Genomic DNA, 56,705 nt, shown 5'->3' on the forward strand with positions numbered 1-56,705 from the left:
GCGACTGGTCGGCGATGACCAAGGCGCACTGCGCGCGCTGGAATTCGACAGCCACGATGAACGGCTGCATAGTCTGCTGGGGCGTCACTATCGCCACTACGAGCTCGTCGAGGGCTCGGCGCCAGAAGCCATACGTCAGGCGCTGGAGGCCTACTTCGACGGCGATCCGTCCCACCTCGATGCGGTGCCGGTGGCCACCGGCGGCACCGAGTTCCAGCGCCTGGTGTGGCAAGCGCTGCGCCGGATTCCGGCCGGTACCACGATCAGCTACGGCGAGCTGGCGGCGAGGATAGGGCGGCCTGGTGCCAGCCGCGCCGTCGGCCTGGCCAACGGCGCCAACCCGGTGGCCATCGTGGTGCCGTGCCATCGGGTGATCGGTGCCAACGGCACCCTGACCGGCTATGGCGGCGGGCTGCCGCGCAAGCGCTGGCTGGTGGTGCACGAGCGGCGCCAGCTGCAGAGAGACCTGTTTACACTCGCGTAGCGGCCTGTGCCACCAGCTCAGGTCTCATCGACCAACCCCTCCAACAGCTTGCTCAATAGCTCACCCAATGCCTGCTGTTCCTCGCGGCTGAGAGCGGAAAGCATTCTGGCCTCGTTCTCCACGTGGCGGGGCACGACTCGGTTCATTAGTGCCAAGCCTTCCTCGGTCAGCGATACCAGCGTGCCGCGCCGATCCTCGGGATTCGGCGAGCGCACGATCAGGCCCGCCTTCTCCAGGCGATCCAGCCGACTGGTCATGCCTCCCGACGAGACCATCAGTGTCTCGAACAGCTGCGTCGGCCCCAGGCGGTAGGGGGCTCCCGAACGGCGCAGCGTGGCCAGCACGTCGAACTCTCCCAATTGCAGGCCGTACTCCTTGAAGAAGGCCTGTAGTCGCTCCTGGGCGAGCAGTTGGGTGGTCTTCAGATAGCCCACTACCTCCATCGGCAGCAGGTCGAGCTCGGGCATCTCCCGTTGCCATTGGGCAATGGCTTGCTTGACACGATTCATAGGCGCATTTATCTTTCCATCAAGATACTTTGTGTCGAGAATCTTTTCCCGCGCTGAACAGGAGCCGATCATGACCAACTCAACCAAGCCACGCAACCGCACCGGCTGGTACGCCCTGGGTTGCCTGCTGCTGGTCGGCAGCCTGCTGGCCCTGTCGCTGGCCGTGGCCAAGCTCGCCGACGGTGCCGGTGCTCCACGCCTGAGCTTTCTCATGGCGGCCGTTTTCGTTGCCGGCGCACTGCTCCTGGCACTGGCTGCCCTGCGGCGCCAGCCGATGAAGCTCGACCGCCGCATCGTCGAGTACGCCTTGGTCTCGGGCGCCCTTTTCGCGCTGCCCAATGCGCTGGGCTTTCTGGCGGTGCGCCACGTGGGGGCGGGATTCGTCTCGCTCAGCTTTGCCTTCCCGATCCTCGTCACCTGGGTGCTGGCGGTGGGGCTCGGCATGGAGCGCATCAGAGCGCTGCGGCTTTCCGGCGTGCTGCTGGGGCTGGCGGGCGGGGTGTTGCTGGCGTGGGCCAAGGCGGGTGGCATGCAGGGGGCCCAGGGCTGGGTGGCTTTGGTGCTGACGATTCCGCTGATCATCGCGCTGGGCAACATCTATCGCACCCTGCGCTGGCCCGACGAGGCGGGGCCGATCTACCTCGCTGCGTTGATGCTGCTGGGGGGCGCCCTGGCGCTAGCCCCCTTCGTGCTGGCGTTCGAGGCGCAGCAGTTCGGTCAACTGGTCGGCTCGACAGGGGTGCTCAGCCTGCTACTTGCCGAGGTTGCCGTTTTCACCGTGCTCTACGTCTTCTACTTCGTGCTGCAGAAAATTGCCGGCCCCGTGTACCTCAGCCAGATCGGCATGGTGGCGGCCCTGGTCGGCACGCTGATCGCCGTCTCGCTGTTGGGCGAGGCGGTGCCGCCCTACCTGGGCCTGGCGGGGGGGCTGGTGATCCTCGGTGCGGCTCTTTTCCACCGCGGCGCTGCGCGCCGTGACACGACTCCGGCTGCCACGGCGGAAGCCTGACCACAGGAGAATCCCATGTCACTCATGGAAGCCCTGCACTGGCGCTACGCCGCCAAGCGCATGGACGGAAGGCAGGTGCCCCGGCGCACTCTCGATACCATTCTCGAGGCAGCGAGCTTGGCGCCGTCGTCCTACGGTCTACAGCCCTACAGTGTGCTGGTGGTGGAAGACCCGACGCTGCGCGAGCGGATTCGACATGCTGCGTGCGACCAGCCCCAGGTCAGCGAATGCTCCCACCTGTTGATCTTCGCCGCCTGGGCCGAAGTGGACGGCCGGCACGTGGATGAACTGGTGGCATTGACCGCCGCGGCCCGCGGTATCGACCCGGAGGAGTTGGAAGGGTACCGGCAATCGCTCCATGCTGCCGTTGCCGGCTTTGCCACCCCTGAGGCACGTCACCAGTGGGCGGCCCGACAGGCCTATATCGCCCTGGGCACGGCCTTGACCGCCGCGGCAGCGGAACGGATCGACGCCTCACCGATGGAAGGGTTCGACCCGCCCGCCCTGGACGCCCTGCTGGGCCTCGAGCAGCAGGGCCTGCGTAGCGTGGTGCTGCTGGCGCTGGGCTATCGCGACACGGCGCAAGATCGCCTGGCCGGGCAGGCCAAGGTGCGCTGGCCCAGGGAGCGCTTCGTGCTGGTATGGGACGGGGCCTAGACGCTGCCCTCCTTCTCGACCACCAGCACCCGGGCTTCTCCCAGCGGGCAGGCGACATGTTCGGTGCCTACCGAGGCGAAGAAGATGTCGCCCACCTCCAGCAGTCGGGAATGCTCGACGCCCCCGCTGCGATAGCGCATCTCCACCTGGCCATCGAGCACCACGAAGACCTCCTCACCGTCGTTGACGTGCCAGCGGTAGGGCCGGTCGGTCCAGTGCAGGCGGGTGGTGATGCCGTTCATGCTGGCGATGTCCTTGGCGCCCCAGGCGCGCTCGGCGGTGAAGTCCCGGCTGCGGGTGATTTCCATGAGGCTGTGTCCCTCGCGCTACGATATGGTTTTCCGGGCGAACCCCCGAAGCCATTATGCTCGGCGAATCGGTCGTTTTGCCATCCTTGACGTTGCCGGCGTTCAGGATGGGATTCGAGCCGCCCGCTGGGAGAGCGCCAGGCTTTCTGCGAGTTGCTCCGCCTGCAGGCAGGCGTGTCGTCGCGCTTCGCCATCGACTTCGCTGCCAAAGAGAGTCTTCTCCACGATCACCGACTCGATATCGGTAATGCCGACAAATTTCAGCCACATCTCGAAGTATACTTTTTGGTAGTCGTATTCTTGCGATGGCGTAAACGAATCGTTGGCGTAGCTCAGCCCCCTGGCATAAACCACGATGGCTTTCTTGCCAGTGAGCAGGCCGCTGAATCCAAACTCGGGGTCGAAGGAAAACAGAATATCCTTCTGCGATACCAGATCAATGAAGTGCTTGAGTTTATAGGGTACGCCGAAATTCCACAGCGGCATCGAGAACAGCAGAAGGTCGGCCTCGTGCAGGTGGGAAGCGAGCTGACGCAGACGGTCCCAGGCCTGTTGCTGAGCTGGCGTCAGCGGTGTGCCGGCTAGTCCGGCGTACTTTGCTGTCATGGCGCTGTCATCGAATTCGGGTAGGTCCATCTCCCAGGGGTCGAGATGTTTCACCTGGACCTGGGGAGAATAATCCCGGTAGTGAGATATGAAGCTCCTCGCGACTTCCAGCGATGCAGAGCGCTGCTTGCGGGGTGAAGATGAAACGTGCAGGAGAATTGTCATGATACAAATAACCTCACTTGGTTGTTGTCTTCTTTATGCCAGCACCTCCGAAAGGAAAAAATAAATCAAATAGTGTGATGGTATTTATAATGAACCAAGATGATACTTTTTTCTTAACTCTGCTACTCTGGATGAGGGGGCGAAAGAGCGGCTTGAGGCAGCTTGAAGAGGGCGAGGCAATCATCAGGCGGCGTGTCATGACACGCCGCCTGATGATACATAAAAAATGAAAGCCATATTTATCATGGAAAGATATGCACATGCTCGATTTGCTTCTCCTGAGGAGTTTCGTTGCCGTCATCGATGAAGGCAGCTTCACTCGCGCCGCCAACCGCCTGCACCTGACCCAGCCGGCCATCAGCGGGCATCTGCGTCGTCTGGAGGCCCAGGTCGGCAAGCCATTGCTTCGGCGTACGACGCGTGCCTTCGAAGTCACTCCCGATGGCGAATGCCTGGCCGCCTATGCCAGGGCCATCCTGGCGCTCAATCGTGATGCCATGACCCAGCTTTCCCGTTCCACCTATCAGGGCAACGTGCGCCTTGGGGTCGCGGAGGACTGCGTCAGCGCCCCGCTGATGCGAGCACTCAGGGAGTTCATGGAAGACAATCCGCAGGTCGAACTCGGCGTGAGAGTCGGCATTCCCGGCGACATGATCGTGGCCATGAAACGCGGCGATGTGGACATGGTGCTGGGCGCTCAGTGCGGCTCCCACGAGCCAGGCCGGCTGCTGTGGCATGAGCCGCTGGTCTGGGCCTGGGCCGAGCGCTGCCCCGTGCGCTTGCCTTCGCCACTCCCTCTGGCCCTGTTTCCGGAGGCCTGCCCCTATCGCGAAGCTGCCCTGACCCAGCTGGCGTTGGCCGGTGTCCCCCAGCGCATGGCCATGCTCTGCACCAGCGGAGCCAGCCTGCGCGCGGCGGTCGAGGGTGGCTTCGCGCTGGCACCGATGCCGGAGAGTCAGCTCGGACCGGGGCTGGTCGCCCTGGCGGAAGAGCACGGCCTGCCACCGCTGCCCGAGGCCGAGTTCATGCTGATGACCAACCCTTCGGGCGATCAGAGTGTCCTGGCTGCCTTGGCGGAGCGCATCGACGAGCATCTCTGCCCCGCGCCCATCGCGGAGCCGGTCTAGCACCGCAGGCCTGACAAAAAACAATAGCGTGACCCACAGCTTGTGTCCTCGTCATGGAGGAGAGAACAACAATGGTGAGGCTTAGCAGTATATTTCGGTTGGCCGCCAAGGCCTCGACCGGGAGTGAGTCGATCTTTGCCAATGCGATTGTCAGGGCTGCAGCCAAGCCGCGCCCGCCCAGCCCGGCGGCGTTCACGCCGCAGCAGAGCGTGACGACACCGCAATGGAACGCTGGCACAACCTTTCATCCGGTTCAGGCCACGAACAGCGCGTCTTTCCCGGGCTATGGCGTTTATTCACCGGCATACCTGGAATCATTGGCGCTGCTTCCGGACCTCAACCAGGACGAACCATATCTGTTTCCGGACTTGGCGCCGGAAAACCTTGCCCCGGAAGGAGGCGAGGACCCCTTCCAGAACGTGCATACGGTCGAGCCGGTGGACAATGTCGAGACCGACGACAACGCCGCTGCTGAGGCGGCGGAGGGAATCGTCGACGACGTTTCGTCGGGCAAGAGCCTCGAACTGATTGCCGAGGAGCAGGGGCTGAGCCGACAGGAACTGGTCGAACAGCTGGAAGCCGCTGGGTTGGAAGTCGAGACGACGGAGCCCGAGGGCGAAACGGGGCGTACCACTGTCATCACCGATCCGGAAACGAATGACACCCTGGCGGAGTACGAAGAAGTCGAGCTGGCGAATGGTGGCGCAGTCGAAACTTTTACCAATGAGGATGGTGACACCGTCAGGGTCGTCATTGATGACGAGGGCAATCGCACGATACTGGAAGAGGGCCAGGAGACGACCCGGGAGGGGATCGACGGGATCGCCGAGGACGTCTCCGAGGGCAAGGGCCTCGACCAGATTGCCGAGGAGCGGGGGCTGACCCGCGAGCAAGTGATCGCCCAGCTCGCGGCTGCCGGCTATGCGGTCGAGTTCGAGACCAATGAGCTGGCCAATGGTGGGGAGCAATACACCACTAGAATCGTCGATGCTGAAGATGGTGAAGAGGTGATTGCGAGTTACAGCTCCGGGCGAGGTACCGGAACCTCTTCAGTTTATATCGACGCCGAGGGCAACGAGGTCAACCGGACCGAATATGGCAACGGCACGGTGATCGAAACCGTGATCGATGCGGACGGACGTGAAACCAAGACGACCACGGTGGCGGAGAACAATGGAGAAGCCATCGAGTATGAAGTCCAGGATGGTGACTATCTGATCGCCATTGCCGAACGCTACGGTGTGACGCTGGAGGAACTCGAGGAGAGTAACCCTGAACTCTTCGATTCGCCTCGCGACCCCAACGTCATCCACGAAGGCGAGACGGTGATCATCGAGGGTGCCACGCAGACGACGGTCGAGGTGACCGACAACGGTTATACCCTGACCACCTCGCCGGATGGGAGCATGACACTGCGGCGCGACGAGGATGGCCTGGAAGTCGATATCGAACCCGCGACGCAGGAGGAATCGCTCACCGAGCTGTTGATGGGGCTGGACGGCGACTCGGACGAGGAGCAGGCCCTCCAGGGAATTCTCGAGAGTATCCTGCTGGGTAGCGAGGAACTGGCCCGCATCGAGGAGCTGGAAGACGAGCTCGCCGGATTGGAGGAGGAGACCCAAGCCGCCATCGACGAGATCCTCGGGGACGAAGGTGACGCGGACGAGGTCATCAAACCCGCCTCCGATGCGGCTGGCGATAATCCCGGTACGCCACCGGACGAGGCGGCGCCCTCCGGCGGGGAGTGGGAGGCAGTGCGGCGCAACGGGGTATGGGTTTGGGTGGATGCCGAGCTCGTCGAGGCGGTCGAAGCGGAGGAGGCGGCACGTCGTGCCCGTGACGAGGCAATGACCGGCGTCCTGCAAAGACAAGCGGAGCTGGATGTCTACGCCCTGGACCCGGAGCACGAGGAGGCCTGGAACAATGCCCTTGAACGCCTCAACGCCGCGGGTGAGGCTCATGGTGTCTACTGGGAACTGCCGGATCCGGATAGCGCTCTGGAAGAGGCACAGGAACGGCTGGAGGAGGTCACCACGTGGATCGAGTACCTCGATGCCGAGCGCGAGTGGCAAGAACTGCAAGAGGAAGCGGAGGACATCGAGGAGCGCCTCGTCAAGCTCTATGAAGAGGACGAGGAGTATGCACGGTATTTCGATGAGGATGGTTACGAATATACCGTGAGCCGCGGCCGGGCCGGCTCGAAGACAGAACATACAGGCGAGCTGGAGAATCAGGAAATTATCGAGCGGGATGGCCAGCTCTATTTGGTCAACACCTACGAGAACATGGACGAGGAGGTTGAAGTCCCGCTCACTTATGCCCCGGGCGACGCGCCAAGGGAGCGCCCTGATCGGGCGCGTGGGCTAGACCGTGAGTGGGATGAGCTGATGCGTGGGGGCGACTCCCTCGAGTTGGCCGATATCAAGCAGGACGCGCTCGCTGCCGAACGTGAAGAGAACCCGCACTATTTCGAGGAAGGCGGATACGAATATGAAGTGACGTCTCGGGGGCGAGGGGGGCGAAGCACTCGGGACAGGCATACCGGCGAGTTGATGGCGCAGAGCGTTATCGAGCGTGATGGGCAGCTCTGGCTGGTGAATACCTATGCCTCCGAGGAGGTTGAGATCCAACTGACCTATGCCCCAGGAGAGTCCGGTCGTACTGACGCGCAGCAACAGGTAGATGGGGACTGGGCGCACTGGAAAAGGGAGCGGAATGCCTCGGCAGACGGCTTGGTCGATGTTACTGAGCGCTATAACGAGGCGAAGGAAGACTATCAGGAGATGCGCGCCGAGCAGTTCGCTGAACAGCGCGAGAGTCTCGAGGGCGAGAATGGTGAGATTGCCAATGCTCAGCAGACCCTCGACGATGCTGAGGAACGGCTCGGGGAAGGCTCGCTGGTGTCTGACGGTGAGGATACTGTACCGATCGAGCGAGACGGTGAAACCTGGTACGTGCACCCGGAGGTGGCCGCAGCCCACGAGGTATTGAACGATGCCGAGGAGCGGCTGGCGGAATATTCGCGTCTCGAGGAGGCGGCACTCGAGGCCTATCGGGAACGGCACCCGGAGCGCTTCGGCGACAACTACCGCTACTATGATGCGAGCCGCGATCCTCGAGGAGAGGGTCGCATGCAGTCTGCAGGACGGTTCAGCGAGAACGACGTCACTGTCACTGTCGAGGACGGCCAGCTCCATCTGACCATCGTCTACGAAAACTACACACTGGAAGATGAGCTGACCTATACCCCCGGTGAAGCTCCGGAGTGGATGGAGCGTACCAAGGCAGAGCAGCAGCTCGATCGGCAGTGGGCGGACTGGATCGCCGAAGGCAGCCTGGAGGATGCCAGGACGGCCGTAGCGGAGGCTCAGACATCCTATGACGATACCGTCGAGGAGTATGGCCTTGGCGGGACGGAGAAGCTCAGCGGCTCCCTGCCCGATGACGTGGATCCGGTGCTGGTGCCGATCATCAATGAAGAGATGGGAGAGGGGATGCGCTGGGTGCATCCCGAAGTGGCGGCGGCGCAGGAGGAATTGGTGCTGCTCGAGGAGCAGCGTGACTCTCTCGAGGCGGGGGAGTGGCACGCACGAATGGAGGCCTATCGTGCTGCCCAGCCGTCGACCTGGCAACTGCTCGACGGCGGGACCTCGGCCGGGCCGGCACAGGAAGGGCCAGGGCCCGCAGAATCCTGGCAGTGGAAGAATGACTACCTCGAACTGGAGGGAGGATATCTCGAAGCCCAGCAGCACCTCTCCAATAGTCGCGAAACGCGAATCCTCACTCAGTTGGGCATCATGCGGGCCGGCATCTCGTTCATGGAGAAAGCGCCGGAAGACTGGAAGGAACAGCATCCGGAGTTGGATCTCGCCAATGAACAGGACCTCCTTGAAAAGGAGGCAAAGGTCCTAGGAGAGGCTTTGGACGAGAACGCTGACTACCGACTAAACATTGAGAGGGCCAGTCGGTTCAACGCGCACCTGCTGGAACAGGAGGAGGCGCATCGCCTCGATCCGGACAACTCGCCGGAGATTGTCACGGCATTCAGGGATCAGGAGGCCGATGAGGCGCGTGTCGAGGCGGGTTTGGACAACCTGCCGGAGGAGCGTGTCATCACCATCGACGAGGAGCTGGACGAAAACCTGAGCGCGGTGCTCGGGACGGACGACGCTGAACTGATCGACCCGGTGGCCGACCAAATCCGTGAGCTTGGCGATAAGGGAGACGAGGTCGAGATCATCCCGATTCTCTATCAGGAGAGTGGCTCCACTTACGATACAGCCCTGTTCCGCATGGGCGAAGACGATACCCACCCTTGGCTCATCGATGACAGTGGCAGCCGCTATCGCAACTTCGCGGACTTCCAGTACAACAATTACCTGTCCGAAGATGGCCAGGTCTATGTACCGGAGAACTTCGCCGAGATCGCCGATATCAGCGGCGACATTCAGTACGAGTGGCAGCAGGCCCGCGAGAAGAGCTTCACCGAAGAGTGGCTCGACCCGGTGATAGGCATCGGTACCGGAGTTGCCACTCTGCTGTCCTTTACCCCAGCGGCGCCCATAGCTGCCCCTCTTGCCTACGCAGGAGGGGCTTACTTTGCCGCGCGTAGCATTGACAACCTGGCCAATATGAAACGCCATGGCCGCTCCTGGGCGAGTGCGGAAGGCCTGATGCAAGGCGCCATGCTGGCGACGTCCGTGCTGCCGATGGCATCGAGCGGCTTGCGTTTTGCCGGAATGACAGCACGCGGAGTCGAGGGAACGGTGGCGGCGCGCACCAGCATTGGGGCGTTCAATGCCCGCCGACTGAATCCGACACATCCGCACTATTCACCGGACTACGCCTATGCATCGCAGATGCTCTCGCAGCCGGGCGGTGTCTTTGCGGCGGCGCGCTGGTCAGACGTGGGCGCCATGGGCATCGGCGCACCGCTACTGGGCCACTCCGGCTACAACCTCGTAATGCACTGGGAAGAAATGTCAGGTCTCGAACTGACCGAGGCGGTGATGGGGGTTGCCAGCGGTACCTTCGGGACCGGCATGGGGTACCTGGGGCTGCGGGCCTCGTGGCCGAATCAGGGGGGGGCGAGGGAGCAAGCGCCTCCTACCTTACCGCAAGGGGAGGGAATATCTGCTTCTTACCAGAATAACCATGATACCGGTGCAAGGAAAAGCAGCCTTACACGGTTCCGGGATTTCATGTGGGATTTCGTCCAGCAGAACCCCGTGCGAGGGGATGACCGAGGTATCTTTAGAATTCCCTTCTGGTCCAAGAAAGAGAATCAGGGGGCAGCCGCCATCCGTGAGGAACAGGGACTTCCGCCTTGGGTCAATGATGCCGATGTTCAGGCAGCTGCGGCCCTGAAGTCTCTTTCACCTGAAGAAATAGCAGCACTGAGCGGGAAGGAGCGACTAAATATCGAGCCGTGGCATCTATTGCTGCTCTCACCCGAACAACTAAAGGCCTGGCCAGATCCTCCGAATCCAACAAGGAAGTTAAGTTTTGACGAGTGGCATGAACGGTCACGATTAGTGCTGCTGAAGAATACGGCAATGGCTCTGTTGGAGCCTACCGTGATCAGGCCTAGATTGGCTGGTCTCATGGGTGAGGTAACGCCAAGCCATACGGAGGCAACAGCTGTTTTTCGCGGAGATACGCGTGGTCCAGACGTGATTTTCTTGCCCGGCTTCCAGCCAAGAAACCCATCCGATCCTCACGGAGGCGTCTCTACCAGCCTGTCAGCGAGAAAGGCTCGGTGGTGGGCAAGCGAGAGAGCGAGTGATAGCGATACATGGGTTTATACAATAATTAGTGACGTATCAGATGGTGAGATATTTCAGTCGCTACCTGCCAGGCCGAAGAATAAGACTACGCCTCAGCGGGAAGCCGATATCAATGATTATGAGGTCAGGTTTTCGCAAGGTATAGCCGGGCAAGACATCTTGTCTGCCCGGCGTGTTGATTCCGAGGGTAACTACGTTGGTCCTCCTGTCTATAACCCTGGCTTCAAGGACCCTGCCAGGCTTCCGGCATATCTCAGTGCGGAAGCGCTGCAAGGAAGTCAGGCGGTTCGGGGGTTCGATCCAAAAACGGAGCGAGACCTGACAGCGCAATTTCCTGCTCACGACCATTTCACTCCAAGGGTTCTTGGCCACCCGCCTAAGGATGTCTCGAATATCTACATACAGCCCGACATCGGTCCTCGACCACGAGGAGACGAGGCGGGTGTGCAACATAAGACCCACATCCTCTACCGAGATCCGGAAACTGGCGAAGCCTTCGTCATGCCCTGGATGCGGGGCGCATCCCAAAACCACGTGCCTAGTGCGCAGCAGACCGCAACGCCACCGCAGGGGCTCGCGAGGCTTTATCGACTCGGCGATCTGGATGCACTAAATCAAGCATCGAGTGATGGCACTCTACCGGCGGATCACTATGTTCATATCGTTCGCTCATCCAATACCGGGCTCGACGACGCCACATATTTTATCGATGGCGGCACCGTGCCCAAGAGTGGTCGCATTGATGAGAACGGACATCTCCGTTGGCCCTCGAGCCAGAAGGGGCAGCCAGTCACTCTTTCCTTGCATGACCAAGGGAATGGGCGGCAGACGGTACGAATCGAGGATGCTACGGGTAGTGGAGCCTCTCCTCGTGAGGTGACCGCTAAGAATGGCGATATCTTCATCGTCGTAAGCAGTGACCGTGTCACCGAGACCAGGGCGCAGATACAGGGAGGAGGCCTGCCCTTCGCCGTCTATAGTGGCAATGGGCTCTGGAGTGTGTCGTCTACCGTGTCGGCGGGTCAACCGTCAACGGCAACACCTAATGCGGCGCCTAATGCACGGCAACAAGGTACGACGCCACCCCAGACGGCACACCTGACACAGCAAAATGCGACACCATCTCCATCGACACCAGCGAGTGGTAGGGTATCCGTCAGCGGGGGCCCCCAAGGCCCGGTCGTACAGATACACGGTCTGGGAGATGGCTGGACGTCAGTCGTAGGAGAATCCTCTCGAAAGATTTGGCACTCGCCCTATGACCGTAAAGCGAAGAAGCAGGCGCTTCCCGAGACTACCTTGGTGCGTCGCAGCGTACTCGAGCAGGCCTTGGCCCCGGAGGATGTGGCCAAGCTGCCAAACGGTCCTTATGTGAGGGTCTCTTTGGTAGCCGGCTCTCACGGGAGCGGCCAGGTCCACGCCACACCTGCGCACGCTACGGGTAATGATAGTTCGCCAGCGCGTCGCCGCACGGCCCGAGGCCTTGCAACTGCCTTGGTGGGAGGTTCCCTGTTCGGGGGACATAGTGCTGCTGCCCATGGCTGGACCGGCGATGTGCTTAATCGTGCGGCCTCTCCGGAGTCTCCCGCACTTCTCCTCAACGGATTGGGTTTCGTGACGCGGGGAACCCTCAATTTCTTCAAGGCTCGTTTCGACGAAAAGATCAGAATTAATCACGAGGCACTTGAACGAGGCGAGGTCACGGCGGAACTGCTCAACTGGGAAGCCAGTCGCATCATAGCCTCTCGTAGGGCCCTGAATCTCAGCAAGGAGCAGGTCGCGAGAATCGGCACCGTGACGGAGGAATTTTGGGCACGCTACCAACTGCTGCAGGAACTGCACGTTAATCAAGCGAGTGCACAGCGGGGTTGGACGGAAGATGCCAGGATGCTAGCACTCAGACAATCGGCCAGTCTTTATCGAGAGCAGCTGAAAAGAGTCGCTGGGGCGGAGGCCCTGACCGTTAACCCACTGGATCCCCGCACCGTGAGGGGAGTGATATTCAATAGCAGCATATTAGCGACACACTTGGTCAATGATGTGGTGTCCTGGCAGTATCTTCAGAATCAATGGAGTAACGGAGAGCTCTTTAGCACTAACCTGCTAGACGTTACCGGCAACCTCGGGTTGGCAGGCTTTCTTGCCGCCAACGTCGTTCTCGCCGGTAGCGCAGCGGTCAAGGTGGGTACGGGGCTGGCGCGTGTTGATCTGAAATCCCTGCCACTGATCAACAAGTTGACCGGTACCAGCACGGCTACTGGGTCGTACTTCTACGGCATCATGACGCCGCCATGGGCCGCATACACCATGTACTCTGCTGGAGATGCCATTGCCAACGGCCACTGGTTCGCTGCCGGAGTCCATCTGGCCGCACTCCCTTTCCAGATTGGTCTGTCCTATTACGGTATCAAGGGACTGCGTGATGATGCCATTTCCATGGTGCAGGCATGGAAAGGAGGCCAGGATCCCAGCAGATCCTGGCCGATTCGGTTGCTGTATCCAATGACCACCATCCCCATGGCGGCATTGACCGGCACCGAAGCTTACAACCAATTCATGCAAGGCAATCATCTTGCGGGCACGGCCCTGGCGGGTGGCACTCTCATGCAGATGTACTTCATCGATCTTGCGAGCAGGCGGCTCAACTGGAGGGATGCGGATGTGCGTCATGGGCCATTCCGCCGCTTGACCGATGACAACCGCTTGGCAGCGGATGGGAATCGTATCTGGGCTGGCGTGGGCTTGACACTCGCCGGAGGCATGTTAATTCCTGGTGCTTTGATTGATTTGCGTGATTATCTGGAAGACAAGGAATTGCTGCCGGATTGGGAGTGGTTGATTGCGGATCTCGAAGATGATGAAGAATCCGGAGACTCTCCTGCCACGGAAGATGTGTCGGGGCGGTCGGAACAGGAGTTTACCTCGCTAAGTCCGGAGCCGACTCAGCAGCCAAATGATGGAGGGGGGCGTCATGAAGAAGAGCACGAGCACTGGTCTGCCCGGTCTTGGAGACCTTCTACCCACACCGCAGACATTCAACGGCGCACCAACCCGGCTCTCGAGGATCAGGGACATGACTGGGTTGAGGTCGAGTCACACTTGTCGCTGGGAGGCATTGCCATCAGCCGGGGGCACGATGTCGCAGAAGTGGTAGAGCTCAACCTGGGCCATATCGCTGATCCCAGTGCTCTGCAGCCTGGGGACAGGGTCTATCTGCCAAAACGGGAGATGGCTTAGCGCTATCGAGACCACTTGGAAGAGCGATTGATGAACTCACCCGTTGCCAATAGTCAAGCGGATCCATATCCGGCGCTGGGGTTACGGCTCGATCCTCGCTTTGTCGGGGGGTTGATCGAGTATGTCAGGGCGAGAGGGGGAATTCCCTTTGCCGAGTTCATGGATCGCTCTCTCTATGGGCTCGATGGTGAAGGGGGGTATTACAATTCGGGAGTCGTTTCGATCGGCAATGCGAGCAACGACGATTTTGTCACGGCACCGGAGCGAAGCCGTTACTTTGGCCGTACGCTTGCGAAAGCGCTGGTCGATATGCATACGGCAATGGGCCGTCCCGGGCGCTTTGATGTGATTGAGATGGGGGCTGGTAATGGGACACTGGCTCGCGACATCATCGAAACCTTGAAGATCGAGCATATCGAGCTTCATGACGCTCTTCGCTATACGATTGTCGAGCGCAGCCGTGCCTTGATCGTGCGTCAACAGCGCGTCCTGGCGGGGCGGCCGCGGGTCCGCTGGATTCACGCAAGCGCAGATAGTTTGCCGTTGCGGAAGGTTCGAGGCGTGTTTCTCTCCAACGAACTCCCTGATGCCTTTCCGGTGCACCGTGCCGTGGTTCGGCATGGGGAGCTCAACGAAATTTACGTCACCGTCGATTCGCATGGGAACTTCAGCGAAGAGGAGCGATCGCCGAGTGCGGCTCTCGCCGCCGTGCTTATGGACCTGAATAAGGTGTTCCCGATCGCTGCACAGCCAGAGGGCGAGCGGCTGACGGTCAATATCAGGGCCATACACTGGATGCGCGAGCTAGGAATGGCTCTCGATGAGGGCTATGTGCTGACTTTCGACTACGGAGGGCCGGGCGCCATCAGGAAGGCCCCCTATACCGTCTTTGACTGGGAGCAGTATCCCTTGGAGATAGGGTACCAATATCCCGGTGTGGTCGACATGACTTCCCATGTCGATCCCATTATCCTTTCCAAGGTCGGAGCTGGTGAAGGGCTGGAACCCATAGCTACCACTAAAGCGCCTCAGGGGGTATATGCCCAGCCTGTATTTCTTCAGGCGTATGGATTGAGGGAAAGCCTGCGTAGAGAGAAAGATTCCATCAAGCGAAATAGAGGCTTGAGGCTGTTGGGAAAGGATTATTCCAATTTCTTTGCATTGGTTCAGAGAAAAACACGCCAGATTTCATGCCCTGACAAAAGCAACGACCAGAAAGGACTTCTTTCTGGGGAGGCGCCAGTTCGACAGAAAGAAGGAGTTCATGTCTATCGCCTTGGTGACATCCCGGCGCTGAATGACATATCGCGGCGAGGAGAGTTTCCGGCTGGATACTACGTTCATTTCATGCGTCTTCCCAACATGGATGTCAATTTGTCGTCGTTCCGCCGGGGCAAAGTAATCTGTAGTGGGTGTGTCGGAGAGGATGGTCGTATCCTCTGGCCCGATGGCCTAAGGGTGCGTGCTGCTCACGATACATACATCGTAATTACTCCTTTCTCGGCATCTGAGATGGAGAATCGCTTGGTTCATGGCGGGAACGTCGCCAGCTGTGGACCATATGCACAGGGTTGCCTGCTTGGTGAGGCTAAGCAATAGCAGAGGGGTCGCTGTTCGGAGGGGTACGGAGGGCACGTCGCCACCATGGGCTAGGGTGGCGTTACAGAATTTTTTCGAATTTCTGCACTTTCTCAGAGCTTTATTTCTGTGCGCCTGGTTTTTTCTGAATTTAGTAGTATTGGCTAAAGAAAGTTTCTTTATTTCATGGCGCATGGAAAACTTAATTGAACTGTAGCTTTTGTGTGGTTGAGGGAGATTTTTAACAATTCATTGCGAAGCATTATTGTATTTCTCAGTATGCTTTATATTTTTATATCACGCATCTTTATAAATAGCATTTAGTCGTTTTTCCTCCTTTTTTTCATTGCACTGGCTGTTCGTTTGTCTATGATTTGGTGGAGTGGCACTCATGAGATCTAATTCTGTTTTCTCGACGTGATGATAAGAGTTGAGGAGCCAGGTAGCCGCTGCTCAGATTTTCCATCCTAAAAGGAGACATGGCATGGCGATCTTCAAGGTCAAGGAAAAGAAAGAAAACGGGGATGTTCCCGGGGCTGGTGGTGCCGGTGGCGGTGGCATCGACGTCCAAGAGTTGAAGAACGTCTTCGACCAGGCCGCCAAGAAATCGATGGAGGTCAGCAAGGTCAAGACCGAGGGTAACACTGAGGTCGATACCGCCAGGGCGGCTCGCCCGAACAATTGATGCGGTCACGACGGACGCTGGCGGGGCACCAGCGTCCGTTCGTGCTTGAAGTTCAGCTGCGCATTGCTGCTGTCATGTCTCGGGATGGGGCCCGGGCATGGTGGCATTTGATGACAGGTGGCATCCATGGCTTCCGTGACTTCGTTATTGATGCCGACGACCGAGGTGTTCTCCACCCTGGAAGTAAGGAGCGGCCTTCATGCGGGAGTGGCCGTGCCACTCGAACAGCCGGTCTGTCGTATCGGCTCCGCGACCGGCTGTGACGTAATACTGAGCGATGCCGACGTTGCCGCTGAGCATGTCATTCTGCGCTTTCACGCGCGGATGGTGGCCATCGAGGCGGTCGGTGGCGCTATCGAGGCCAACGGTAAACTGCTGGCGCAAGGCACCGGTTGGCGTACGCCCTTGCCGGTTACCCTTGTTGTCGGTGACGTGAAATTTGCACTTTCGCGCCCTGAGCTGTCGCTTCCGCCAGCCCTGCAGAGCGCCCAGCGAGGGGTGGGCATGCTCCAGCGTCGTGTGCAGGCGAGCGTGCCCGTAGTAAGGGAAGCACTGAGGCGTCGGCTTGCCCCTTTGCGAGTTGCCCTGCAGCGCTTCGCCTTGCCAGCGGTCCTCATCCTTAAAGTCAGGCTGGTGTGGTTGTGGTCCCGCGTCGAGCGAGCCACTGCTCCTGTAAGGCAGCGCCTCGGTGCCTGGCTCGCGCCGTTGGGAAGCTTCGTTTCCCGTCAATGGCGTCGCGTGCCGATCCCGGCGCACTGGCGCCACCGGCTGGCCCAGGTGCGCCAGTCGCCGACGCGTGTCCTGGCCAGTCGCAGCACCGCGGTGACGGCGCTCTGCACGACCCTGGCGATCATTGGCATCTACCAGCTCGTTGGCGTCGGCACGGCAGGGGCCAGCATCTCGGCTAGTGCGCTCCATACCACGGGCATGTTGCATCCACAGGCTGCCGAGGCGGCCCGCTCGCTGATGGTCGTCGATACGCCACCCGGCGAGGCGCTGGCCCAGCGGCTTGCCGAGGTCGGTCTGGAGGGGCTGCAGGTCCGGGATGCCGGCAATCATCTGGTCGTGGCCGGCGAGTTCCCACCCGAACGCTATGACGAGTGGCGCGACGTGCAGCTCTGGTTCGACCAGCACTATGGCGGTAGCCAACTGCTGATCAGCGAAGCTCGTCCGCAGCTGTCGACCGATTCGCCGGCCCTGCAGTTCCAGGCGGTGTGGTTCGGTGAGAATCCCTATGTCGTTGGCCCCCGGGGTGAACGCCTCTATCCCGGTGCCGCCCTGCAAGAGGGTTGGGTGCTGGCAGAGATCGCCGACAACCGCGTCACGGTACGCCGTGGCAACGACGAATTCTCCCTGACGCTGTAGCGGAACGCTGCCGGCCCCTTGCCATGGAGGCGACGCCATGAGAGTCACCGCCGATCGTATTCATGACGATCCTCGTCTTCGCTCCAGCGCCGGGACGGTGCCCCATGTCGGCGAGGCCGGCGGCAGCAAGCCTGTCGATCCGGAGCGACAAGCCGATTTCGCCAGGGCGGTGGAGGGCAGCCAGGCGCGTCGCCAGCAAGGCGGCACACTGCGCGAGCAGATCGAGCGCCTGGCGCTGCCCGTTGCCGGCGACCCTTCGCTTTATGCCGATGAGCGCAGCATCGGACTGCTGCAGCACGTGGTCGATGCGGTGTTGCCCGAGATGGATACGCAGGCCGAGGTCGTCGAGATGGCCGCGCAGCTGATCAATGAGGAAATCGCGCAGCGCCTGGAGTGGGCCGAACGACGCGCCGAGGCCGAGGAGCTCGAGCCATGAGGGATGGCGACCAGGGAGCGGCGGAGCTGTTGCACATGATGGGGCATCTTTATCTCAAGAGCGGCGAAACGAAGCGCGGCCTGGTGCTGCTGCTGATCGCGGTGCATGTCGCCCCCGAACATGCCGGCATCCTGCACACGCTGGCCCGGGCCTTCATCGCGGTGGGCGACACCTCGAGGGCGCTCGACGCGATCGAACACCTCGAGCGGCTACAGGGAGCCTCGCCCGGTCTGGTGTTGCTGCAGAGCCGGGCACTGTGGGCGGCTGGGCAGAAGGACGAAGCCCGACGTCGTTTTCGCGATTACCTGCAGCAGCGGGGGAATGCATGAGCGCGGTCCTGGCAAAGCTCAATCTCCTTGCCCAGCGAGCTGCCCAACGCAGCGACGTGGTCATTGCGCTGTTCATCGTGCTGGCGGTGGTCATGATGATCATCCCCTTGCCGACGACGTTGGTGGATGCGCTGATCGGCATCAACATCGGTTTCAGCCTGCTGATCCTCGTCGTGGCGTTCTACATCTCGCACCCGGTCGAGTACTCCTCGCTGCCGCCCATCATCCTGCTGGCCACGCTGTTCCGCCTGGCGCTTTCCATCACCACCACGCGGCTGATTCTGCTCGATGGCGATGCCGGGAAGATGGTGTCGGCGTTCGGCAATTTCGTCATTGCCGGTGAGGTAATGATCGGCCTGGTGGTATTCCTGATCATTACCGTGGCCCAGTTCCTGGTGATCACCAAGGGCGCCGAGCGGGTCGCCGAAGTGGCCGCCCGCTTCATTCTCGATGCCATGCCGGGCAAGCAGATGAGTATCGACAACGACTTTCGCAACGGCGATATCGAGCAGGCCGAGGCGCGTAGCCGGCGTCAGCGGCTGGAGCAGGAGAGCCAGCTCTACGGAGCGATGGACGGTGCGATGAAGTTCGTCAAGGGCGATGCCATTGCCGGGCTGGTGATCCTGTGCGTCAACCTGATCGGCGGCCTGTCGATCGGCATGGTCAAGCGGGGCATGTCGTTCGGCGAGGCGGTGGACACCTATTCGTTGCTGACGGTCGGCGACGGGCTCGTGGCCCAGATCCCGGCGCTACTGATCGCCGTCGGCGCCGGTACCGTCGTGACGCGGGTCAGTTCCAGTTCCGGCCATAGCGGTGACCTGGGCAGCGAGATCGTCGGCCAGCTCGGCAGGAGTGCCCGGGCGTTGGGATTGACCGCCGTCATCCTGTTTTTCGCTGCCTTTATCCCGGGGTTCGCTTCCGGGGTGTTCCTCACCTTGGCGGCTGGGTTGGGTTTCGCAGCCTTCGTCATGCATCGCCGGGAACGCAGCCTGGTGGCACAGGTTGATGCCAGCGGGGAGCTGTCCTCCCCGGCACCCCTGGCGGCTGGCGCCGCTCCCACTCCCACTAGGGAAGCGGCAACGCCGGCTGACGAGGAACCCGCGCCGAACGCTGACACTGCACCGGAGGCGGGTGGATCACATCGTGTGGTGCTGTGCCTGTCGGTCTCGCTAGCCGATGGGTTGTCTCTCGATGCCCTGCGCTGGGAGCTTGACGATGCGCGCCGCCGTGCCGGGGCAAACCTGGGAATCGAGATGCCGGGCGTCGGCCTGCGCACCGATGCGGCGCTGGAAGCCGATCATTTCGCCATCGAGCTCGACGAAGTCCCGATCACGCAGGGGGAGCTTCCCGCCGAGCGGGTGCTGCTCGACGACGACCCCGTGCACCTGGAGCTGCTGGAGGTCGAGGCCGCCGAGCATCCGTCGCCGTTGGGTCGGCACTCGGGGCACTGGGTGGCTGCGCAGGAGGTCGAGCGTCTGGATGAGGCCGGGATCGGCTATCGCAGGGCCGATCAGGTGTTGTGCCTGTGCCTGGAGCGCACCCTGGCCCGCTATGCCGGCGAATTCGTCGGCATCCAGGAGACCCGCACATTGTTGTCGCGCATGGAGCAGGACTATGCGGAGCTGGTGGGCGAGGCGGTGCGCGTGGTCTCGCTGCAGAAGATCTCGGACATCCTGCGCCGCCTGGTGGACGAAGGCATTCCGCTGCGTGCGCTGCGCACCATCCTCGAAGCAGTGGTGACCTGGGGCCCCCAGGAAGCGAACGTGCCGCGGTTGACCGAGCGGATTCGGGCCGCCCTTTCGCGCCAGATCTGCCATCGCTTTGCCCGCGCCGATAGGGTACTGCCGGCCTGGGTGGTGACCCGCCAGCTCGAGGAAGCCATCCGGGCGACGCAGCGCAGTGCCGATGGCGCTGCCAGGAGCGGCAGCGTGCCGGCAGCGCTGTCACGCGCCTTGAACCGCTGGTTCCAGCAGCGCCTGGAGATGCTGGACAGCGACGTGTCGCCGGTGGTGGTGGTGTCCGCCGATGTGCGTCCGGTACTGCAGCAGTGGGCGAAGCGGCACGAGCTGGATCTGCCAGTGATCGCCTGGTCCGAGGTGGCGCCGGAGTTCAGCCTCCAGTCGCTGGCCCAAGTCAGATTGCCGCAAGCGAACTCGCGGGGCGATGGCGAGGCTGCCAGCGCGCCCAAGGGTGAAGCGGAATGAACGACTCGAACGACAACCCTCCCCATCAAGGAGCAGTGACTGCGATGGCAGCCAGACCCTCGATTCTCCCTCCCTCCTTCGGCCCGGTACGCTTCCGCTATCTGGCCTGCTGCCTGACAACACTGCTGTCATGGCTCGTGCTGGCGGCTTCCGCGTATGCCCAGAATGTCGATCCTGGCGGGGAACAAGGGCTCACGCTGGAGACCGGACAGGGGCGCATCCTGCGCTTCGGCGAACCGGCCGAGTCGGTGTTCGTGGCCGACCCCGAGATCGCCGACGTACAGATCGTCTCCCCAGGGGTGATCTATCTCTTCGGCAAGGCCCAGGGCGATACCAACCTGATCGTCCTGGGCGCGGACGAGCGTACCCAGGCATCGATGCGCCTGCAGGTGCGTGATGGCGCCCAGGCGGTCAACCAGGCCCTGCAGGGGGCCGGGGGCGGGGCGCCGATCGTGCTGCGCATGGCCGGCAATCAGTTGGTGGCGGAGGGGGAAAGCGCCGACGTCGATAGTGCCATCGCCATCCAGTCGACGCTCGAGAGCCACGCGCCGGAAGAGGGGCGAGCGCTGGATGCCACCACTTACCAGGGCAGCACCCAGATCAACCTGCGCGTGCGCTTTGCCGAAGTCTCGCGTGAGGAGCTGCTGCAGTACGGCGTCAGCTGGAGCGCACTGATCAACAACGGCTCCCTGTCGCTGGGTGTGCTGCCCGGCTCCCAGGCCGGCATGACCTTCGGCACCCTGGGCGCGGGGGGGGACAGCGTCGATGGGCTGCTGCAGGCGCTGCAGGAGAACGGCCTGTTGCAGATCCTGGCCGAGCCCAACATCACCACGGTCACCGGGGAAACCGCCAGCTTCCTGGCCGGCGGCGAGATCCCGATTCCGGTACCGGTCAATCGCGACCTGGTCGGCATTGAGTACAAGCAGTTCGGCGTCTCGCTGCTGTTCACGCCGGTGCTGCTGCCCAACGATCGCATCTCGCTGCAGGTGCGTCCTGAGGTGAGCAGCCTGACCGGCAGCAGCGTGGAGGTCGGGGGCATCAGCGTGCCGGGGCTGCAGGTCCGGCGCGCCGACACCCTGGTGGAGGTGGGCAGCGGCCAGACCTTCGCCATCGCCGGCCTGTTCCAGCGCGACACCTTCAACAACATCGAGCGTGTCCCGGTGCTGGGCGATGTCCCGGTCCTCGGCAACCTGTTCCGCTCGCGGCGCTTCCAGCGCAACGAGACCGAACTGGTGATCCTGATCACGCCCTATATCGTCGAACCCGTCTCGGCGCCGTCGTCGGTTCGGCTGCCGATGGATCATGCCCGGGTCGCCGGTGACGAAGGAAGGCTCGATACGAGCAGTGCCTACCGGGTCGCGAGTGACGACCCCTTCGGCTTCCACCTGCAATGAACAAGGAGAACGAGGGCATGCGCTATCACACAGGCTGGCGAACCTGGCGACTTCTCCCCCTGGCGCTGCTGCTGAGTGGCTGCGCCTCGTCGATGGGGCCGATCTCCTGGGAGACCGGCTATCGGCAGGTGGGTGAACCCGCGGGGAGTGATACCGAGGCACTGCGCAGTAGCATCACGCCCAATACCTGTCGGGTGTCACCCGGCCAGGCCGGCATCGTACCCCTGCCGCCCGGTTGCGCCAACGACCTCAACCTCCAGGCCATGGTCGAGCGCCCCGGTGATCTGCTTCATGGACGTGCGATGGGGCCTGCAAGAGGCGCCCCAGTAGCGGCAGCGGCTCGCGAACGCCTGGAGGACCGGGAGCGTGCCAACAGCCGCCGTGTCGTGCTCGAGTCGGAGGCGCGTGGCTCCGCCAGCCGCAGCGCCACCACGGGGGATCTGTGAACGTTAGCCTGCAACTGCTGCTTCCCTGGGGCGCTTGGCCCCAGGGGAGGCGTCATCGCGCCATGGCCAGGCCCATGGCGCGGGCCCGGTCGGCGGGGTCGGCTATCTCGCCGATGCGCGCAGCCTGCTCGATCAGCGATTGGCGCTGGCTGGGGGACATCTCCGGCAGTGCGATGCTGTGGGCCTGCTCCAGCTCCTGGGCCAGCACCAGCACCAGCACCATGTTGCGGAAGTGGCGTTCCTCTGCCAGCGGTGAGTCGTTGACCCGACGCATCAGCTCGATGGCCTCTTCGTCCTCTCCGGCCAGCGAATGCGCCAGCGCCAGGTTGGTGAGGGCATCGGGGCTATGCGGCGAGAGTGCCGCTGCCTGGGAGAAGGCGTGCTGCGCCAACTCACCCTGGCCCAACAGGGCGTGGGCAGCGCCCAGGTGGCTCCAGGCTGCCAGGGTATTCACTTCCGGGGCTGCCTTGTGCAGGTTGCGTACCGCACTTTCGACCTCGCCAAGGCGCAACTGGGCCGTGCCCAGTCCCAGCAGGGCATCGGTGTTCTCGATATCGAGACTCAGGGCGGTGCGGAAGGAGGTCTTGGCGGCTTCCGCGTTGCCGGCATCGAGCCGAGCATTGCCGAGCCGTACATGGATCTGGGGGTCGTCGGCGGACAGCTCCGCCGCTCGCTCGTACATGGCGGCGGCCGTGGCGTGGTCGCCGCGCCGGCCGATGTCGTCCGCCAGGCTGAGCAGGCGGGCTTCCTCTCCGCCCAGGCCGCTGCCGGGGGTCGAGCAGGCGCCGAGTGTCAGACAGGAAAGCAGGATAGCGGGCATTCGTATGTCGTTGCGCATCACCGATGAGACCTCCTCGTATGGGGAAGCACGCCCCGAGTTTGCTTGCCGTGAAATACGCCTTTCAAGGAGCTTTCCGTTGCGGGTATTCCAGGGAAGCCTGTTACCTCGTCAGGTAAAGACGTTTCGATACTACTGCACCTTTATCCTCCTTGGTATAGGAAAAATCATTTCGGTATCGATGCAAAAGGGTCATGCAATATTCACTCTTATTGGTGTGGGTTTGGCCACTATTTCAGGATATTGCATTGCCGAGGAACAGGTAAGCGGATGGCCGATGGAGGAGTGGAAGGAGCGCGAGTATCGCTACGTCATCATCGATCAAGACGTACGCGACGTGCTTCGGGAAATGGGGCACAACCTGTCGCTACCGGTGGAAATTTCACGTGAAGTCAAAGGGCGGGTAAGAGGGGACATACGCGCCGGTACCGCCGAGGAGTTCCTTGAGAGGATCAGCGCCGCCAACGGCCTGGCCTGGTTCTTCGATGGCGGTGTGCTGCATGTCGCCACGCGGGGCGAGATGACGCAGCGCCGCTTCGAACTCAATGGAATCGACTCGCAGCGATTGATGGAGAACATTGAGGAATCCCGTATCGGCGCCCCCCTGCGAGTGCGACTGGTGGATGGCGGCTCGACGCTCCAGGCCTGGGGGCCGCCGGCATGGATCGACAGCGTGGCCAGGCACGTCGAACGCCTTCGTCAACCGACCCCGCGAGGTCCATCCGGTGTCCGGGTTTTTCGCGGCGGAACGACCGAGACCGCCGTCAGCGAATGACGGCGAAACGAAGAAAGCAGGCAAAACGAAGAGAAGAAAAGGAGGAAGAGATCATGGCGACTGAAGCCGTAGGTGCACCCGGTGGCAACGACCTTTCCAGCACGGATCAGCAGGCTTTCGATGCCGCCGTCGAGAATGCCCAGGCCCAGGCCATCGTCGGCCAGGCAGTGGGATCACTGGCGATGATGCACCTGATGGATTATGCCGGCGACATGCTCAAGGACGAAGGCTGACGTCGGTACGAATGCGGCAGGAATTGCCTGCCGTTCAGGCACACGTTATGAGGTGATTCGTGATGATGTCCGCGATGACGACAGGCGCGACGCCCGCCCCGATGGCGGAGGGCGTGGCGAATTCCGGAACGCTTGCCGAGCAGAATCTGTTCGAGCACATGGCACGCGTTTCCGGCTCGACCCTGCAGGCCGTGACCCCGGCCGAGCTGGGAGAGAACATTCTCAATGGGCTGGAAGGCACCCTCGAACGCATGCAGGCGTTCTCCTCCGGCCAGGGCGGCGAAGGGGGTGATGCCTCTCGGGCCGTGTCGGGCATCGAGAGCAACGGCAGCGTTGACGACCCCAGCGCCGAGGCACTTGGTGGCGACCAGTTCCAGCGCATGATCGACGCGTTCGGCTCGATGTTCGACCATGCGGTCGAGTCGAGGCTGATGGCGTCCTGCGCTGCCCAGACATCGGGCGCCACCTCGACGCTGCTGCGGGGATGACCGGTTTGCCCCTTATCCCACGACGCAGGGGCTTGCTCCGAGCGCTGTCGATTCTCGCCATGGCGCTGCTGCTGCAGGCGTGTGACACCGAGTTGTATACCGACCTCAGCGAGCGCGAGGCCAACGTCATGGTGGCGGCGCTGGCCAGGCACGGGATTCCTGCCAAGCGGGTCGCCGCCGATGGCGGTCGCATGACCGTCACCGTCGGGGAGGATCGCTTTGCCGAGGCGGTGGAGATACTGGATCGCCTGGGGCTGCCCCAGGAGCGCTTTTCCAATCTTGGCGAGATCTTCCAGGGCAACAGCCTGGTCTCGTCGCCGGTACAGGAGCGCGCTCAGATGCTCTATGCGCTCAGCGAAGAGCTGTCGCATACGGTGTCGCAGATCGATGGCGTTCTCACGGCCCGGGTGCACGTCGTTCTTCCCGAGAACGACCTGGTACGCCAGGACAGCACGCCTTCGTCGGCCTCGGTGTTCATTCGCCACGCGCCGGAGCTCGAGGTGGGTCCGCTGATCCCGCGGATCAAGACCTTGGTGGCCAACGGCATTGCTGGGCTCTCCTACGACAACGTCTCGGTGGTGCCGGTGGCGGCGGTGAGGCTGGAGCCCCGGGTGGAAGTATTGCCACTGCAGACGAGCACCTTTCTCGGTATCGCCATGCCGACCAGCAGCGTCGGACGCGTCAGTTGGCTGTTCGCGGTCCTCGTCGCCGCCCTGCTGGGGCTGGCCGGCGCGGTGGGATGGATGGCCTGGCAGCGTCGCCGGCGCGCGCCCTATGACCTGGAGCCGCCCGCATGAAGGGAACGCATACCGTCGCCGAGCGGGGAGTGCCGGCATGGCGAGCCTTCGTCGCGGCGCCAGCGCGCTGCGTTGCGCGCCCCTGGTTGCAGGATTGCCTGGGAGACATCGCCGGTGATGCTCTCCTGGAGTCGCTGATGCGTCACCCTCGCTTCCAGCGCCGCCTGGCGCAGCGGCTGATTGACCGGCATGGCCTGATGCCACCCGAGACGCTGCCCGCGCCCGCGGAGGAGGACGCTTGGCTGCTGGCGTTGCCGGCGTCGGCCGGTGCCGACCTGGCCCACTACTGCGGCGTGATCTGCCATGCCGCCGCCTTCGTACGCGAGATACGCGCGCCGCGCGTGGTGGCGCTCAAGCATCGCTTCGGCGATGCCGCCTTCGCCGCCGCGCTGGCCAACCGCGGGCTGGCGGTGGCGGCAGCGGCCGCTGACGACATCGAGCGGCTGGCGCGGGAGGTCGAGCGCGATGGGCAGGCCTGCGTCTCGGCCTGGCTGTCGCTGCAGCCGCCCGAGCTGGCCGCCTGGCTGAGGCTGGGGTTGGCCAGCGGCTTGCCGGGGGAGGGGGCGCTGGAAGAAGCCTCCCCCGAAGTTTGCCGGCAAGGGCCGCGCATCGTGCGCTGCGCCGCTGCCATCGTCGATGCAGAAATAAGGGAATCAGAGCATGCACCCACTGCCGACACGCCCGGGTAAGGTCATCCTGCGCGGCGACGAGGCCCAGGCCTGGATCGATGGCTACGCCTTTCTCGAGCGCGCCCGTACGCACGCCAGGGAGATCGAAGCGAAGACCCGACATACCGCCGCCAGCGCCTATGCCGACGGCTTCGAGGAAGGACGTCGGGAGGGCGAAGCCCGGGCGGCCGAGCTGCTGGCCCAGACCACTGGGCGGGTGGAGCGCTATCTGGCGGGGCTCGACCAGGCGTTGGCCGACCTTTCCCTGCGCATGGTGCGTCGCATCCTGGGTGAGTTCGACGACGCCGAGCTGGTGAGCCGCTGCGCGCGCCAGGCCCTGCGTGAATTGCGCCATGACATGCGGGTCAGCGTGCGCGTGGCGCCGGAGCGGGTGGCAGCCGTCGAAGCGCTGCTGGCCCAGGGGCCGGCGATCCCCCAAGGCCCCGCCTATCGCGTCGAAGGCGATGCGCAACTGGGGCCGGGCCAATGCCTGCTGGTCAGCCCGGTGGCGATCGTCGATGTGGGGCTCGATGCCCAACTGACCGCCTTGCGTCGAGCGCTGGCGAGTGGCCAGGAGCCGCACCGATGACCTCCCCAGAGATCGATCTCGAGGCGCTGCTGCCGCGGCTGGGCGCGCGGCTGGAGGAAGCCGAACCGCGTCCGGTGCACGGCCGGGTGCGGCGTATTCGCGGCCTGCTGGTGCACGCCAGCGTCGACGGCACCGGCATCGGTGAGCTGTGCTACCTGCGCGACCCTGTGAGCGGGCGCCATGTCGCCGCCGAGGTGATCGGCTTCGAAGAGGAGCATGCCATTCTCTCGCCCATCGGCGACCTTCAGGGCATGTCCACCCGGGCCGAGGTGATCGCCACCGGCGGGCCCCAGGGCGTGCCGGTGGGGGAGGCGCTGCTGGGTCGGGTGATCAGCCCGCTGGGCACCTTCCTCGATGCCGCGCCGGAGCGCGATCTCGACGCGCTGCGCCTCTGCCCGGTGCATGCCGAACCCCCCAGCCCTCTGGCGCGACAGCTGATCCAGCATCCGCTGGCGCTGGGCGTCCGCGCCATCGACGGCCTGCTGACCGTGGCGCGTGGCCAGCGCGTCGGCATCTTCGGCGAGCCGGGGGTGGGCAAGTCGTCGCTGCTCTCCGCCATCGTGTGCGGCAGCGAGGCGGAGGTCATCGTGCTGGGGCTGATCGGCGAGCGCGGTCGCGAAGTGCGCGAGCTGCTTGACGTGCAGCTCGATGCCAAGGCCCGCCAGCGCACGGTCTGTGTGGTGGCCACTTCCGACCGCCCGGCCATCGAGCGGGCGCGCGCCGCCATGGTCGCCACCACCGTGGCGGAACACTTCCGCGACCAGGGGCGCGACGTCCTGCTGCTGGTCGACAGCATCACCCGCTTCGCCCGGGCCCAGCGCGAGATCGGTCTGGCCGCCGGCGAGCCGCCGACCCGGCGCGGCTACCCGCCCTCGCTCTTCGCCGCCTTGCCGCGCCTGCTGGAGCGTGCGGGGCCGGGGGCCAGCGGGAGCATCACCGCGCTCTATACCGTGCTCACCGAGGGCGACAGCAGCCTCGATCCGGTTGCCGAGGAGACGCGGGCCATTCTCGACGGCCACATCGTACTCAGCGCCGACCTGGCCAAGCGCGACCACTTTCCGGCCATCGACGTCCTCGCCAGCCGCAGCCGCCTGATGGATGCCGTCATCTCGAACGAGCAGCGCCGCAACGCCGGCCGCATTCGCGAGCTGCTGGCACGCCATCGCGATGTCGAGCTGCTGCTGCAGGTCGGTGAGTACCGCGAGGGCAACGACCCCCTTACCGACGAGGCGATCGCCAGGCATGCCGCCATCGAAGCCTTCCTGCGCCAGAGCGAGAAGGAGTACAGCAACTTCGAGGAAACCCTGAGACACATGAGCGAGCTGCTGTCATGACCGATCGACTCCGACTCGAGCAACTCATGACGCTGCGTGAGCGGCGCGAACGCCTGGCCGCGGCCGCTCTGGCGGCGCAGCAACGGCGCTGTCGGGACGAGGCGCGGCGCATCGAAGACCTGGAGCTCGCCCTCGAACGTGAGCGGGACGACTTCGACCGGCTCGAGCAGGCATGGTTCGACGCGGTGGAGGGGGCGACGCTGTCGCCGGCGGAGCTGGCACAGGCGCGCCAGGCCATCGACGATCATCAGCGGCGCCAGGCCGAGCTGGCCGAGGCGCGTTCGGCGGCCGAGCGGGAGCGCTGCCGGCTGCTCGAGGAGTGTGCCCGGCGGGCGGAGACCTGGTCGCAGCGCTGCCACGCCCGGCAGGCGCTGGGGAAGCTGCTCGAGCGCCGTCGCCGGGACGATCGCATCGTCCAGGAGGGGCGCCTCGAGGCGGACCTCGAGGTCACCCTGCCGCGCGGAGGGCCGCCATGACCAAGCTCGACCTGATGCCGGCGACGGGGCGGCAGGGCTCGACGACGAGGGGCACGGTCGTGGCGGCGCGTCTGCCCCGGTTCTCGCCGGAGCAGGCGACCCTGCTCAACGCGCTGCATCGGCCCCGCCCCGCGCTCGCCCTCAGCCTGGGCGAACGGGCGCTGCGGCTGCGCATCCTTCCGCCGGCCGAGCCGACTCCCTTGCCGGTCGCGCTGGGGCTGTCGCTGGGCGACGCCCCCGCGCTACTCCGGCTCGGTCACGACGGCCTGGCGCTATTGACGCGGCATCTGGCGCTGCGCGCCGGGCTGGAGACGTGCGAGCCCGACCTCACGGCCCTGTGGCTGGAGTACGCCCTGCTGGAGTGGGTCGAGCCCCTGGAAGCCCGGCTCGGCGTCGCCCTGCGGCTGGACGGGGGGCAGCCCTCGTTCGACGGCGACGAGGCCCTCGACATCCTGCTGCAGCTGGAGGGCGACGGGGGCACCGGCCAACTGCACCTGTCGCTGGGCGCCGCCGCCACGCGGGCCGTCGCGCCGCTGCTGGATGCGCTTCCCGCCGTCGCGCCCAGGGCCTGCTCGGCGCTACCCGTCACCGTGCAGTGGGTCGCCGGCCATCAGCGGCTGCGGCTGGACGAGCTGCGCGGCCTGAGGCCGGGCGACGTGGTACTGCTCGAGCGGCCGGTCAGAGCGCTGGCGGCCGCCGGTCGCCCGCTGGCCGAGGTGGAGGAGCAGGGCGGTGGACTGAGGCTGGTCACGACGCCACTCCCCGGGCCTGGCGACGACCTCGATGCGCCGCGCGCCGACGGCGATTCCCCCCGCAATGAAACCGGTAACCACAGGAGCCGTGACGCCATGGCAGAGAACCCCCGTAGTCCGAAACCACCGCCCGATACGGTGGCCCTGGATGGCCTGCCGATGCGCCTGGTGTGCGAGCTCGGCCGCCTCGAGCTCACGCTCGGCGAGCTACGCGAACTGGGGCCGGGAAGCGTGTTGCCGCTCACCCGGCCGAGGGAGGATGCCGTAGACCTGGTGGTCAATGGCCGGCCCCTGGGACGCGGGCGGCTGGTGGAGATCGGCGATGGCCTCGGCGTGCAGATCGTGAGGCTCACGGGCGATGAGTGAGTTCGAGCCCAACCTGGTCGGCATGATCATCGTGGTCGCCTCGCTGGGGCTGCTGCCCCTGGCGGTGGTGACCATGACCTCGTTCCTCAAGATCGCCGTGGTGCTGTTCCTGATCCGCAATGCCCTGGGCATCCAGCAGACGCCGCCCAACCTGGTGCTCTACGGCATCGCCCTGGTGCTGACGGTCTACATCACCACGCCGCTGGTCGGCGAGATCGCCTACCGGCTCGAGAGCCACGGCGGTTCGCTGGAGAGCGTCGAGGAGATCCGCGAGACCGGCACGCTGCTCCGCGGCCCGCTGCAGGAGTACCTGTCGCTCTACGCCAACGAGCGCGAGCGCATCTTCTTCATCGATGCCACCCAGAACATCTGGTCGCAGCAGGCGCGCGAGAATTTGCAGGAGGACGACCTGGTGGTGCTGATCCCGGCCTTCGTCACCTCCGAGCTGGTGCGTGCCTTCGAGATCGGCTTTCTCATCTACCTGCCGTTCCTGGTCATCGACCTGGTGGTGGCGAACGTGCTGATGGCGATGGGCATGGTGATGGTCGCACCGCCGCTGATCTCGGTGCCGCTGAAGATCTTCCTGTTCGTTGCCGTGGACGGCTGGTCGCGCCTGATGCACGGCCTGATCCTCAGCTACGGAGGCTAGCCACGTGTCCGGCGATACCTTCCTCACGCTGATGAACAATGCCCTGTGGACCGTGCTGCTGCTGTCGGCACCGGCGCTGCTGGCGGCGATCGTGATCGGCTTCGGCATCGGCCTGCTGCAGGCGCTGACGCAGATCCAGGACCAGTCGCTGCCCCAGGCGGTCAAGGTCATCGTGATCATGCTGGTACTGATCGTGGGCGGGCCGCTGCTGGTAGGCCAACTGGTCAACCTGACCGACCAGGTGCTCGACAACTTCCCCGCCTGGTCGCGCTGAGGTTCCATGGCACTCGACGAATACGTCCCCCTTCTCACCGAGCTGGTCTATCCCATGCTCATGGCCGCCTCCATCGGCATGACCCGGGCGCTGGGGGTGATCCTGATCACGCCGGCCTTCAATCGGCTCGGCCTGACCGGGATGATCCGTTCCGCCGTGGCCGTGACCATCGCCCTGCCGGCGATCCCATTCATCTTCTCCGCGCTGCCGTCGCTGGGGCCGATGTCGGCCTTCGGTCTCGCCGCCCTGCTGGTCAAGGAGCTGATCATCGGCGCCGTCATCGGCGTGGTGTTCGGCATACCGTTCTGGGCGGCGGAGGTGGCGGGAGAAGTGGTCGACCTGCAGCGCGCCTCGACCATGGGCCAACTGCTCGACCCGATGGGCAGCACCGAATCGGGCGTCACCAGCACGCTGCTGGTGGTGACCCTGGTGGCGCTGTTCTTCGCCTCGGGAGGCTTCATGATCCTGCTCGAGGGCTTCTATGCGAGCTATGCGCTGTGGCCGGTGGAGCGCTTCGTGCCGGTGCTGGAGGCCCGCAGCGCCCTGATGCTGCTGGACATGCTGGACCAGGTGATGCGGGTGGGCGTGATGATGGTCGCGCCGCTGCTGGTCGCCCTGCTGGTCGCCGACCTGATGCTCGCCTACCTGGCGCGCATGGCGCCCAGCCTGCACGTGTTCTCGCTGTCGCTGGCGATCAAGAACCTGCTCTTCACCTTCCTGATGCTGCTCTACGTGGTGTTTCTGATCCCGCTGCTGATGGAGGAGCTCGGCGCGCTGGGGGACGGCTACCGCCGCCTCGAAACGCTGCTGAGCGGCATCCCCCCGCTGGCAGGGGAGCGAGGCAGCGCATGAGCGAGAAACCCAGCGAAGAGAGATCGCTGCCGCCCTCCGAGAAGAAGCTGCGCGACGCACGCAAGAAGGGGCAGGTCAGCAAGAGCTCGGACATGGTCACGGCCATGGTGATGCTGGGCGGTACGCTCTACCTGCTCATGGCCGCCGACGGTATCGAGCGGCGCGTGCGCCACCTCATCGGCACCATCACGCGGCTCTATCACGAGCCTTTCGACACCCTGTGGCCACGCCTGCTGGCGCTGGCGGCGGAAATCGTGGTGCGCTCGGTACTGCCGATCATCGTCATTTCCGTGGTGGCGGCCGTGCTGACCAACGTCCTGATCATGCGCGGCCCGGTGTTCTCGGTGGACCCGGTCAAGCCGAGGTTCGAGCGCATCAATCCCGCCGAGGGCCTCAAGCGAATCTTCTCGGCCCGCGGCCTGATCGAATTCGCCAAGTCATTGTTCAAGATGGTCGCGCTGGCCACGGCGTTCGTGATCGTCTTCCGGCTGAGCCTGCAGACCCTGCTGGATTCGCCGCGCTGCGGCTTCGGCTGCCTGGAAGGGGTCTTCATGGCACTGCTCGAGCCGCTGATCGTGACCGCTCTGGTCGCGTTTCTCGTGGTCGGGCTGATCGACGTGCAGATGCAGCGCTGGCTGTTCCGGCGCGACCAGCGCATGACGCGAACCGAGCACAAGCGCGAGCGCAAGGACCTGGAGGGCGACCCCGAGATCCGCCGCGCCCGTCAGCGCGAACGGCGCGACATGTACGCCCACAGCGCGCGCACCGGCCTCGAGAACGCCTCGCTTATGCTGGGCGCACCCGGCGACTGGCTGGTGGGGCTGCGCTACGCCAAGGGCGAGACCCCCGTGCCGGTGATGGTATGCAAGGCCGCGCCCGAGGAGTCCGCCGCGCTGTTCGAAGCGGCTTGCACCCGGGGCGTGGCGGTGGCCAACCGGCCGGATCTGGCGGCTCGCATCGCCAGGCGCACCGCAAAGGGAGGGCCGATTCCCCAGGACACGTTCCAGGCGGTCGCCGATGAATTGGTCGCAGCCGGGGTCATCTAGTTCGGGCCGCCATTCGCGAGGCGAGGCGATGTCGATTTCAACGACGCTCATACGAAACATGAGTACTGGCCAGTAAGCTAATCTAAGGAATCACCCCGGAGAGACCACCATGCAATACATGCTGATGTGCTGTATCGACGAAGCGCTGTGGAACGGCCTGCCCGATGCCGAGCGCGATTCGGTCATGAACGACTACAACGCCCTGATCCAGGAGATGGTCACCAGCGGCCACTACCGCGGCGGCGCCCGGCTGCAGTCGGTGGATTCGGCCACCACCCTGCGCGAGCAGAACGGCAAGGTGGTGACGCTGGACGGGCCCTTCGCCGAGAGTCGCGAGCAACTGGGTGGCTTTCACGTAGTGGAGTGCCGTGACCTGGACGAGGCCCTGGGGCTGGCCCGGCGTATCCCGCCGCTGCGGGTCGGCGGTTCGGTCGAGGTGCGACCGGTGGACCCTGCCTATCGACTGTGAGGCCTCAGTGACCCTGGACGAACTCTATCGCCGCGAGTATGGCCGCGTGCTGGCCAGCCTGATTCGCCGTTTCGGCCACTTCGAGCTGGCCGAGGATGCCGTGCAGGCGGCCTTCGAGGCGGCGATGGTGCAGTGGCCGGCCCAGGGCTGGCCACCGAACCCGACCTCGTGGCTGATCGCCACTGCACGCCACAAGGTCGTCGACCAGTTGCGCCATCAGCAGATGCGCGAGCGCAAGGGCGACGAGCTGCGCCAGCACCTGGAACTGCTGCTCGATCAGGACCTCGAGGCCGAGCCGCTCGACAGCCTGCGCCTGATCTTCGCCTGCTGTCACCCGGCCCTGGCGCGACCCGCCCAGGTGGCACTGACGCTGCATACCCTGGGCGGGCTGCGTACCGAGGAGATCGCCCGCGCCTTCATGGTGCCGGTGCCGACCCTGGCCCAGCGGCTGGTGCGGGCCAAGGCCAAGATCCGCGATGCCGGCATTCCCTTCGAGGTGCCCGACGACGCGGCGCTGGGGGAGCGCCTGGAGTCGGTGCTGGCGGTGATCTACCTGATCTTCAACGAAGGCTATGCGGCCAGCTTCGGCGACGACTGGGTGCGCAGCGACCTCTGTGCCGAGGCGATTCGCCTGGGGCGGATGCTGGTGCGGCTGCTGCCGGCGGAACGCGAGGCGCGTGGTCTGCTGGCGCTGATGCTGCTGCACCACTCCCGGCGCGACACGCGTACCGACGAGGTCGGCGACATCGTGCTGCTGGAGGAGCAGGATCGCACGCGCTGGAACGTCGACGAGATCGAGGAGGGCGCCGCCCATATCGAGGTGGCGCTGCGTGGCAGCCCGCTGGGCCCCTACGCGGTGCAGGCCGGCATCGCGGCCCTGCACGCCCAGGCGGTGATTCCGGCGGAGACCGACTGGCGGCGTATCGCCGCGCTCTACAGCCTGCTCTACGCCCTTCAGCCCACCCCCGTGGTGGCGCTCAACCGGGCCGTGGCGATCGCCATGGCCGATGGGCTGGAAACGGGCCTCGAGCTGCTCGAGAAGATCCACCTGCCCAACTATCACCTGCTGCCGGCGACGCAGGCCGACCTGCTGCGCCGGCTGGGCCGGCATGACGAGGCGGCGACGCATTACCGCGAGGCGCTGACGCTGGTCACCCATGACGCCGAGCGGCGTTTCCTCGAGCGCCGCCTGCGCGAGGTAGTGGCAAACGCCGCCGATGTCGATTTGCCGTTGGCTGGTTCGAGAGAGGGATGAGGCCTCTTGGCTATCCCAAGTTCATCACTCAGGAGAGATTCCCATGAGCTACGTCGATGGATTCGTCGTGCCGGTTCCCGAAGGGAACCTCGACGCTTACCTGGACATGGCCCGGCAAGCTGGCGAGATCTGGCGCGATCACGGCGCGCTGGAGTACGTGGAGTGCGTGGCCGATGACGTCCCGCCGGGAGAGCACACCTCCTTCCCGCTGAGCGTCAAGCTCGAACCGGGGGAGACGGTGATCTTCGCCTGGATCCTCTACGCCTCGCGCGAGGAGCGCGATCGCATCAATGCCAAGGTGATGGAGGACCCGCGCATGGCCGGCATGATGGATCCGGCGAACCATCCGTTCGATGGCAAGCGCATGATCTGGGGTGGGTTCCGCGAGGCGCTGAGGCTGCCCTAGCCCGGGGTCAGCCAGGCGACGCCAAGTCCCACCACCGCGGAAGCCACTGTCGGGCCGGCAATGCAGCGGGCCAGGCGAGCATTGCCGGCGCTGACCGACAGCACCACCTTGAACAGATTGTTGACCGAGGCCGCCAGCACGATGCCCTGCACGGCGGTGGAGAGTTCGATGGTGCTCGCCGCCATGCGGCTCAGCGACAGGGCAACGGCATGCACGTCCGCCATGCCGGAAACGGCGGCCAGCAGGTAGACGCCGGCATCGCCGAGCCAGGCGCGCAGCCACTCGCCCAGCACCATGACCACCGTCAGCAGGGCGCCGAGCAGCAGCGCGGCACGCAGCTCCAGCGGGTTCTGGGTCATCGGCCGGTCGGCCTTGAGGTCGCGGCGATGGCGGCGCCATAGCCACAGCGCCGGCAGGAAGAGCGTCACGCCCATGGCCGCGACCGGTGCCAACAGGCGCGGCAGCAGCGCGGGGCCGAGCAGGGCGGCATAGAGCAGCAGGCGCGGCAGCATGGTGCCGCAGGCCAGCAGGATGCCGGCGGCCAGCATCGGCGCGAGTTCCGGCTCGCGCTTCGATTGGCGGGCGTACTGCAGGGTCAGGGCGGTGGAGGAGGTGAGCCCGGCGAACAGCCCGGTGAACAGGATGCCCTTCTCGGTGCCGCCGAGGCGCACGGCGAAGTAGCCGACGAACGAGATCGAGGCGATCAGCACCACCAGCCACCAGATCTCCCGAGGATTGAGCACGCCGCCGGGGCCCATGTCCTCGTTGGGCAGCAGTGGCAGCATCACCACGCTGATCAGCAGCAGCTTGAGCCCGGCATCGAGTTCGTTGGCCTGAAGCTTGTTGAGCAGGCCATGGATCTCACGCTTGTTGTCGAGGGTCAGCGCCGTGACCACCGCGCAGGCCGTGGCCAGCCCAATGTCCACCGCCACCGCCAGGGCGCCGAAGCAGAACGTCATCAGCAGCCCGATCAGCCCGGTGATGCTGTAGTCCTGGCTCTGCTCCATGCGCGCCCGGTAGCCGACCAGGGCGATGATCGCCACAGCCAGGAAGATCAGCGGAAAGGCCCAGCGCGTCAGCGCTTCCGCCAGCAGCGCCGCCACGCCGCCAAACAGCCCCACCAGGGCATGGGTGCGCACCCCGGCGACCCGTTCGCCCCACTCTCGCTCACGAGCCACCCAGCCGCGCTCGATGCCGATCAGCGCACCCAGCAGCAGCGCCACGGCGAGCTCCACGAGGATCGCATGATCGGCAAGGAAGCTGCTGGCGACGTCCTCCATTTCCTGTCCTTCCCTGGAATGTCCTTTCCCCAGCGTGGAACGCCATGCGGCGGCCTTCAACCCGACGATGGCCGAACCCATTCAGCGGCGGCGGGGCACTTGCCAACGGATGGACTCTTGCCGAATACTGTATTTGTTTACAGTAAAAGTCCCTGGAGGCTCCATGTCACTCGCTCCGCTTCCCTCGCCGCGTATCGTCGGCAGCGCCGCAGCACGGCTCGGGCAGCGCACCCAGCCCCTGTTGGGCTGCCGGGTGCGGGCCGGCTTCCCCAGCCCTGCCGACGACCACCTGGACGGCGACCTTGACCTTCACGCGCATGTCGTGCGACGGCCGGCGTCCACCTATTTCGTGCGAGCCGAGGGCGATTCGATGCAGGGCGACGGCATCCATCACGGCGACCTGCTGGTGGTGGATCGCAGCCTGGAGCCGCTGCCGGGACGGGTGATCGTGATCGCGGTGGATGGTGAACTCACCGTCAAGCGGCTGGCGCATCAGCGAGGGAGAACCGTGTTGCTGGCCAGCAACCCGCGCTTTGCGCCGATTCCGTTGGAAGGGCGCGAATGTCATGTATGGGGCGTGGTGACCCATGTGATCCATGCGCTTCCGGGAGCGCCGGCATGATCGCCCTGGTCGACGGCGACAGCTTCTACGTCAGCTGCGAGCGGGCCTTCGACCCGCATCTGGAAGGGCTGCCGGTCGGCGTGCTCTCCAACAACGACGGCTGCGTGGTGGCACGCTCGCGGGAACTCAAGGCGCTGGGGGTGGCCATGGGAGCGCCGCTGCACCAGTTGCCCCCGGCCATTCGCCGCCAGGCCGTGCTGCTTTCCAGCAATTACGCCCTCTACGGCGATGTCTCGCGCCGGATGAACCAGGTGTTGGCCGAGTTCTCCCCGGCGGTGGAGCTCTACTCCATCGACGAGAGTTTCGTGCACTTCTCTGGCTTCGATCCCGGGGCGCTGGAGGCTCATTGCCACCGGTTGCGCGAGGCGGTGCGACGCTGGACCGGCATCCCGGCCGGCGTGGGCCTGGCGCCCACCCGGGTGCTGGCCAAGCTGGCCAACCGCTTGACCAAGCGTGAGCCGGCCTACGAGGGGGTCTGTCGGCTCGAGGCCGACAGCGATGCGACCCGCCGCCTGCTCGAGCGCCTGCCGGTTGCCGAGCTGTGGGGCGTGGCCCGACGTACGGCCGAACGGCTGCAACTGATGGGCATCGAGACGGCCTGGCAGCTGCGCCAGGCCGATCCCAAGTGGATTCGCGGCGCCTTCTCGGTGGTGCTCGAGCGCATCGTCTGGGAGCTGCGCGGCCATCCGTCGATCGAGCTCGAGAACATGCTGCAGCCACGCCAGCGCATCCTGGTGTCGCGCTCCTTCGGCAGGCTGAGCGACGCGCTCGCCGATCTGCAGGCCGCCACGCGGCAGCATGCCACGCGGGCCGCCGAAAAGCTGCGGCGACAGGGCAGCCTGGCCCGGGCGGTACTGGTCTTCGTGCGCACCAACCCGCATCGGCTGCAGGATGCCCAGTACGCCAACAGCCACGTCGTGGCACTGCCGGAGCCCTGCAACGATACGCCGACCATTCTCGCCGCCGCGCGCCGGGCGCTGGCGGCCATCTTTCTCGAAGGGCATCGCTACCAGAAGTGCGGCGTGATGCTGCTCGACCTGGTGGACGCCGAGCGCCGTCAGCTGTCGCTGCTGGAGGAGCCGGCTGACGCGCGGCGACGCGATCGCAGCCGACGCCTGATGGCGGCCCTCGATCACCTCAACCGCGAGATGGGGCGTGACACCGTGCGCTTCGGCCTGCCGCACCAGGATAACGCCTGGGCCCTGCGCTGCCAGCGCCGTACCCAGCGCTACACCACCTGCTGGAAGGAGCTGGTGACGGTCAAGACGGGATGACCGCGATGGCTCTCCTCGGGGGCAATCACGTGGCGGGAAGGCGCCCCGGGTGCCATGCTGAAGACGACTGCCCGTGTGCAGGAGATGCCTATGCCGTGGCCCATTCGCTGGCGCTGTTCGCTGTCGCTGCTGTGCGGTGTCGTGCTGTTGGCGGGGTCGCTGGCGACGAGCGCGCGTGAACTCGCCGCCGAGGTCGACGAGATGGTCGAGGTGGAAGTCGCCACGGTGGGGCTGGCCGGCTTCGGCGGTCCCCCGGTGGTGCTGCTGCGTGAGCCGGGCGTGCGCGAGGTGATTCCGATCTTCATCGGCATCAGCGAGGCGGGCGCCATCCTGCGCGGGCTGGCCGGCGAGCGCTCGCCCCGGCCCATGACCCACGAGCTGCTGGGAGACGTACTCGGCGAGGTCGACGCCACTCTGGAGCGGGTCTACGTCGATGCCATCGTCGACAATACCTTCTTCGGCATGCTGGAGCTGAGCCTGCCGGGGCGCGAAGAGACGCTGCTCATCGACAGTCGCGCCAGCGATGCCATCGCCTTGGCGCTGCATGCGGGGGCGAGCATTCACGTGGCCCCGCAGGTGCTCGAGGCGGCCCGCAGCATCGACTACGAAGGGCTCGACGAGCGGGTGGTCGTGGCGCTGGGCATCACCGTCACGCCAGCCACCGACGACCTGCGCGAGGCGCTGGGCCTGCCTGACCGCCCCGGGGTCCTGGTCAGCGACGTACACGGCCCGGCAGTGGAAGCCGGCCTTCGGCCTGGGGCGCTGTTGCTCGAAGTGAACGGCGAAGTGCCCGAGACGCCACTGCGCTACCTCGAGCTGGTGCGCGACACCGCCGTGGACGAAGACGCCCGGCTGCGCTACTGGCAGGACGGGGAGGAGCAGGAGATCGAGGTCACCACCGACGTGCCCCCCCGACAGCCCATGCCGAAGCTGCAGGAAGACGTGCCCGGCATTCGCACCTGAGCGTGGTACGTACGCCGGGCCAGCGGGGCGGCCAGCCCCTGGCTGGCCGCTTGCCACCTCAGAACGTTTCCCACTCCTCCTCGGCGACGTGCGACGCTGGCACCTTGCGCGGCCTGGGATCCGCGACGGGGCGCGGCAGCGCGGCGGGCGCGGCTCGCTGCTTTGGCTGGCTGTCACCATCCTCGCCGAGCACGAAGGTGCCGACCAGGTCGCTGAGGTGCTGCGCGTGGCGGCGCATCTCGGTGGCGGTGGTGGAGGTCTGCTGCACCATGGCGGCGTTCTGCTGGGTCATGGTATCCATCTCGGCCACGGCGGTGTTGATCTGACCGATGCCGGCGTTCTGCTCGCGTGCCCCCGCGCTGATCTCGGCGATCACGTCGCTGACCCGCGCGACGCTGGTGACGATCTCCTGCATGGTGGCGCCGGCTCGCTGGACGATCTCGCTGCCGTCGCGGGCATGGGCGACGGAGGTGTTGATCAGGTCACGGATCTCCTTGGCGGCTTCGCCCGAGCGGCTGGCCAGGGTGCGCACTTCCTGGGCCACCACGGCGAAGCCGCGGCCGTGCTCGCCGGCGCGGGCCGCTTCCACCGAGGCGTTGAGCGCCAGGATGTTGGTCTGGAAGGCGATGCCGTCGATCAGGCCGACGATCTCGGCGATGCGGCTCGACGAGGCATCGATGTCGGCCATGGTGCGCTCGACCCGCTGCATGGCGCTCTCCCCGTCGCGGGCGACCTGAGAAGTCGCCACCACCAGCTGGTTGGCCTGTTCGGCCGACTCGGTGCTGTGATTCACCGTGGCGGTGATCTCCTCCATCGAAGCGGAGGTCTCCTGCAGGTTGGCCGCGGCCTGTTCGGTGCGGGTGGCGAGTTCGTCGCTACCCTGGGCGATCTCCTCGGCGGCCTGGTTCACGCTCGCGGTGCTGCGGCGCACGTCGCGCAGGGTATCCTGCATGCGCGAGACGAAGGCGTTGAACTGGGCGGCCAGCTCACCGATCTCGTCGCGGCTCTCCGCCTTCAACCGGCGGGTCAGGTCGCCCTGGCCCTTGGCGATGTCGCGCATGGCCTCGGCGGTGCGGCGGATCGGTGCCACGGTGCGGCGTACCAGCCAGGTCGATACCGCGGCCACGCCGGCGAACAGCACCAGGCCGATCAGCGTCGAGGTCAGAATGGACTGGCGCAGCTCGGCGGCCGCCTGAGCCCTGGCCTCGGCCATGGCGGCATCGATGTCGGTGATGTAGACCCCGGCGCCGAGCATCCAGTCGAACTCGGGCACGTTGACGGCATAGGAGTACTTGGTTTCGATGCTGCGGGAACCGGGATATTCCCAAGGATAGGAGTAGAAGCCGCCGCCCTGGCGGGCTACGTCGATCAGGTCGCGGATGATGTAGGCGCCATCGGGTGCCTGCACGCCGATCATGTTGGTGCCTTCGCGCTCGGGCATCGGCGCGGTGACCACGTTGAGCCCATCGTGCTGATAGGCGAAGACGTAGTTGCCTCCCTCGAAGCGGATGGCGCGCAGGATCTCGGCGGCGCGCTCGCGCTTGTCGGCGTCGCTGAGGGTGGAGGCTTCTAGGATGGGCTGGATGGCCGAGTGAGCGCTCTCGACCACATCGCGAACCCCGGCCTTGCGTGTCTCGATGAGTAGTTCGCGCTGGTGTGCCAGATTGACTTGGCTGTCCTTGGCGCGGGTATAGCCGTCGATGACTACTAGGCTGAGGGTGGTCAACAGCAGGGGTAACAAGACCAAAAGCAGAAGCCGGGTCTGGAGTTGCAGGGAGAAGGAGGCCTTGGAAGCCGAAGCGTGCATTGCGAAACCTCGAAGCTGGGAGTGTACTGATACGGTTGTCAGTACTTACTAACTTCGGCCGGCTCCGGCGGTTCTTTAGGCTGGTGGGCTACAACGTTAGTCATGAAGCAGCCCATACGAGCATATGGCACCCCCTCTCAGGGGGCGTCGCGCAGGCGGGTCAGCCCCTCCTGTGCCGTCGAGGCCACCAGCCGCCCGCTGCGGTCGTAGATGCTGCCGCGGGCGAAACCGCGGGCGCCCCCGGCCCAGGGGCTGTCCATGTCGTAGAGCAGCCAGTCGTTGACCTTGACGTCGTGATGGAACCACAGCGCATGGTCGAGGCTGGCGATCTGCAACCGGGGGTCGCGGAAGGTGATGCCATGTGGCACCAGCGAGGTGGTCAGCAGGTTGAAGTCGGAGCTGTAGGCCAGCAGGTAGCGGTGCAGGGCGGGATCGTCGGGCAGCTCGCCGGTGAGGCGGAACCACAGCCGCTTGCGCGAGGGCTGGCCCGGTTCGGACTCGTCGCCCAGGTGCAGGAACTCGATGGGGTGGCCGGGAAAGCGCTCCAGGCGCGCATGCGGCTCCTCTTCCAGCACGTCGGGTAGTGTCACGCTGGGCATCGCCATCTGATGGCTCATGCTCTCCTCGCGGCCGTGGAACGAGGCGCTGCAGAAGAAGATGGGCCGCCCCTTCTGGATGGCGGTGACGCGCCGGGTCGTGAAACTGCCGCCGTCGCGCACGGCGTCCACCTGATAGACTACCGGGCGATGAGGGTCGCCGGGGCGCAGGAAGTAACCGTGCAGCGAATGCGCCTGACGGCTGGCGTCCACCGTGTGGGTGGCGGCCGAGAGTGCCTGGCCGAGCACCTGGCCGCCGAACAGTTGCGGCAGGCCGAGATCCTGGCTGCGACCGCGGAACAGGTTTTCCTCGATCTCTTCCAGGCCGAGCAGATCGACGAGCGCGTTCAGGGCATCGGTCATGGGGCTTCCTCGGGAAGTATCATACGGTTGTTTCAGACAGCATAACGGAGTCGGCGCCGATGCGCAGTGACGAATTCTACATGCACCGGGCGCTGGACCAAGCCCGCGAGGGGCTGGCCGCCAACGAGGTGCCGGTAGGGGCCGTGGTGGTAGACCCGGCGGGAGAGATCGTCGGTGCCGGCTACAACGCCCCGGTCTCGGGCCACGACCCCAGCGGCCACGCCGAGATTCGCGCGCTGCGCGATGCCGCCGGCCGGCTGGGCAACTACCGCCTCGATGGTTGCACCCTCTACGTCACCCTGGAGCCCTGCCTGATGTGCACCGGGGCGATCATTCACGCACGCATCGCGCGGCTGGTCTATGGCGCCGCCGAACCGCGCACCGGCATGGTGGAGTCGAAGGCCAACCTGTTCGCCCAGCCCTGGTTCAACCACCGGGTCGCGGTGGAAGGGGGCGTGCTGGCGGCGCGCGCTTCCCGCCTGCTCAAGGCCTTTTTCGAGGCCCGGCGCGAGAATGGCGGGGCTCCTTCAGGCTCTCTCGACGGTGGTTAATGCCGGGGCGACCCTGACCCGATTGCGGCCCTCGGCCTTGGCGCGGTAGAGCGCGTCGTCGGCGGCCAGTACTCCGGCAGCACGTAGCTGGCCAGTGCCAGTGCCAGGGCCAGCGGCAGCAGGGCAAACCCGACCAGCGTCCTGGCCGCCGCATGCCAGCCCCGCAGCTGCATCAGCTTGGCCAGGACGAGCATTCCGGTCAGGCCAGTGGCGACGAGTTCGTGCAACGAAGGCCCGCCATCCACGAGCACGACGCCGAGGACCAGGGGCACGCTGGCCAGGCAGGTGAGGATGAAGTCGGCGTGTTGGTGCTTGGTCACGCCCTTGCTAGAGAAGTGGCGAGATGATGTCGAACAGTGGGGCGTCGTGATCCTCGCCGCCCGACGAATCGGTGAGCTGCAGGTACTGCTGCTGGCTGCGGTCGACGTAGGTCAGGATCTCGTGGTAACGCCGAATGTTGCGCACGTAGATGACCGGTTCGCCGCCGCGGGCGTAGCCATGGCGAGTCTTGCTGTGCCATTCATGCTGCTGCAGCAGCGGCAGCGCCTCGCGCACGTCCCGCCAGCTGTCGGGGTCGCCGCCGCGCTCCTCGGCGATCGTGCGCGCGTCGTAGAGATGGCCGAGCCCCACGTTGTAGGCGGCCATGGCCATGTAGAGCCGGTCCTCGCCCTGGATCGATTCGGGCAGGCGCTCCTTGAGCTGGCGCAGGTAGCGGGCGCCACCGCTCACGCTCTGGGCCGGGTCGAGGCGATCGCTCACGCCCATCTCCCCTGCAGTGGGCAGGGTCAGCATCATCAGGCCGCGTACGCCGGTGGGGGAGGTGGCCTCGGGATCCCAGTGCGATTCCTGGTAGCCCAGCGCCGCCAGCAGCTTCCAGTCAAAGCCGGTATCGCGCGCCGCCTCGCGAAACAGCTCGGCGTAGGCGGGCAGGCGTTCGTCGAGGTGGGCGAGGAAGGTCCGTGCGCCGACGTATTCCAGGTAATCGTCATGGCCGAAGTGGCGAACGACCAGCTCGTCAAGCCGCCCCTCCTGCTGCAGGCGGGTGAGGAAGCGGTTGGCCTCCTGCTGTAGTCCCAGGCCGCCCTTGGCGGGAAAGGCCCAGGCCAGGGAGAGCGGCTTGCCCAGCGGGAAGCCGCGTTCGACCCCGGGGAAAAAGATCCGGTTGATGCGGAACTGATGCTCGAAGACCACGGCGGCATCCAGGCCGCCGTTCTCGACCTGGCTCAGCAGCTCGGCGACCTCCACCTCCGGTGATTCGCGCCAGCCCAGCTCCGGATGGTCGGCCTGCAGTTCGCGCAGCACGCGATCGGTCCCCGAGTCGCGAATGGTACCGACGTTGAGACCGGCCAGGTCGTTGATCTCCGTGACCGGCGGCAGGCCGCGGCGATAGACCAGCAGCGGTTGCAGGTCGAGGATCGGGCGACTATAGATGAGGTCTGGCTGGGTCAGGTCCAACGGCAGGGCGGCTGCGGCCAGGTCGCCTTCCTGGCGCGCCGCCTCCAGCGCGCTCTGGATGTGATGGCGCGAGTCCAGGGTCAGGCTGACGCCGAGGAACTCGGCGAAGTGGCGCATCAGTTCGTACTCGAACCCGGTCGGGCCGTGGCGCCCCTCGTAGTAGGTCGTCGGCGTGTTGCGCGTGTGGATGCTGATGAAGTCGCGCGCCCGGATCGCTTCCAGCAGGCCCTTGGGCGGGGCGAAGTGGCGATAGGGCGCCAGGCACAGGACGACTCCCAGCAGCAACAGGGCGGCCAGGCGCAGGCGGCTCAGCAGGACACGACTATCGAACTCGGGCATTCAGGCGACGATCGGCGACGGGAGCTTCACGATAACGGCCCGGGGCACAGCTGTCATCTGTTGCATTTCGTCTGCCCGTCGCTTTCCAGTATCATGTCGCCTTTCTGCGCCGCCGTGCGGCCCACCTTCCTCCGCTTGCTTCAGAGGCTTCAAGACATGCTCGAACTTCGAGGCGCGCCTGCCCTTTCCGCTTTCCGTCACGACAAGCTGCTGGCTGCCCTGCGCGCACGGGTTCCCGAGGTCGAGTCCCTGCACGCCGCCTACGTGCACTTCGTGGATCACGACGGTGAATTTTCCGACGAGGAGCGCAACCTGCTCGGCCAGCTGCTCGACTACGGCATCAGGAGCGAGAGCGACGGCTCCGGAAGCGAGCTGGACGGCGAGGGCCAGTTGTTCCTGGTGGTGCCGCGTATCGGTACCCAGTCGCCGTGGTCGTCCAAGGCCACCGACATCGCCCGCAACTGCGGCCTGGGCCGGGTGCGCCGGATCGAGCGCGGCATCGCCTATCGGGTAGCGCTCAAGGCGCCGATGTCCGAGGCGGCATTCACCGCGATGGTCGAAATCCTCCACGATCGCATGACCGAGAGCGTACTGACCGACGCCTCCGATGCCGCCCGGCTGTTTGCCCATCATGAGCCGGCGCCGCTGGGACAGGTGGATGTTCTCGAAGGGGGCAGGGCGGCGCTGGAGGAAGCCAACATTGCGCTGGGCCTGGCCCTGGCCGAGGACGAGATCGACTACCTGGTCGAGGCGTTTGGCGAACTTGAGCGCAACCCCACCGACGTCGAGCTGATGATGTTCGCTCAGGCCAACTCCGAGCACTGCCGGCACAAGATCTTCAACGCCGACTGGGTGATCGACGGCGAGGCGCAGAGTCATTCGCTGTTCAAGATGATCAAGAACACCTACCAGGCCTCGCCCGACGACATCCTCTCGGCCTACAGCGACAACGCTGCGGTGATCAAGGGGGCCGAGGCGCCGCGCTTCTTCGCCGCGCCTTTGACCGGCAAGGCCGCCGAGCGCGCCGTGTACGCTGCGCAACGCGAGCCGATCCATATCCTGATGAAGGTGGAGACCCACAATCACCCCACCGCCATCGCGCCCTATCCCGGGGCGGCCACCGGTGCCGGCGGTGAGATCCGCGACGAAGGGGCCACCGGCGTCGGCGGCAAGCCCAAGGCCGGCCTCACCGGCTTCACCGTCTCCAACCTGCGCATTCCGGAGTTCGTGCAGCCTTGGGAGGCGTTCGACTACGGCAAGCCCGGGCGCATGCAGTCGGCGCTTGCGATCATGCTCGAAGGACCGATCGGCGGAGCCTCGTTCAACAACGAATTCGGGCGCCCCAACCTCGCCGGCTACTTCCGTACCTACGAGCAGGACACCCTGGGGGCGGGAGGCATCGAACGGCGCGGCTACCACAAGCCGATCATGCTCGCCGGCGGCTACGGCAACATCCGCGAAGGCCACGTGCAGAAGGGCGAGATCCCCGTCGGCGGCAAGCTGATCGTGATGGGCGGGCCGGCCATGCTGATCGGCCTGGGTGGCGGGGCGGCCTCGTCGATGGCCTCCGGCGCCTCCAGCGCCGACCTCGACTTCGCCTCGGTGCAGCGCGAGAACCCCGAGATGGAGCGCCGCGCCCAGGAAGTGATCGACCGCTGCTGGGCACTGGGCGAGGCCAATCCCATCCGCTTCTTCCACGATGTCGGTGCCGGCGGGCTCTCCAACGCCCTGCCCGAGCTGGTCAAGGACGGCGGCCGTGGCGGTCGCTTCGAGCTGCGCGCGGTGCCCAATGCCGAGCCCGGTATGAGCCCGCTGGAGATCTGGTGCAACGAGGCCCAGGAGCGCTACGTGCTGGCCGTGGCACCGGAGGATCTCGACACCTTCGATGCGCTGTGCGCCCGCGAGCGCTGCCCCTACGCCGTGGTCGGCGAGGCCACCGAGGCGCATCACCTGGAGGTTCGCGACGGCCATTTTGCGACCAGGCCCGTCGACCTGCCGATGAGCGTGCTGTTCGGCAAGCCGCCCAGGATGCAGCGCGAGTTCCAGCGCGAGGCGCTCGAGCTGCCCGGCGTAATGCTCGACAACCTCGACCTGCGCGAGGCCATGGAGCGCGTGCTGCGCCTGCCCACCGTGGCTTCCAAGAGCTTCCTGATCACCATCGGCGATCGCTCCATCACCGGCATGGTGGCCCGCGACCAGATGGTCGGCCCGTGGCAGGTGCCGGTGGCCGACGTCGCCGTCACCACGGCGAGCTACGACACCCATGCCGGCGAGGCCATGGCCATGGGGGAGCGTCCGCCGGTGGCGCTGATCGACCCGGCGGCGAGCGCCCGCCTGGCGGTGGCCGAGACCATCACCAACCTGGCGGCGGCGCCCATCGAGAAGCTCGGTGACATCAAGCTCTCGGCGAACTGGATGAGCGCCGCCGACCATGTCGGCGAGAACCAGGCGCTGTACGATGCGGTTCACGCGGTGGGCATGGAACTCTGCCCGCGGCTCGGCATCGCCATTCCGGTGGGCAAGGACTCCATGTCGATGCGCACCGCCTGGCAGGAGGGAGACGACGAGAAGAGCGTCACCGCGCCGCTGTCGCTGGTGGTGACCGGCTTTGCCCCGGTCACCGACGCGCTGAAGGCCCTGACGCCGCAGATCAACCTCGACCAGGACGAGTCCGACCTGATCCTGATCGACCTGGGGGGCGGCAGGAATCGCCTGGGCGGCTCGGCGCTGGCCCAGGTCTATGGCCAGGTGGGCAACGAATGTCCCGACCTCGACGACCCCGAGGATCTCGAGGCCTTCTTTGCCGTGATCCAGGGCCTCAACCGCGACGGCAAGCTGCTGGCCTACCACGACCGCAGCGACGGCGGCCTGCTGGTCACGCTGCTGGAGATGGCGTTTGCCGCCCATGCCGGTCTCGAGATCAAGCTGGACTGGCTAATCGACGAGCCGACCCAGGCGGTGGACGCGCTGTTCGCCGAGGAGCTCGGCGCAGTGATCCAGGTCAACCGCCAGCACACCGAGGAGGTGCTGGCCCAGTTCGCCGCCGCCGGCATCGAGACCTGCGGTGTCATCGCCCGGCCGCGCTACGACGACCAGGTGCGCGTGACCCTGTTCGAGGAGCCGCTGCTCGAGACCACCCGGCTGCTGGCCCAGCGCACCTGGGCCGAGACCAGCTACCGCATGCAGGCGCTGCGCGACAACCCTGACTGCGCCAAGAACGAGTTCGACGGTCTGCTCGACGGCCGTGACCCGGGGCTGTCGGTCAGCCCCACCTTCGACGTGGACGAGAACGTCGCCGCCCCCTTCGTCAATGCAACGCGGCCGGCGGTGGCGATCCTGCGCGAGCAGGGCGTCAACGGCCATCTGGAGATGGCCTGGGCCTTCGACCACGCCGGCTTCGAGGCGGTGGACGTGCACATGAGCGACATCCTCGAGGGGCGCGTCGATCTTGAGGCGTTCAAGGGACTGGTCGCCTGCGGCGGCTTCTCCTACGGCGACGTGCTCGGCGCCGGCGGCGGCTGGGCCAAGTCGGTGCTGTTCAACCCGCGGGCGCGGGAGCAGTTCGCGGCGTTCTTCGAGCGCGACGACAGCTTCGGCCTCGGCGTGTGCAATGGCTGCCAGATGTTCGCCCAGCTCAAGTCGCTGATCCCCGGCGCCGAGCACTGGCCGCGCTTCGTGCGCAACGAGTCCGAACAGTTCGAGGCGCGGGTGGCCATGGTGCAGGTGGAGCAGAGCCCCTCGATCCTGCTTTCCGGCATGCAGGGCTCACGCCTGCCGATCGCCGTGGCCCACGGCGAGGGCCGCGCCGAGTTCCGCGACAGCGCCCACCTGCGCAGCATGCAGGGCAGCGCCCAGGTCGCGCTGCGCTACGTCGACAACTACGGCCAGGTGACCACCCACTACCCGGCCAACCCCAACGGCTCGCCTTCCGGGATCACCGGCCTGACCACGCCGGACGGCCGCGTCACCATCATGATGCCGCACCCCGAGCGCGTGGTGCGGGCGGTCACCAACTCCTGGCGTCCCGCGGAGTGGACGAAGGATGGCGCCTGGATGCGGCTGTTCCGCAACGCCCGCGTTTGGCTGGGCTGAGCGCCCGCCACAAGGAAAGAGGCGGCCCGCGGGCCGCCTCTTCGTTTGCTGCTGTCTTGGCTCATCCCTGCCGCTGCGTAACGCCACTGACCGGCAAAGGCGTCGCTGTCAAGCGCGCTGTACCATCTGTGTCAGTTCGTCGCGAGACGCGAGAAAACCCTCGAGCACGGTATGCTCTGCTCGCTTCTGCTTGATCACCGCCGTGAGGGCGGGGTAGAGCGCCGGGACGGTGCTGGCTTCGCGCAGGTGCTCATGGAAGTGCAGCGAGTAGCCCGCGTCGGTTACCGCCTGGGTCAGGACTTCGAAGGCCATGGCGTGGGTATTGACGAAGAACGGTGGAGCGGAGGCCGCGCTTGGCTGTGTCGGGGGCGAGGAGGATTCCGGCAGCCCCAGCTGGCGCGAGAGGCGGCGCAGTTCCTCGACGCGCATTTCGCACTGGATGCCGAGCGAGGCCATCAGGCGGCTCACGGCGGTATCGAAAGGCAGGAAGCTGAAGGCAAGACGTCGGTAGCGTGCTACCTCGGCGCGCTCGTGCGCCTCGGCGAGTGTCAATAGCTCATCCAGCACCAGGGCCAGCCTGGTGATCCTTGTTGGTTTTTCTGGCATGGCGGTGTCCTCTTTTCGAAGGCCGAGCGTCAGCCGCTTCCCCGCATCGTCTGCGGCTTGTCATGATGCTCAGAGAATGCCCCCGGTTTGCATGACCTTCATCAAATTTCGCGACGTTTAGGTCTGACGAACCAGTGATTCCATCCGCGGGTATGGCGAGAGCCACACTATTTCCCCATTGCCCTGAGGTGGCCTCGCCAGACACAGCACTGAACTTTCACTATAGACGAATTGGGAAAGAAACCATCGAAGCAAAATGAAACGAATGTTTGACAACTGTTGCCGTCGCGCCAGACTGCCCTGACGAATCGCATGAGGCAGCAGACATGACACGACGAGTCTTTCATGAGCGGGTGACGCTGGCGTTTCAGGATCATGTCGCCGAGGTTGCCCTGGCGCGGCCGCGCGAGCACAACGGTCTCGACTGGGCGATGATCGATGCGCTGCTGGCGGCGCAGCAGCACCTGTGCGAACTCCAGGGGCTGCGCGCCGTGGTACTCCGGGGGGAGGGGGAGAGTTTCTGCGCCGGGCTCGACATGGCTGCGATCCTGTCTCGCCCGGAGCGTCTGCCCGCGCTGCTGGCGCCCGACGAGCGTGGCATCGACCCGGTGCAGCGGCTGGCGCTGGGCTGGCGCGAGGCCGGCGTGCCGGTGATCGCCGCCCTGCACGGGCACGTCTATGGCGGCGGGTTGCAGATCGCCCTGGGCGCCGATGTGCGCGTGGTGCATCCCGAGGCCCGGCTGGCGCTGCTGGAGATCGTCTGGGGCATCATTCCCGACATGGCCATCAGCGTGACGGGCGAGAGCATTCGCAGCGACGTGCTGCGCGAGCTGGCCTGGACCGGGCGCAAGGTGGCCGGTCGCGAGGCCGTTGCGCTCGGCCTGGCCACGCGCCTGGCCGACGACCCGCAGGGCACCGCTCGCGAGATCGCCACGGCGGTGGCGGCGCGCTCGCCCAAGGCCGTGGCCGCGGTGCATGAGCTCTTTGCCCGCTCGGCCGGCATGTCCGAGCGCGAGCGCCTGGCGCTGGAGGCCAGCCTGCAGCGCGGCCTGCTCGGCGGCGAGGAACAACGGGAAGCGGTAGCGGCGCGGATGGCCGGTCGCGAGCCGCGCTTCGGGGATTCGTAGTGACCTCGCCATCGCTGAGGCCCTACCAGCACGAGGCCGTGCGCCGCGTCGTGACGCACTTCCGCCACTCCGACGAGCCGGCCGTGGTGGTGCTGCCCACCGGCAGCGGCAAGTCGCTGGTCATCGCCGAGCTGGCACGCCTGGCACGCGGGCGGGTGCTGGTGCTGGCCCACGTGCGCGAGCTGGTGGAGCAGAACCACGCCAAGTACCTGGCCTACGGCCTCGAGGCCGACATCTTCAGCGCCGGGCTGGGGCGCAAGGAGAGCGCGCGCCAGGTGGTGTTCGGTTCGGTGCAGTCGGTAGTGCGCCACCTGGCGCGCTTCGACGACGGCAATTTCACCCTGCTGGTGATCGACGAATGCCACCGTGTCGCGCCGGACAAGGACGCCAGCTACCGCCGCGTCATCGACGCGCTCAAGCGGGCCAATCCCCGGCTCAAGGTGCTGGGGCTGACCGCCACGCCATACCGCCTGGGCCAGGGCTTCATCTACCATCGACATCACCACGGCATGGTGCGCGGCGAAGAGGACTGCTTCTTTCGCGACTGCGTGTTCGAGCAGCCGCTGAGACTGATGGTCAAGCAGGGCTATCTGGCGCCGCCGCGGCGTATCGACGCAGCGGTCGAGCGCTACGACTTCTCGGCGCTGGCGCCGGCAGCGAACGGCCTGTTCCGTGAAGAGGAGCTCAACCGTGTGACGGCGGGCAATCGCGCCACGCCGGGCATCGTCGCCGAGATCGTCGCGCGCGCCGACGGCCGCCAGGGCGTGATGCTGTTTGCCGCCACGGTAGCCCACGCCGAGGAAATCCTCGGCTACCTGCCGTCGGCCGAGGCGGCGCTCGTTACCGGCACGACGCCGCCGCGCGAGCGCGAGCGACTCATCGCCGCCTTCAAGGCCCGCGAGCTCAAGTACCTGGTCAACGTGGCGGTGCTCACCACCGGCTTCGACGCGCCCCATGTCGACCTGATCGCCATCCTGCGGCCCACCGAGTCGGTGAGCCTCTACCAGCAGATCGTCGGCCGCGGCCTGCGCCTTGCGCCGGGCAAGGGCGACTGTCTGATCCTAGATTATGCCGGCAACCCCTGGGACCTCTACGCCCCCGAAGTGGGCAGTCCGCGGCCGGCCTCGGATACCGAGCCGGTGCAGGTCGAGTGCCCCGCCTGCGGCCATGCCAACCTGTTCTGGGGTCGCAAGGAGGGGGAGCTCGTCATCGAGCACTTCGGTCGCCGCTGTCAGGGCTTGGTCGGGGACGACACGGGCAGGCGTCGGCAGTGCGACTTTCGCTTTCGCTTCAAGGTGTGCGGCGACTGCGGCGCCGAGAACGATATCGCCGCGCGGCGCTGTCACGGCTGCCAGGCGCTGCTGGTGGATGCCGACGACAAGCTCAAGGAGGCGCTGCGCCTTCGCGATGCCCGCGTGCTGCGGGTGGCTGGCATGCAGCTCGAGGCCACGGTCAACGGCCGCGGGCTGTCGCGGCTCAAGGTCACCTATCACGACGAGGATGGGGCGAGCCTGAGTGAGTGGTTTGCCCTCGAGACGCCGGCCCAACGTGCCGCCTTCGCTGCGGTGTTCCTGCGCGACCATCTGCGTGCGCCGGGAGCGCGCTGGCAGCCGCTGAGCGCCGAGGAGGTCATCGCCGAGCGCCGGCGCCTGCGCCATCCCGACTTCGTGGTGGGGCGCAAGGTGGGGCGCCACTGGCAGGTGCGTGAAAAGCTGTTCGACTACACCGGGCGCTACCGCAGGGCGGAAACCGCGGAGTAGAGGGGAGCGCCGCGTTGGCGGGAACGCTGTTTCTCGCACCGCCAACTTGCTAGACTGGCCCGTTGATTGAGCATTCCCCGAGAGGCCAGCCCCGCGTGAGCGAGACGCCCCCCACGGCAGTTGCCGAGCCGCCGGTCGCGAGCGACGCCGAGAGCCAGTCGGCGGTGCTGGCGCGGCTGTTCGACGAGCCGATCACCGAGCTGCCCGAGGATCTCTACATCCCGCCGGAAGCGCTGCGCATCTTCCTCGAGGCGTTCGAGGGGCCGCTTGACCTGCTGCTCTACCTGATCCGCCGCCAGAACCTCGACATCCTGGCCATCGACGTGGCCGCCATCACTCGCCAGTACATCGAGTACGTGGAGCTGATGAAGGCCATGGAGATCGAGCTCGCCGGCGAGTACCTGCTGATGGCGGCGATGCTGGCCGAGATCAAGTCGCGCACCCTGCTGCCGCGTCCGCCCCGGGAGGGCGGGGAGGAGGACGAGGACGACCCGCGCGCCGAGCTGATCCGCCGCCTGCAGGAGTACGAGCAGCTCAAGAGCGCCGCCGAGGCGCTGGCCGAGCTGCCGCGGGTGGGCCGCGACTGGTTCCCGGCACGGGCGGCATTGCCGCCGCTGCAGGCGCGGGTGATCCACCCCAACGTCGAGCTCGACGAGCTGCTCGGTGCGCTGGCCGGCATCCTGCGTCGCGCCGAACTCAACCAGGCGCACCAGGTGGGGCGCGAGGTGCTGTCGACCCGCGAGCGCATGCTGGCGATCATGGAGCGGCTCAATCACGAGCACTACACACCGTTCGAGGCGCTGTTCACCCTCGAGGAGGGGCGCGCCGGGGTGATCGTCACCTTCATGGCCATCCTCGAGCTGGCCAAGGAGACGATGATCGAGATCGTGCAGAACGCGCCGCTGTCGCCGATCCATGTGCGCGCCCGGGCACCGCGGGAGGAGGGGGGGACGTTGGTCTTCGAGGAGGATGGCACCGACGTCGAGAGCCCCTTTGTTGAAGCCTCGGTGGGCGAAGAAGGCGAGAGCATGCCTCGGGGGGATGACGCTGAATGACCGCCATGGAGCTGCCCGACAGCCTCGACGAGATCCTCGAGGCGGCGCTGCTGGCAGCGGCCGAACCGCTGTCGCTGGAGCGCCTCGAGGGGCTGTTCGACGATCACGAGCGGCCCCGGCGACGCAGCCTGCGCGAGGCGCTGGAGCGCGTCGCGGCGCGCCACGACCGCGGCGCCATGGAGCTGATCGAGACCGCCTCGGGCTACCAGCTGCGCATTCGCCCGCGCCTGTCGCCCTGGGTCTCGCGGCTGTGGGACGAGCGCCCGCAGCGCTACTCGCGAGCGCTGCTGGAGACCCTGGCGCTTATCGCCTATCGCCAGCCGGTGACTCGCGGCGACATCGAGGAGGTGCGCGGGGTGGCGGTGAGCAGCTCGATCATGCGCACGCTGGCCGAACGCGGCTGGATTCGCGTGGTCGGACACCGTGACGTGCCGGGCCGCCCGGCGGTCTATGCCACCACCCGCCAGTTCCTCGATGACTTCGGCCTCAAGACCCTGGATGAGCTGCCGCCCATGCATGAGCTCAAGGGCATGGCGGAGCCGATCTTCGAGGACGAAGCCCCGCCGCCGCCCAGCACCCTGCTGGCCCAGGCCGACGAGGCGGCGAGCGGCGATGAGGAAGGCGTCGGCGATGATGGCGGTTACGACAGCGAAGACGACGAGGAAGATGGCGAAGTAGGGGCTGGGCGTATCGTCACGGAGGATACGCTCGCCGAAGCGACGGCCGGGACGGCCGACGTAGCACACGCCGGGAAGGCGTCCGACAGGCCAGGGCTGAGCTTCGCCGATCTCGAAGCGCGCCTGGCCGAACGTGCCCGTACCAGCGTCGACGATGACGGCGGAGCGGGGGCGGAATCCACCGACGACGAGAAGTCAGACGACACATGACCAGCAACACCGAAAAACTGCAGAAGGTCCTGGCCCGGGCTGGGTTGGGCTCGCGCCGCGAGATGGAAGCGGCCATCGAGGCCGGCCGCGTCAAGGTCAACGGCAAGGTCGCCACGCTTGGCGACCGCATCGAGATGCGCGACCGGGTCGCCTTCGACGACCGCCCGGTGACCCTGCGCGGCGCCGAGGAAACCCCACGCCGGGTGATCATGTACAACAAGCCGGAAGGCGAGCTGTGCACGCGCAAGGATCCAGAAGGGCGGCGTACCGTGTTCGAGCGCTTGCCGCGCCTCAAGGGCGAACGCTGGATCGCCATTGGCCGCCTGGACATCAACACCAGCGGCCTGCTGCTGTTCACCACCGACGGCGAGCTGGCCAACCGGCTGATGCATCCTTCCGCCCAGATCGAGCGCGAGTACGCCGTACGGGTGATGGGCGAGGTGCGCAAGGAACATATCGTGGCCATGGTCGAGGGCGTCATGCTCGAGGATGGCCCGGCGCGCTTCACCGACGTGCAGGAGTTCGGCGGCGAAGGCATCAACACCTGGTTCCACGTGGTGATCATGGAAGGGCGCAACCGCGAGGTGCGCCGGCTGTGGGAATCCCAGGGGCTCACGGTGAGCCGCCTGAAGCGGGTGCGCTACGGCAATATCTTCCTCGACAAGCGGGCCAAGGCCGGCGAGTGGGTGGAACTCTCCCAGGACGAGATCGACGACCTGGCGCAGTCCGCCGGCCTGGCGCCGCGCAAGGTGCCCGAGCTGACGCCGGACGAGAAGAACCGCTGGAGCCGCGACAAGCACAAGCGTCGCCCGGTGCAGGCGATGCGTAAGCCCAGGAATGCCAAGGGCAGATAGCGAACGCAGGCAGGACGAAAGTCAAAAAAGTCCTTGCCAGCCCAGGGTACGATCAGTAATATCTGCACCCGTTCGGAAGGGTCGTTAGCTCAGTTGGTAGAGCAGTTGGCTTTTAACCAATTGGTCGTAGGTTCGAATCCTACACGACCCACCATTCCGGGCCTGGATGCTTGTCTGCAAGTGCTGGGTCGTTAGCTCAGTTGGTAGAGCAGTTGGCTTTTAACCAATTGGTCGTAGGTTCGAATCCTACACGACCCACCAGATCTCGCGCCCCCGCCTCGAAAGAGGCGGGGGCGCTCTGCTATGGGCCGGGGGTGTTCCAGGAGCGACGCCCTCGAGCCCCGCGTCGGCCGCGCGGCCGACGCGGAGGCCATGGGATGGCCACGACCACCGCGAAGTGGTGTAAGATACGGCTATGGGTTGAGGTGGCGAGAGACGCCGTTATCAGCCCCAGGCGTATCGTCCGTGCGGAGCGCGCGGTTGGCGATGCACCCCGGTACACGCAGGGGGAGCCCCTGCCGGTCACAGTGGTAGACACGATGACAATCATGACTTCCCGCCTCGAGGTGCGCGAGCACCTCGCCCGCGCTTACTGCCCGACCCGCATTCCGGCCGAGGACGAAGCGCGCATCGACGAGATCAAGCGCCTCCTCGAGCAGCACAATGCGGTGCTGGTGGCGCATTACTACACCGACGATGCCATCCAGCAGCTGGCCGAGGAGACCGGCGGCTGCGTGGCCGATTCGCTGGAAATGGCCCGCTTCGGGGCGCGTCACGACGCCGATACCCTGGTGGTGGCCGGCGTACGCTTCATGGGCGAGACGGCCAAGATCCTCTCGCCCGAGAAGCGCGTGTTGATGCCCACGCTGGAGGCGAACTGCTCGCTCGACATCGGTTGCCCGGCCGACGAGTTCAGTGCCTTCTGCGATCAGCATCCCGACCGCACCGTGGTGGTCTACGCCAACACCTCGGCGGCGGTGAAGGCGCGCGCCGACTGGGTGGTGACTTCCTCCATCGCGGTGGACGTCATCGAGCACCTGCAGGCCCGCGGCGAGAAGATCCTGTGGGCGCCGGACAAGCACCTGGGCGGCTACATCCAGCAGAAGACCGGCGCCGACATGCTGCTGTGGGACGGCGCCTGCATCGTCCACGAGGAGTTCAAGGCCAAGGGCATCGAGGACCTGAAAGGGCTCTATCCCGACGCCGCCGTGCTGGTGCACCCGGAATCGCCGGCCTCGGTGGTGGCGCTGGCCGATGTCGCCGGCTCGACCTCGCAGCTGATCAAGGCGGCCAGGGAGCTGCCGAACGACAAGCTGATCGTCGCCACCGACCGCGGCATCTTCTTCAAGATGCAGCAGATGGTGCCCGACAAGACCCTGTTCGAGGCGCCCACCGCCGGCAACGGCGCGACCTGCAAGAGCTGCGCTCACTGCCCGTGGATGGCGATGAACGCACTGGACAACCTGGCTGGCGCCTTGCGTGAGGGCAGCGGCGAGATCTTCGTCGACGCCGAGCTGCGCCTGAGGGCGCTCAAGCCGCTGGAGCGCATGCTCAACTTCAATTCCTGAGCTTCGGGCTTCGGGCTTCGGGCTTCGGGCTTCGGGCTTCGGGCTTCGGGCTTCGGGCTTCGGGCTTCGGGCTTCGGGCTTCGGGCTTCGGGCTTCGGGTAAAAAGCCCGTGACGTTGTCACGGGCTTTTTACCCTAAACTGCTCGCGGCTCGCGGCTCGCGGCTCGCGGCTCGCGGCTCGCGGCTCGCGGCTCGCGGCTCAGAACTTTTCCATCGTCTCGCGATAACCGACGAAATCCTCGCGGCGCTGCTCGATGCGCGCCAGGGCGTTGCCGTCGCCGCTCTGTTCCGCCACTCGGCGGGCCACGTCGAGCTGGCGGATGGCGCGATCGATCTCGCCGGTGAGCTGCATCTGCTCGGCCCGTGCCAGGTGGCCCCAGGCCTCGCGGCCGCTGCGACCGGCGGCTTCGGCGAGCAGGGTGAAGATCTGCGGGTCCTCGGGGCGTCGGCTGGCCAGCTCGTTCAGAATTCGATAGGCCGCGTCGGGGTCGCGCTGCAGCAGCGCTTCGCCCAGGATGCGGGTGGCCGGCACATGGCCCGGCATCAGGCGCAGGATGCGCCGGCTGCGCTCGATGGCCTCGTCGTAGCGGCCGGCCGTGAAGGCGACCTCGGCGGCGCTGACGGGCAGCAGGGCGAGATCGGGCAGCTCGCGTGCCAGGCCGTCGAGCTGATTCAGCGCGGTGTCGGTCTGGCCGTGGTGGGCGGCGATCAAGGCGTCGAGATAGCGTCTGGCCGCCGCTGGTGCATCATCCTGGGCCAGGCGCGTCGCCGCCTGCTGCGGGTCGCGCTGGTTCACCGCCAGCAGCGCCCGGGCGCGCACCAGGTGATAGATCGGGTCACCCTCGCGGGGACGCATGGGCTCGAGCTGCGAGGCGCGGGACTCGGCATCGCTGATACGCGACTCGGTCAGCGGA

52 protein-coding genes, 2 tRNA genes and 1 pseudogene (2 of these 55 only partly in view) are annotated in these 56,705 nt (G+C 65.7%); 43 read left to right on the forward strand and 12 right to left on the reverse strand.

The features are described 5' to 3' along the window. Positions 1–484 carry the 3' portion of a methylated-DNA--[protein]-cysteine S-methyltransferase gene (ogt, locus tag I4484_RS03980; RefSeq protein ID WP_197449728.1) on the forward strand. The gene continues 44 nt to the left of window position 1, outside the view, so only the last 484 of its 528 coding nucleotides appear in the window; the start codon falls outside the window, past its left edge; the stop codon is at positions 482–484. A gap of 17 nt (positions 485–501) precedes the next feature. Here ogt and I4484_RS03985 read toward each other — a convergent pair whose 3' ends face one another. Next, positions 502–993: a MarR family winged helix-turn-helix transcriptional regulator gene (locus I4484_RS03985; protein ID WP_197449729.1), complete on the reverse strand. Its 492-nt coding sequence runs from the start codon at positions 991–993 to the stop codon at positions 502–504. 70 nt (positions 994–1,063) lie between these two features. On the opposite strand from I4484_RS03985, the gene I4484_RS03990 reads away from it, so the two are divergent. Further along, complete coding sequence (locus I4484_RS03990; RefSeq protein ID WP_197449730.1) at positions 1,064–2,002, forward strand: DMT family transporter; 939 nt, start codon at positions 1,064–1,066, stop codon at positions 2,000–2,002. Between the two features lie 15 nt (positions 2,003–2,017). Further along, the gene (locus I4484_RS03995) at positions 2,018–2,659 is read left to right on the forward strand and encodes a nitroreductase family protein (protein WP_197449731.1); all 642 of its coding nucleotides are present in this window, start codon (positions 2,018–2,020) and stop codon (positions 2,657–2,659) included. On the opposite strand, the gene I4484_RS04000 is transcribed toward I4484_RS03995, so the two are convergent. From I4484_RS04000 to I4484_RS04010, 3 genes are all read right to left on the reverse strand, one after another. Then, positions 2,656–2,967 (reverse strand): cupin, encoded by a 312-nt coding sequence (locus I4484_RS04000; protein WP_197449732.1) that lies wholly within the window; start codon positions 2,965–2,967, stop codon positions 2,656–2,658. The two genes, I4484_RS03995 and I4484_RS04000, sit on opposite strands and share 4 nt — an antisense overlap. Positions 2,968–3,069: 102 nt before the next feature. Then, positions 3,070–3,738, reverse strand: coding sequence for an FMN-dependent NADH-azoreductase (locus tag I4484_RS04005; protein WP_197449733.1), 669 nt, complete (start codon positions 3,736–3,738; stop codon positions 3,070–3,072). A 13-nt stretch (positions 3,739–3,751) separates the two neighbouring features. Beyond that, the gene (locus tag I4484_RS04010) at positions 3,752–3,937 is read right to left on the reverse strand and encodes a hypothetical protein (RefSeq protein WP_197449734.1); all 186 of its coding nucleotides are present in this window, start codon (positions 3,935–3,937) and stop codon (positions 3,752–3,754) included. A 61-nt stretch (positions 3,938–3,998) separates the two neighbouring features. On the opposite strand from I4484_RS04010, the gene I4484_RS04015 reads away from it, so the two are divergent. The 11 genes and pseudogenes from I4484_RS04015 to I4484_RS04060 all read left to right on the forward strand — a co-directional run bounded on the left by I4484_RS04015 (position 3,999) and on the right by I4484_RS04060 (position 22,325). After that, entirely contained in the window at positions 3,999–4,865 is an 867-nt protein-coding gene (locus I4484_RS04015; protein WP_197449735.1) for a LysR family transcriptional regulator, read from the forward strand. Positions 4,866–4,918: 53 nt separating this feature from the next. After that, positions 4,919–13,888 (forward strand): LysM domain-containing protein, encoded by an 8,970-nt coding sequence (locus I4484_RS04020; protein WP_197449736.1) that lies wholly within the window; start codon positions 4,919–4,921, stop codon positions 13,886–13,888. 30 nt (positions 13,889–13,918) lie between these two features. After that, the gene (locus I4484_RS04025) at positions 13,919–15,487 is read left to right on the forward strand and encodes an SAM-dependent methyltransferase (RefSeq protein WP_197449737.1); all 1,569 of its coding nucleotides are present in this window, start codon (positions 13,919–13,921) and stop codon (positions 15,485–15,487) included. A 463-nt stretch (positions 15,488–15,950) separates the two neighbouring features. After that, positions 15,951–16,151, forward strand: coding sequence for a hypothetical protein (locus I4484_RS04030; protein ID WP_197449738.1), 201 nt, complete (start codon positions 15,951–15,953; stop codon positions 16,149–16,151). 150 nt (positions 16,152–16,301) lie between these two features. Next, a pseudogene (locus I4484_RS21020) lies at positions 16,302–16,442 on the forward strand (FHA domain-containing protein); the annotation flags it as partial. A gap of 447 nt (positions 16,443–16,889) precedes the next feature. Then, on the forward strand, positions 16,890–17,516 hold the full coding sequence (locus tag I4484_RS20835; RefSeq protein WP_234283598.1) for an EscD/YscD/HrpQ family type III secretion system periplasmic domain-containing protein: 627 nt from the start codon (positions 16,890–16,892) through the stop codon (positions 17,514–17,516). Positions 17,517–17,553: 37 nt separating this feature from the next. Continuing rightward, on the forward strand, positions 17,554–17,952 hold the full coding sequence (locus I4484_RS04040; protein WP_197449740.1) for a hypothetical protein: 399 nt from the start codon (positions 17,554–17,556) through the stop codon (positions 17,950–17,952). Further along, positions 17,949–18,281 carry a M48 family metallopeptidase gene (locus tag I4484_RS04045; protein ID WP_197449741.1) on the forward strand — a complete coding sequence of 111 codons (333 nt, stop codon included), beginning with the start codon at positions 17,949–17,951 and terminating at the stop codon, positions 18,279–18,281. Before I4484_RS04040 ends, I4484_RS04045 begins: the two co-directional genes overlap by 4 nt. After that, a complete protein-coding gene (gene sctV, locus I4484_RS04050) occupies positions 18,278–20,485 on the forward strand; it encodes a type III secretion system export apparatus subunit SctV (RefSeq protein ID WP_197449742.1) in 2,208 nt (735 codons plus the stop codon). Before I4484_RS04045 ends, sctV begins: the two co-directional genes overlap by 4 nt. Positions 20,486–20,529: 44 nt before the next feature. Beyond that, positions 20,530–21,879: a type II and III secretion system protein family protein gene (locus I4484_RS04055; protein ID WP_197449743.1), complete on the forward strand. Its 1,350-nt coding sequence runs from the start codon at positions 20,530–20,532 to the stop codon at positions 21,877–21,879. Between the two features lie 17 nt (positions 21,880–21,896). Then, on the forward strand, positions 21,897–22,325 hold the full coding sequence (locus I4484_RS04060) for a hypothetical protein (protein WP_197449744.1): 429 nt from the start codon (positions 21,897–21,899) through the stop codon (positions 22,323–22,325). A 52-nt stretch (positions 22,326–22,377) separates the two neighbouring features. Here I4484_RS04060 and I4484_RS04065 read toward each other — a convergent pair whose 3' ends face one another. Next, positions 22,378–23,145, reverse strand: a complete 768-nt coding sequence (locus I4484_RS04065; RefSeq protein WP_197449745.1) for a tetratricopeptide repeat protein — start codon at positions 23,143–23,145, stop codon at positions 22,378–22,380. A gap of 4 nt (positions 23,146–23,149) precedes the next feature. On the opposite strand from I4484_RS04065, the gene I4484_RS04070 reads away from it, so the two are divergent. The 16 genes from I4484_RS04070 to I4484_RS04145 all read left to right on the forward strand — a co-directional run bounded on the left by I4484_RS04070 (position 23,150) and on the right by I4484_RS04145 (position 34,592). Further along, a complete protein-coding gene (locus I4484_RS04070) occupies positions 23,150–23,938 on the forward strand; it encodes a hypothetical protein (protein WP_197449746.1) in 789 nt (262 codons plus the stop codon). A gap of 53 nt (positions 23,939–23,991) precedes the next feature. Further along, positions 23,992–24,171: a hypothetical protein gene (locus tag I4484_RS04075; RefSeq protein ID WP_167111630.1), complete on the forward strand. Its 180-nt coding sequence runs from the start codon at positions 23,992–23,994 to the stop codon at positions 24,169–24,171. 59 nt (positions 24,172–24,230) lie between these two features. Then, complete coding sequence (locus tag I4484_RS04080) at positions 24,231–24,659, forward strand: hypothetical protein (protein WP_197449747.1); 429 nt, start codon at positions 24,231–24,233, stop codon at positions 24,657–24,659. 32 nt (positions 24,660–24,691) lie between these two features. Next, positions 24,692–25,456 carry a type III secretion system inner membrane ring lipoprotein SctJ gene (gene sctJ, locus I4484_RS04085; protein ID WP_234283596.1) on the forward strand — a complete coding sequence of 255 codons (765 nt, stop codon included), beginning with the start codon at positions 24,692–24,694 and terminating at the stop codon, positions 25,454–25,456. Beyond that, a complete protein-coding gene (locus I4484_RS04090; RefSeq protein WP_197449749.1) occupies positions 25,453–26,145 on the forward strand; it encodes a hypothetical protein in 693 nt (230 codons plus the stop codon). The genes sctJ and I4484_RS04090 overlap by 4 nt, the downstream gene beginning before the upstream one ends. Next, positions 26,117–26,713, forward strand: a complete 597-nt coding sequence (gene sctL, locus I4484_RS04095; RefSeq protein ID WP_197449750.1) for a type III secretion system stator protein SctL — start codon at positions 26,117–26,119, stop codon at positions 26,711–26,713. The genes I4484_RS04090 and sctL overlap by 29 nt, the downstream gene beginning before the upstream one ends. Continuing rightward, complete coding sequence (locus I4484_RS04100) at positions 26,710–28,047, forward strand: FliI/YscN family ATPase (protein ID WP_197449751.1); 1,338 nt, start codon at positions 26,710–26,712, stop codon at positions 28,045–28,047. The genes sctL and I4484_RS04100 overlap by 4 nt, the downstream gene beginning before the upstream one ends. After that, positions 28,044–28,523 (forward strand): hypothetical protein, encoded by a 480-nt coding sequence (locus tag I4484_RS04105; protein ID WP_197449752.1) that lies wholly within the window; start codon positions 28,044–28,046, stop codon positions 28,521–28,523. The genes I4484_RS04100 and I4484_RS04105 overlap by 4 nt, the downstream gene beginning before the upstream one ends. Beyond that, entirely contained in the window at positions 28,520–29,641 is a 1,122-nt protein-coding gene (gene sctQ, locus I4484_RS04110; protein ID WP_197449753.1) for a type III secretion system cytoplasmic ring protein SctQ, read from the forward strand. Before I4484_RS04105 ends, sctQ begins: the two co-directional genes overlap by 4 nt. Then, positions 29,634–30,290 (forward strand): type III secretion system export apparatus subunit SctR, encoded by a 657-nt coding sequence (gene sctR / locus I4484_RS04115; protein WP_197449754.1) that lies wholly within the window; start codon positions 29,634–29,636, stop codon positions 30,288–30,290. Before sctQ ends, sctR begins: the two co-directional genes overlap by 8 nt. Positions 30,291–30,294: 4 nt before the next feature. Further along, positions 30,295–30,564, forward strand: coding sequence for an EscS/YscS/HrcS family type III secretion system export apparatus protein (locus I4484_RS04120; RefSeq protein ID WP_197449755.1), 270 nt, complete (start codon positions 30,295–30,297; stop codon positions 30,562–30,564). A 6-nt stretch (positions 30,565–30,570) separates the two neighbouring features. Continuing rightward, complete coding sequence (gene sctT, locus I4484_RS04125) at positions 30,571–31,416, forward strand: type III secretion system export apparatus subunit SctT (protein ID WP_197449756.1); 846 nt, start codon at positions 30,571–30,573, stop codon at positions 31,414–31,416. Next, complete coding sequence (locus I4484_RS04130) at positions 31,413–32,462, forward strand: EscU/YscU/HrcU family type III secretion system export apparatus switch protein (protein ID WP_197449757.1); 1,050 nt, start codon at positions 31,413–31,415, stop codon at positions 32,460–32,462. The genes sctT and I4484_RS04130 overlap by 4 nt, the downstream gene beginning before the upstream one ends. A 109-nt stretch (positions 32,463–32,571) precedes the next feature. After that, positions 32,572–32,931 carry a YciI family protein gene (locus I4484_RS04135; RefSeq protein ID WP_111413156.1) on the forward strand — a complete coding sequence of 120 codons (360 nt, stop codon included), beginning with the start codon at positions 32,572–32,574 and terminating at the stop codon, positions 32,929–32,931. Positions 32,932–32,938: 7 nt separating this feature from the next. After that, positions 32,939–34,186 carry an RNA polymerase sigma factor gene (locus I4484_RS04140; protein WP_197449758.1) on the forward strand — a complete coding sequence of 416 codons (1,248 nt, stop codon included), beginning with the start codon at positions 32,939–32,941 and terminating at the stop codon, positions 34,184–34,186. 43 nt (positions 34,187–34,229) lie between these two features. Next, positions 34,230–34,592 carry a DUF1428 domain-containing protein gene (locus I4484_RS04145; protein WP_111413158.1) on the forward strand — a complete coding sequence of 121 codons (363 nt, stop codon included), beginning with the start codon at positions 34,230–34,232 and terminating at the stop codon, positions 34,590–34,592. On the opposite strand, the gene I4484_RS04150 is transcribed toward I4484_RS04145, so the two are convergent. Then, positions 34,589–35,872, reverse strand: coding sequence for an MgtC/SapB family protein (locus I4484_RS04150; RefSeq protein WP_197449759.1), 1,284 nt, complete (start codon positions 35,870–35,872; stop codon positions 34,589–34,591). The genes I4484_RS04145 and I4484_RS04150 overlap by 4 nt on opposite strands. Before the next feature lie 163 nt (positions 35,873–36,035). Between I4484_RS04150 and I4484_RS04155 the strand changes: the two genes are divergently transcribed. The 3 genes from I4484_RS04155 (at position 36,036) to I4484_RS04165 (ending at position 38,731) form a co-directional block, all read left to right on the forward strand. Then, complete coding sequence (locus I4484_RS04155) at positions 36,036–36,494, forward strand: LexA family transcriptional regulator (protein ID WP_197449760.1); 459 nt, start codon at positions 36,036–36,038, stop codon at positions 36,492–36,494. Then, complete coding sequence (locus I4484_RS04160) at positions 36,491–37,768, forward strand: Y-family DNA polymerase (RefSeq protein ID WP_197449761.1); 1,278 nt, start codon at positions 36,491–36,493, stop codon at positions 37,766–37,768. The genes I4484_RS04155 and I4484_RS04160 overlap by 4 nt, the downstream gene beginning before the upstream one ends. 90 nt (positions 37,769–37,858) lie before the next feature. Beyond that, entirely contained in the window at positions 37,859–38,731 is an 873-nt protein-coding gene (locus I4484_RS04165; protein WP_234283595.1) for a bifunctional nuclease family protein, read from the forward strand. A gap of 58 nt (positions 38,732–38,789) precedes the next feature. On the opposite strand, the gene I4484_RS04170 is transcribed toward I4484_RS04165, so the two are convergent. Both I4484_RS04170 and I4484_RS04175 read right to left on the reverse strand, forming a co-directional pair. Then, positions 38,790–40,538, reverse strand: coding sequence for a methyl-accepting chemotaxis protein (locus I4484_RS04170; protein ID WP_197449762.1), 1,749 nt, complete (start codon positions 40,536–40,538; stop codon positions 38,790–38,792). Positions 40,539–40,675: 137 nt separating this feature from the next. Further along, positions 40,676–41,497 carry an acyl-CoA thioesterase II gene (locus tag I4484_RS04175; protein WP_197449763.1) on the reverse strand — a complete coding sequence of 274 codons (822 nt, stop codon included), beginning with the start codon at positions 41,495–41,497 and terminating at the stop codon, positions 40,676–40,678. Positions 41,498–41,556: 59 nt separating this feature from the next. Between I4484_RS04175 and tadA the strand changes: the two genes are divergently transcribed. Then, positions 41,557–42,048, forward strand: coding sequence for a tRNA adenosine(34) deaminase TadA (gene tadA, locus I4484_RS04180; protein ID WP_197449764.1), 492 nt, complete (start codon positions 41,557–41,559; stop codon positions 42,046–42,048). On the opposite strand, the gene I4484_RS04185 is transcribed toward tadA, so the two are convergent. Together I4484_RS04185 and mltF are read right to left on the reverse strand one after the other, a co-directional pair. After that, positions 42,045–42,368: a hypothetical protein gene (locus tag I4484_RS04185; RefSeq protein WP_197449765.1), complete on the reverse strand. Its 324-nt coding sequence runs from the start codon at positions 42,366–42,368 to the stop codon at positions 42,045–42,047. The genes tadA and I4484_RS04185 overlap by 4 nt on opposite strands. Before the next feature lie 7 nt (positions 42,369–42,375). After that, positions 42,376–43,842: a membrane-bound lytic murein transglycosylase MltF gene (mltF, locus tag I4484_RS04190; protein WP_197449766.1), complete on the reverse strand. Its 1,467-nt coding sequence runs from the start codon at positions 43,840–43,842 to the stop codon at positions 42,376–42,378. Between the two features lie 156 nt (positions 43,843–43,998). Between mltF and purL the strand changes: the two genes are divergently transcribed. Beyond that, positions 43,999–47,934, forward strand: coding sequence for a phosphoribosylformylglycinamidine synthase (gene purL / locus I4484_RS04195; protein WP_197449767.1), 3,936 nt, complete (start codon positions 43,999–44,001; stop codon positions 47,932–47,934). Between the two features lie 108 nt (positions 47,935–48,042). On the opposite strand, the gene I4484_RS04200 is transcribed toward purL, so the two are convergent. Next, a complete protein-coding gene (locus I4484_RS04200; protein WP_197449768.1) occupies positions 48,043–48,540 on the reverse strand; it encodes a hypothetical protein in 498 nt (165 codons plus the stop codon). Between the two features lie 326 nt (positions 48,541–48,866). Here I4484_RS04200 and I4484_RS04205 point away from each other — a divergent pair, with 326 nt between their 5' ends. From I4484_RS04205 to nadA, 8 genes are all read left to right on the forward strand, one after another. Beyond that, the gene (locus I4484_RS04205; RefSeq protein ID WP_197449769.1) at positions 48,867–49,667 is read left to right on the forward strand and encodes a crotonase/enoyl-CoA hydratase family protein; all 801 of its coding nucleotides are present in this window, start codon (positions 48,867–48,869) and stop codon (positions 49,665–49,667) included. Further along, positions 49,667–51,427, forward strand: a complete 1,761-nt coding sequence (locus tag I4484_RS04210; RefSeq protein WP_197449770.1) for a DEAD/DEAH box helicase — start codon at positions 49,667–49,669, stop codon at positions 51,425–51,427. Before I4484_RS04205 ends, I4484_RS04210 begins: the two co-directional genes overlap by 1 nt. 95 nt (positions 51,428–51,522) lie before the next feature. Next, a complete protein-coding gene (locus I4484_RS04215; RefSeq protein WP_197449771.1) occupies positions 51,523–52,482 on the forward strand; it encodes a ScpA family protein in 960 nt (319 codons plus the stop codon). Beyond that, positions 52,479–53,369 (forward strand): SMC-Scp complex subunit ScpB, encoded by an 891-nt coding sequence (gene scpB / locus I4484_RS04220; RefSeq protein WP_197449772.1) that lies wholly within the window; start codon positions 52,479–52,481, stop codon positions 53,367–53,369. Before I4484_RS04215 ends, scpB begins: the two co-directional genes overlap by 4 nt. Then, positions 53,366–54,223, forward strand: a complete 858-nt coding sequence (rluB, locus tag I4484_RS04225; protein ID WP_197449773.1) for a 23S rRNA pseudouridine(2605) synthase RluB — start codon at positions 53,366–53,368, stop codon at positions 54,221–54,223. Before scpB ends, rluB begins: the two co-directional genes overlap by 4 nt. A gap of 78 nt (positions 54,224–54,301) precedes the next feature. Further along, a tRNA-Lys gene (locus I4484_RS04230) sits at positions 54,302–54,377 on the forward strand. A 31-nt stretch (positions 54,378–54,408) separates the two neighbouring features. Next, a tRNA-Lys gene (locus tag I4484_RS04235) sits at positions 54,409–54,484 on the forward strand. Positions 54,485–54,771: 287 nt separating this feature from the next. Beyond that, entirely contained in the window at positions 54,772–55,791 is a 1,020-nt protein-coding gene (gene nadA, locus I4484_RS04240; RefSeq protein WP_197449774.1) for a quinolinate synthase NadA, read from the forward strand. Between the two features lie 199 nt (positions 55,792–55,990). Here nadA and I4484_RS04245 read toward each other — a convergent pair whose 3' ends face one another. Further along, positions 55,991–56,705 carry the end of a M48 family metalloprotease gene (locus tag I4484_RS04245; RefSeq protein WP_197449775.1) on the reverse strand. The gene runs 740 nt beyond the window's last position, so only the last 715 of its 1,455 coding nucleotides appear in the window; its start codon lies off the right edge, out of view — the gene reads right to left on this strand; its stop codon occupies positions 55,991–55,993.

It is taken from the genome of Halomonas sp. SS10-MC5, assembly GCF_015992245.1.
Classification (GTDB): domain Bacteria; phylum Pseudomonadota; class Gammaproteobacteria; order Pseudomonadales; family Halomonadaceae; genus Halomonas; species Halomonas sulfidoxydans.

Excerpts from the sequence above, each read along its gene's own strand:
- I4484_RS03985 (WP_197449729.1), bottom strand. The coding sequence starts at position 993 with ATGAATCGTGTCAAGCAAGCCATTGCCCAATGGCAACGGGAGATGCCC.
- I4484_RS03990 (WP_197449730.1), top strand. The coding sequence starts at position 1,064 with ATGACCAACTCAACCAAGCCACGCAACCGCACCGGCTGGTACGCCCTG.
- I4484_RS03995 (WP_197449731.1), top strand. The coding sequence starts at position 2,018 with ATGTCACTCATGGAAGCCCTGCACTGGCGCTACGCCGCCAAGCGCATG.
- I4484_RS04000 (WP_197449732.1), bottom strand. The coding sequence starts at position 2,967 with ATGGAAATCACCCGCAGCCGGGACTTCACCGCCGAGCGCGCCTGGGGC.
- I4484_RS04005 (WP_197449733.1), bottom strand. The coding sequence starts at position 3,738 with ATGACAATTCTCCTGCACGTTTCATCTTCACCCCGCAAGCAGCGCTCT.
- I4484_RS04010 (WP_197449734.1), bottom strand. The coding sequence starts at position 3,937 with ATGACACGCCGCCTGATGATTGCCTCGCCCTCTTCAAGCTGCCTCAAG.
- I4484_RS04015 (WP_197449735.1), top strand. The coding sequence starts at position 3,999 with ATGCTCGATTTGCTTCTCCTGAGGAGTTTCGTTGCCGTCATCGATGAA.
- I4484_RS04020 (WP_197449736.1), top strand. The coding sequence starts at position 4,919 with ATGGAGGAGAGAACAACAATGGTGAGGCTTAGCAGTATATTTCGGTTG.
- I4484_RS04025 (WP_197449737.1), top strand. The coding sequence starts at position 13,919 with ATGAACTCACCCGTTGCCAATAGTCAAGCGGATCCATATCCGGCGCTG.
- I4484_RS04030 (WP_197449738.1), top strand. The coding sequence starts at position 15,951 with ATGGCGATCTTCAAGGTCAAGGAAAAGAAAGAAAACGGGGATGTTCCC.
- I4484_RS04040 (WP_197449740.1), top strand. The coding sequence starts at position 17,554 with ATGAGAGTCACCGCCGATCGTATTCATGACGATCCTCGTCTTCGCTCC.
- I4484_RS04045 (WP_197449741.1), top strand. The coding sequence starts at position 17,949 with ATGAGGGATGGCGACCAGGGAGCGGCGGAGCTGTTGCACATGATGGGG.
- sctV (WP_197449742.1), top strand. The coding sequence starts at position 18,278 with ATGAGCGCGGTCCTGGCAAAGCTCAATCTCCTTGCCCAGCGAGCTGCC.
- I4484_RS04055 (WP_197449743.1), top strand. The coding sequence starts at position 20,530 with ATGGCAGCCAGACCCTCGATTCTCCCTCCCTCCTTCGGCCCGGTACGC.
- I4484_RS04060 (WP_197449744.1), top strand. The coding sequence starts at position 21,897 with ATGCGCTATCACACAGGCTGGCGAACCTGGCGACTTCTCCCCCTGGCG.
- I4484_RS04065 (WP_197449745.1), bottom strand. The coding sequence starts at position 23,145 with ATGCCCGCTATCCTGCTTTCCTGTCTGACACTCGGCGCCTGCTCGACC.
- I4484_RS04070 (WP_197449746.1), top strand. The coding sequence starts at position 23,150 with ATGTCGTTGCGCATCACCGATGAGACCTCCTCGTATGGGGAAGCACGC.
- I4484_RS04075 (WP_167111630.1), top strand. The coding sequence starts at position 23,992 with ATGGCGACTGAAGCCGTAGGTGCACCCGGTGGCAACGACCTTTCCAGC.
- I4484_RS04090 (WP_197449749.1), top strand. The coding sequence starts at position 25,453 with ATGAAGGGAACGCATACCGTCGCCGAGCGGGGAGTGCCGGCATGGCGA.
- sctL (WP_197449750.1), top strand. The coding sequence starts at position 26,117 with ATGCACCCACTGCCGACACGCCCGGGTAAGGTCATCCTGCGCGGCGAC.
- I4484_RS04100 (WP_197449751.1), top strand. The coding sequence starts at position 26,710 with ATGACCTCCCCAGAGATCGATCTCGAGGCGCTGCTGCCGCGGCTGGGC.
- I4484_RS04105 (WP_197449752.1), top strand. The coding sequence starts at position 28,044 with ATGACCGATCGACTCCGACTCGAGCAACTCATGACGCTGCGTGAGCGG.
- sctQ (WP_197449753.1), top strand. The coding sequence starts at position 28,520 with ATGACCAAGCTCGACCTGATGCCGGCGACGGGGCGGCAGGGCTCGACG.
- sctR (WP_197449754.1), top strand. The coding sequence starts at position 29,634 with ATGAGTGAGTTCGAGCCCAACCTGGTCGGCATGATCATCGTGGTCGCC.
- sctT (WP_197449756.1), top strand. The coding sequence starts at position 30,571 with ATGGCACTCGACGAATACGTCCCCCTTCTCACCGAGCTGGTCTATCCC.
- I4484_RS04130 (WP_197449757.1), top strand. The coding sequence starts at position 31,413 with ATGAGCGAGAAACCCAGCGAAGAGAGATCGCTGCCGCCCTCCGAGAAG.
- I4484_RS04135 (WP_111413156.1), top strand. The coding sequence starts at position 32,572 with ATGCAATACATGCTGATGTGCTGTATCGACGAAGCGCTGTGGAACGGC.
- I4484_RS04145 (WP_111413158.1), top strand. The coding sequence starts at position 34,230 with ATGAGCTACGTCGATGGATTCGTCGTGCCGGTTCCCGAAGGGAACCTC.
- I4484_RS04150 (WP_197449759.1), bottom strand. The coding sequence starts at position 35,872 with ATGGAGGACGTCGCCAGCAGCTTCCTTGCCGATCATGCGATCCTCGTG.
- I4484_RS04155 (WP_197449760.1), top strand. The coding sequence starts at position 36,036 with ATGTCACTCGCTCCGCTTCCCTCGCCGCGTATCGTCGGCAGCGCCGCA.
- I4484_RS04160 (WP_197449761.1), top strand. The coding sequence starts at position 36,491 with ATGATCGCCCTGGTCGACGGCGACAGCTTCTACGTCAGCTGCGAGCGG.
- I4484_RS04165 (WP_234283595.1), top strand. The coding sequence starts at position 37,859 with ATGCCGTGGCCCATTCGCTGGCGCTGTTCGCTGTCGCTGCTGTGCGGT.
- I4484_RS04170 (WP_197449762.1), bottom strand. The coding sequence starts at position 40,538 with ATGCACGCTTCGGCTTCCAAGGCCTCCTTCTCCCTGCAACTCCAGACC.
- I4484_RS04175 (WP_197449763.1), bottom strand. The coding sequence starts at position 41,497 with ATGACCGATGCCCTGAACGCGCTCGTCGATCTGCTCGGCCTGGAAGAG.
- tadA (WP_197449764.1), top strand. The coding sequence starts at position 41,557 with ATGCGCAGTGACGAATTCTACATGCACCGGGCGCTGGACCAAGCCCGC.
- mltF (WP_197449766.1), bottom strand. The coding sequence starts at position 43,842 with ATGCCCGAGTTCGATAGTCGTGTCCTGCTGAGCCGCCTGCGCCTGGCC.
- purL (WP_197449767.1), top strand. The coding sequence starts at position 43,999 with ATGCTCGAACTTCGAGGCGCGCCTGCCCTTTCCGCTTTCCGTCACGAC.
- I4484_RS04200 (WP_197449768.1), bottom strand. The coding sequence starts at position 48,540 with ATGCCAGAAAAACCAACAAGGATCACCAGGCTGGCCCTGGTGCTGGAT.
- I4484_RS04205 (WP_197449769.1), top strand. The coding sequence starts at position 48,867 with ATGACACGACGAGTCTTTCATGAGCGGGTGACGCTGGCGTTTCAGGAT.
- scpB (WP_197449772.1), top strand. The coding sequence starts at position 52,479 with ATGACCGCCATGGAGCTGCCCGACAGCCTCGACGAGATCCTCGAGGCG.
- rluB (WP_197449773.1), top strand. The coding sequence starts at position 53,366 with ATGACCAGCAACACCGAAAAACTGCAGAAGGTCCTGGCCCGGGCTGGG.
- nadA (WP_197449774.1), top strand. The coding sequence starts at position 54,772 with ATGACTTCCCGCCTCGAGGTGCGCGAGCACCTCGCCCGCGCTTACTGC.